This window comes from Paraliobacillus zengyii (genome assembly GCF_003268595.1).
Taxonomy (GTDB): domain Bacteria; phylum Bacillota; class Bacilli; order Bacillales; family Amphibacillaceae; genus Paraliobacillus_A; species Paraliobacillus_A zengyii.
Genome location: NZ_CP029797.1, coordinates 322844 through 380514 on the forward strand (window position 1 = coordinate 322844; position 57671 = coordinate 380514).

The window sequence follows — 57671 nt, forward strand, 5'->3', positions numbered from 1 at the left end:
TCCACTGTTGGTTTTTCTAACCTAATAATATCATTTGGAGCAGTTGTGATTTGACTGTTAATGATAACTAACCCCTTTCTTAATTCAAATTGAATTCTAGCCGTATCGTGTCCATATATTATATTAAGGGCAAATAGAAGTAATGGCAAATAAGGTATAGCGTGATTAATTGGCTCTAATCACGATTACAGTTGATTAGATGTATGAGAGTTGCTTAACTTTAAGAATGCTACCGAATTGTTAGTAATTCTAACAATTCGACCATATTTGCTATTATTTACCTAAAAGAAAAACAAGCGCTAGGCTTTCTAGCGCTTGTTTTTCTTTTTCTCAGCACGTTCGTCTGCTTCTTGCATCCGATTCATTGCTTCCATATCGTCTTTATCAGCTAGTTCTCTTGAAAATTCTACATCTTCATTTTTGGCAATGTTGTTTGTGTTCGTTTTTTTATTCACTTCGTATGTTCCTTTCTTACTTCAAGTTCATTTTAGTTTGAGAAAAAAAACGGATAAATATGCATGTTTACCTGGAAACAAATGAATTTCCCTTAATCCAAAAACGCCAAGGATAATTTGTTGCGTCGCCAGCATTATCAATCCCAATTCTGGGGCCAGTTTGAATAGATGATACTGATGTATGAGGTCTAGCGATCCAAAGAGGAGAGTGATTTAGTTGATGTCCATAATCATCCATAGTTATAGATAAAGCTTTGGTTAATTTTCCGGGACCATTAGTTAATTGTTTGTCTTTTGTTATTTTAGGTCTTCTTGTCCTCATTAACTCAAGGTTAAAAGTGGGTTCTACAGCACGAATTAATACAGCTTCTGGTTGATTAACCTTGCCACTTACTACATTAAATAAAGAATGTGTGTGCATGCTATACATGTATGTTGTTCCAGGTTTCGAAAACATTGCTTCTGTTCGTTTTGTTCTTCGATTTAAATAGCTATGGGAAGCTTGATCATCTGGACCGATATAAGCTTCTGTTTCAACAATAATACCGGCAGCATTACCTTCAGTTGTTTCTTTTACTAAGACACAACCAAGTAGTTTTTTTGCTAATTCTAAGGTAGGTTGTTGATAAAATAAATTGGGCAAAGATTTCAGTTCAGATAGGTTAGTTAACATAGATTTTACTCCTTTGCTATTTTTTTATCCTGGTGAATCAGGGAATGGAGTTGTGCTTCGTTAGTATTACCTAAAAAAATAAAGACACTGCACAAAGGCAGTGTCTTTATCGCGATATTATTCGCTTATTTCTTGTGGTAATGCAGTACCAAGTTCTTTGGCAATGCCTTCTGCTAATTCTGGAGCTACTTTGTAAAACTCTTTAAGCTGTCTCGCAACAATTTCTTCATTTCTTACGCCACTCATGTGGTCAGCAAAGTTTTTAATTGTATGTTGACGTTCTGCATCATTCATTACATCACGGAATAAAGCACGAGGTTGTGAGTAGTGATCATCACTATCATATCCTACACTATCTGCTGTTCCAGAAACTTCGAATGGGTTAATTTTGTTTTCAGGCGTTTCTTTTGGACCACTGTAACTATTTGGTTCATAGTTAACAGCTCTGCCACCATTGCCATCAAAACGCATTTGACCATCACGTTGATAGTTATCGACACTAGATTTAGCACGATTAATCGGTAATCCTTCATGATTTGCACCGATACGATAACGGTGTGCATCTGAATAACTGAATAAACGGCCTTGTAACATTTTATCTGGTGAAGCTTCAATACCAGGAACAAAGTGTGCAGGTGAAAATGCTGCTTGTTCAACTTCTGCAAAATAGTTCTCTGGATTACGATCTAATACCATACGACCAACTTCGATTAGAGGATAGTCTTCATGTGACCATACTTTAGTTACGTCAAATGGATCATAATGGTAAGATTTTGCTTCTTCTTCTGGCATAATTTGTACTTTAAGCGTCCAAGAAGGGTGGTTACCATCTTCAATTGCATTAAACAAGTCTTCTGTATGATAATCTGGATTGTCACCAGCCAACTTACCTGCTAAATCAACATCTAAGTTTTTAACACCTTGATCAGTTTTAAAGTGATACTTAATCCAGAATGCTTCACCTTCTGCATTTACCCATTTAAAAGTATGACTTCCATACCCGTTCATGTGGCGAAGTGTAGCAGGAATACCACGATCAGAGTGTAAAATCATGATTTGGTGCAATGATTCCGGTGATAAAGACCAGAAATCCCAAACCATGTTAGAGTCTTTAAGATGTGTTCTTGGATCACGCTTTTGTGTATGAATAAAGTCAGGGAATTTGATTGCATCACGAATAAAGAATACTGGTGTATTATTACCTACTAAATCGTAGTTTCCTTCTTCTGTGTAAAATTTAACTGAAAAACCACGAGGGTCACGTACGGTATCAGCAGAACCTAGTTCGCCTGCAACTGTTGAAAAACGGATAAACATTGGTGACTTTTTACCAGCTTCTGATAAGAAATCTGCCTTTGTGTATTTTGATATGTCATTGTTAGTTACTTCAAAGTAACCATGTGCGCCTGCACCTTTAGCATGTACAACACGTTCTGGAACGCGCTCACGATTAAAGTGTGCTAGTTTTTCTAAAAGGTGTACATCTTGAATTAATGTAGGTCCATGTTGACCTGCTGTAATTGAATTTTGATTATCTCCGACTGGAGCGCCAGAGGCAGTTGTTAAATTTTTTCTCTCGTTACTCACTAAATAACACCTCTCCTTATTAAACTCTAATATTTAAAGAATATATCCTTTATTATAATACAAACTTTATAAAAATCAATGTTTAATTAAAATAATTGTAATTAAAAAGATGTTGTAATTGATTGATAGTTAGTTTGCTAGATAATTATTGTTATATTTAAGTGGTAAGAATTGCATTATGTTATTTTGGTATTTCCCCAATGCAACCCTTTGTATTAGTTGTGATTACGCTTTCCTAAAACAGAGTTTATATTCTAAACTAGAATACTTAAACAATATAAATGTATCTAAAAAATTTTATTGATCAGCAAACGCAAGTGAGAATTAGTTTAAAAGACTCGAATTTTTTAAAAATTTGCGCAATAATAGACAGTAATGGAATTAGAGGAGGAAAGTCATGATACTAGAGATAAAGAAAGCTGGTTTGTTGCGTAATGGAACTTGGATTTTGAAAGAACTTGATTGGAAAATTCAAAATCAGGAACATTGGGCTTTGCTTGGCTTGAATGGAGCGGGGAAAACAGCTCTATTACATATGTTATGTGCCTATTATTTTCCGACAGAAGGGGAAGTTACTGTATTAGGTAAGCGATTCGGGAAAGATCGGCTTGGCGAGGAACTACGACAAAAAATAGGAATTGTTTCCTCAATTATTCAGGGACGTTTTTATGAAGCAGATAGTGCCTATCAAATTGTTTTAAGTGGTGCGTTTGCTTCAATTGGATTATATGAAACCCCAACAGATGACATGCGTGATAAAGCGCAAAATCTTTTAAAAGATTTAGGTTGTTTTAGTTATGCGAATCGTAGCTTTTATACATTATCACAAGGAGAAAGACAACGGGTTATGGTTGCACGAGCGTTAATGGCTGACCCAGAGCTATTGATTTTAGATGAACCTACAAATGGATTGGACTTTATGGCAAGAGAACAGCTACTTGAGTCAATTGAGCACCTGACAAATCAGCCTAATTGTCCATCATTTATCTATGTAACACACCATGTGGAGGAAATTTTACAATGTTTTAATAAAACATTGTTACTTAAAAACGGGAAAGTTTTCGAAGCGGGAAATACGAAGGATATTATGCAAGAAGACAAACTTTCAACATTCTTTGGAACTAATATCGAATTAATTTGGCAAGATAATCGACCAACAATACGAAAAAGGTAAAGGTTTAATTTTGACAAAACCATATAATCTCAACAGGATGGAAAGGGCGTATTTTCATTTATGTTAAATCAAGTCAAGCATATATTAGAAAAACTAATGCCTTTTAGTACACCAATCAGTGTCTCTGCATAGTCTTGTTGTTGGCTGATGATTTAAAGCAATTTTCCATCTTTATGCCATGGATATTTGCATTTATGACCTTTTAAGGGAGTTTAAAATCTAGCTTCACTGCATTAAAACGAGCAGTTTCGCATCCCTTACCTATTGTAATTGCTTTGTTTATGTTATATATTATAATGCCTTTATGGGCATGGGGTGTGGGTCATATTGTTTTGCTAATGATACACTAACCATTACTGGTTTAATTTTAGCAATGGTTATACCTACAGGAATTACAAGCTTTATTTGGGTGTCAATGTATTGAGGTAACATAGTTCTAACTCTATCAATTATTTTAATTGATACGATTCGATCGCCGTTTATTGTACCTTCAATAGTAGGGATGTTAATTAATGAATGGACAAAAGGAAAAGTAAGAGATGGGTTAGGGGTAAAACTTAAACCATTTTCAAAAATAGGATTAGCCGCTGTAATTATGATTAATACATCGGTTGTTGCACCTTATTTAAGAAATATTAATAAGAAGTTAATCCTTATTGCAATTGTAGTGTTCTTTATTGCCTTTTGCGGTTGTTTATTTGCTTGGTTAATTGGAATTTCGACTTAACGCGATCGAGATATTATTTCCTTAACATTCACTGGTGGCATGCAGAATATTAGTGCAGGAGCTGTAATCGCTGTAGCATATTTCCCTCCTCCAGTAGCAGTTCCTGTTGTAATCAGTATGTTGTTCCAACAAATTCAAGCATCTATTTATGGACAACTATTAAAACGATATTATTCAAGATCGAGTTATCAATATAATTATTAAGATAGAGTCTAAAACCTTTTTATATAACTACTGATGGGAACTATGAGGTGTGATTAGTTTTTCAACGTAAAAATTCAAGAAATTGTTTGTTTCTTATTTCAATATTGGATATATAACTCAAACCTTTTAAGGTCGTATTGCATAGAATAGACGGGTAGGCTCAAAGCTAAATGAGGTGAAAATGTGCTTTCCGTATTTGAATTTATTTTATTGGGTTTAGCAACTTTTCGACTAGCACGATTATTTGTATACGATCAAATTACCACCAAATTTCGTTTACTCTTTCAGATGGAAGAAGAGAATGTGCTCCATGATGGAACAGTTGAAATCATCATTAGTGGAAAGGGAACAGGAATTAGACGTTTTATTGGCGAACTCCTAGCTTGTCATTGGTGTGTTTCCGTATGGTTTAGTGTTATTTTATATGGAGGCTTATTATTCTTTCCTTTTCTTTTCACACCAATTGTAATCATCTTTTCCGTTGCGGCTATTTCGGGAATTGTGCAAACAATAACCAATTATTTTATTTAAAGAGAAAGATAGTTCACTTTAGCTATCTTTCTTTTTAATCCAATATACGTATTGATTTCAATAAAAAGTGCAGTTCCGTCATATGATGGAACTGCATTCAAATTACTTACGTTTTATTGTCTTTTTACCACACCCACAGCCTCCAGTTCGTCTAACAGGTTTAGCTTTAATAACTCTCCTTTGCGGCATCTTATTCCCCCCTTTCAAGTTGCAGTGGATAACCTTTAAATGAATTATCTTTAATAGTGAAACAAGAAATAGAATATGGTGTTGTTTTAACGAAAGAATAATCATTTTTACTTTTTTATCTGGATGTTGACGTATATCTGTTTTGGATGGTCTTGGACGTGAAGTGGGATGGCTATGATAAATAGCGATAGGTTCTTCACCTTTTTTTGAGATTGCTTGGAGTGTATGTGTTACTTTATCTTCATTGACTTAAAATCGAGTAGGGGTGTTTGCTTTGTTTGATAGGATATAAAGGCTAAATATTGTTTTCCCCTTTCCACTTAAAATTCCACAAGTTTCATTTGGCACCTGTTTTATTGCGTCTAATACTAGTTGTTGATAGAGACTTTTTGGTAAAATAAGTATTCTATTTATTTAATTTCTTTTCTAAAAGTACTTTGTTAAATAAAATGCGTTCATCTTTTGGTCTATAGTTACGAGCAAGTTCGTTATGCTGAAAAGATTTCTGGAAGTCTTGTAAATTATAGTAACAAACGCATAATTGCAAGTGTGGATACCAAGTGGAATAAGCTGGATAAGTGAAACTCCATTTGTTTGGATCTATTTCTAATGTTGTTGCTAGTTCATACCAAAAAATTGCATGTTGAAATTCTCTGTTCCTTTGGAAATGAAATCCTATCCGACTAGAAATCTCAGGACGTGGTGTCCTAGCAAACTGAAGAGATTCAAATAGTGAAGCTAATTCATTTTGCTTGTCATCTAGATAACGGTAACAATCAGCTTTATTAATACAAGCATAAACTTTGTCTTCAATCCAACCAGAAGAGAGAGAAATATTTTCTTTATAGCTTTTTATCGCTTCTTCGTAATGTCCATTCTCACGTAATTCATTTCCATAATAAAAATAGTCGCGTGCGGTAAAAGTCTCTCCTTTTTTTCGACGATTTTCATAAATAGCTAAATTTCTCCCAACAGAGTGATTCATTTTTTTGTGTGTTATGGAAATTTCTGAATTGATGATTTTGCCACTGACATTGAGGTAGTTATGACAATCACCTTGCCACTTGAAATTTTTCTCTCTTTTTAATAAGCGATTCAAACGATATTTTAATGTGACATTACCGTATTCATCTGTTTCTGCATTATAATACATGGAAACTGCATCAACGCTTGGATTAAGTGATTTTTTTAGATCTCTTAGCTTTTTCTGATCTTCTGGTAAGATAATATCATCAGCATCTAAGTAGATAATATAATCTTGTGTAGCATATTTAAATGATTCATTTCTAGCAGCGGCAAAATCACCAGTCCAGTCAAAATGGAATACCCTATTTGTATAACGCTTTGCAATTTCTACTGTTTTATCTGTTGAACCCGTATCGATAATGTTAATTTCATCTGCAATATTTTTAATCGTCTCTAAACAACGTGCTAATACTTCTTCTTCATTTTTAACAATCATACACAAACTGATAGATATCATTTGATCTAATCCTTTCATAAGAAGCTAGTTAATAATCATTTTATGTTATGTTGTTGTTTCGGTTTGTATTAAAACCTATAGTTTAAAAATTTTTTTAACGATAAAATAAATAGAAGAGAAAGAAAATTCTTTCTCTTCTAAAATAGTTATTATTACGGAAATACAATTAGATTCAATTCTCTATTAATTGCGTCTGCAGTTTGAACGTTGGTTGCAGTAGTCACAATTACTCTTACAGTATAATCCACAGTATCTGTTGCAGGTGCTGTATCTACATAGGTGTCGGAAAGTGGAAATCTTTCTGTCCCAGCTGATGCGAGTTGACGATTTAAGACTCGTGTTTGAATTAAGTTAGCGTCTCGATATAATCTGACTTCAAATATTACTTGATTATCTGCGGTATTGGTTGTTTCAACGGCTAGAGCGTAATCTATTTTAATGTTCTCGTCTAATTCTACATCGACACCAGCTACCGTAGCTACAGTTACTTCAGTGTTTAAGGGAACAGTTGGTGGGTCAAATACAGAAATTGATCCCGGTGTATTAATAAAGAAAAGTTCTGGTTGTATACCCGTAGGTCCAATAGGCCCTGTTGCGCCAGTAGGTCCAATAGGTCCGGTAGCGCCAGTGATTCCGGTAGGTCCAGTAGCGCCTGTAGCCCCAGTGGCTCCGGTGGGTCCAGCAGGTCCGGTAGCCCCAGTGGCTCCGGTAGGTCCAGTAGCGCCTGTAGTACCAGTGGCTCCGGTAGGTCCAGTAGGTCCGGTAGCCCCAGTGGCTCCGGAAGGTCCAATAGGTCCGGTAGCCCCAGTGGCTCCGGTGGGTCCAGCAGGTCCAGTAGCGCCTGTAGCCCCAGTGGCTCCGGTAGGTCCAGTAGGCCCTGTAGCACCAGTGGCCCCGGTAGGTCCAATAGGTCCGGTAGCGCCAGTGACTCCGATAGGTCCAGTAGCCCCAGTAGCGCCAGTGATTCCGGTAGGTCCAGTAGCGCCTGTAGCCCCAGTGGCTCCGGTGGGTCCAGCAGGTCCGGTAGCCCCAGTGGCTCCGGTGGGTCCAGCAGGTCCAGTAGCGCCTGTAGCCCCAGTGGCTCCGGTAGGTCCAATAGGTCCGGTAGCGCCAGTGATTCCGGTAGGTCCAGTAGCGCCTGTAGCCCCAGTGGCTCCGGTGGGTCCAGCAGGTCCGGTAGCCCCAGTGGCTCCGGTGGGTCCAGCAGGTCCAGTAGCGCCTGTAGCCCCAGTGGCTCCGGTAGGTCCAATAGGTCCGGTAGCGCCAGTGATTCCGGTAGGTCCAGTAGGTCCGGTAGCCCCAGTGGCTCCGGAAGACCCAGTAGCGCCTGTAGCCCCAGTGGCTCCGGTAGGTCCAATAGGCCCTGTAGCCCCAGTAGGTCCGGTAGCGCCAGTGACTCCGATAGGTCCAGTAGCCCCAGTAGCGCCAGTAGGTCCAATAGGTCCAGTAGCCCCAGTGGCTCCGGAAGGTCCGGTAGGCCCAGTAGCGCCTGTAGCCCCAGTGGCTCCGGAAGGTCCAATAGGCCCTGTAGCCCCAGTAGGTCCGGTAGCGCCAGTGACTCCGATAGGTCCAGTAGCCCCAGTAGCGCCAGTGGCTCCGGAAGGTCCAGTAGGTCCAGTAGGCCCTGTAGCACCAGTAGGTCCGGTAGCGCCAGAGGCTCCGATAGGTCCAGTAGGTCCTGCTTCCCCGTCACCAATAGCGTCAAGTAAAGCAACATCATCAATAAATATGAATGGTGTATTTAATGCACTATTCGGTTTACTGATAATTACTTGTGCCTGTGTTGTGCCCACGGGTGCTGTAGAAGTAGTTTGATAAATTTCGTTCCAGTTATCGTCTATAACAAGTGGAAGTGTGTCATATGCAATTGTCACGTCTAATCCAGTACCTATTACACTATCTGTAGCGTCTAAGAATAATACTTCGAGAAAAATAGTAGGACTTGCTTGAAGTTTAAACTTTGCTAAAGACACGATCAATTCAAAGCTATCTCCAGACTCAGCGGAAACTGTTTGTGAGATTGAAGCAGGTGCTACACTACTGGGGAATCGTGCAGAATAGTATCCTGAATGGGATTGTTGAACTGTTACAGTTGTGTTTAGAGAATCCCATCCCGTTAAATCACCTGTTTCAAAACTTCCATTTATTATTAAATTTTGGATTGGCATAAAAAAATTCCTCCCTTCAATATATTTGAGATACATTGCTAGTTTCACTAGAAATGCAACTCAATAGTATAGTATGAGAGGGAGAAGAAATTGCAAAGGCGCTTAACTTAAGAGCTGAGGTCCAATCTGAGAATGTGCGAAATTCTAGTAGATTATAATAATGCTAATTGTAGTTTTATGCCGAAAGAATAGTTTAAAGAAAGTGATAACAGAAAAGGTAAGCATTTTTCGTTTGGTTATCTAATCAATCATTTATTTCTCTAGTTCTTTTCCAGCGACTCCAATAACTGTTTTATGGTCTGGAACATCATGGACGACCACTGTTCCAGCACCGATAGTAGACTCTCTCCCAATCGTAACGTTAGGGAGTAGTGTTGCATTGTTTCCTATTTTAGCTCCAAATTTAATGAGTGGGCCTCTAAGTCCAACCCCACCAGAACGCATATATTTATCATTGGAAGTAGAACAACAGGGACCTATAAAAACATCATCTTCAATCTCCATAAAGGCAGTGATATAACATCCTGTTTGTATGGTAACGTTATTGCCGATTAAAGTATTGTTTTCTATTATCGCATTGCGTCCTACTACACTTTGTTTTCCGATTTCTACATGTTCTCTTACGCTAGCTAAATCACCAATAAAAATTGAATCGTGTAAAATACTGCCGCGATAGATCACGCAGTTATCTCCAATCTTCACACCATTCCCAATAACTAATGGTGGTAAATCGGATATTTTATTTTTAACTTGGTTCATCTGCTTATTCCCAGAAGGTGATTTACCCAGAGAAGTCATATTTCCAACAGTAACGTAGTCGTCAATGACAGTATCTTTTTTAATAACACTATGATGGCCAATTGTGACGAAATCCCCTATTATTGCATCCTTTTCAATCACTACGTTTTCTCCTAATGTTACATTTTTTCCTATAAAAGCTCGCTCATCAATCATTATTTTCCCTCCTTATCTGAATTCTGTTGCATTTGGATTGTTGAAAAGTCAGTAATAGGGAAGCGAACTTCTTTGTTCAATTTATCCGAATAATACAATCCAAAAATGAACTCAAGTACTTTTTTCGCCTCATAAACATCTATTGTTGCGGTGTGTTCTGGGTTTGTTAAGGCTTGATAAAAATCTTTATACATATAAAGTCTATCTTCATGATCCATTGCAATCTCGCGTACTTCTTTTTCTGAAATGGACTCATTTTCAAGATAAAAACGCTCTACTTGGTTTAAAGCAGGTCCGCTAAAAGCTACTGTTCCATTTTCACTAACAACATGTAGGGCATAGCCAATGTTTTTTGGTTGTGTTAGAGCATTTGCAGAAATCGTTCCAGGCACATCGTTTTTAAATTGAATCGTACCAACTGCGACGTCTTCCGTTTCTTTCCATGACGCAAAGTTTTTTGTTTTTCCATAAATGGATTGGATATCTCCCATAAACCAAAGAAGCAGGTCTGCTACATGCAACCCCTGATTCAGCAACATACCACCATCATCTTCCCAAGTACCTCTCCAACTTGCCTGTTGATAATATTCTTTGGGTCGATTGATTTGAACAGATGCAGAGGCAGTATATAACTTCCCAAATTGGTTTTGCTCAATTAATGCCTTGGTTTTTTGGAAAATCGGTCGATAACGAAGTTGATGACACACAAGAACTTGTCGATTACATGCTTCAGATAGAGCGATAATTTCATTTGCGTCTTTTAAAGATAAAACGAATGGCTTTTCAACAATGACATGCTTTCCTTTACTTAGTGCTTGTTTAATCATCGTACTGTGTAAACCAGAAGGCGTAGTGATGATGACGACGTCAATTTCTCCCAATTCTAATAGTGCTTGGTAATCGGTGAATAAAGCTACTGTCTTTTCTTCCTTATTAGTTGGAAGAAGTGCTTTGATTTTATCTGCCCTTCCTAAATCAGAATCGGCTACAGCAATTAAGTGAAACTTATCTTTCAACTGGGAAAGGATTTGAACGTGTTTCTCTGAAATGAATCCACACCCAATTAATCCAGCGTTTAGTAGCGTCATTGTAAATCAACTTCTTTTATCGAATTGATAATTTTTCTTTGTTCTTCATTTGTTAGAAATGGATGCATTGGAATAGATAAGACAGATTTAGATAATGTTTCTGCCTCAGGGAAATCGCCTACTTGATAATGAAGATCTGCGTATGCTTTTTGTAAATGAAGACAGCAAGGATAATAAATTGCTGCTGCTATTTCGTTTTTCTTTAGGTTTGTAATAATCGCATCTCTATTGGTGCTCTTTAGGCAAAAAAGATGATAAACATGCTTGTTATCCTGCTTCTCATTGAGAAATTCAACTGTTGAAAGAGAGCTTAATTGATCTATATAAACCTTTGCTGCTTTTCGTCTCTTTTCATTCCAATTGTCTATATGGTCTAGACACACTAGTAAAATTGCAGCTTGGAGTGAGTCTAGCCTACTGTTATAACCAACTTCATCGTGATAGTACTTTTTATTACTTCCGTGTACACGAAGTTGGCGAATGCGATTTGCTATTTGTGTGTTATTGGTTGTGACAATCCCTCCATCTCCAATTCCACCAAGATTTTTAGTCGGAAAAAAAGAAAAGCATGCTGCATCTCCTAAACTTCCTACTGGTCTATCCTTATACGTAGCTCCATAGGCTTGACATGCATCCTCAATAACTATTAAATTATTATCTTTGGCAATTTGGTTGATTTGATCCATTTCAGCTGCTTGCCCAAATAAATGAATGGGAATAATACATTTCGTTTTTCTGGTAATATGTTTCCTTATTTGAGCTGGATCAATTAAACCTGTTGCAGAATCGACATCAGCAAATACCGGTCTTGCACCAATACGACTAATGGCCTCTGCTGTTGCAATAAATGTAAATGGCGAAGTAATAACTTCATCTCCCTTTCCAATCCCATAAGCGTGAAGCGTTAATATTAATGCATCTGTTCCGCTTGCTACAGTGATTGCATCTGAAACAAGCAAATTAGTCGCAACCCTTTTTTCCAACTGTGCTACTTCTGGTCCTAAAATAAAGTTTCCACTTTGCAATACATTTTTCATTGTTTCTAGAAGTTCTGTTTCAATCGATTGATACTGTCTTTTTAAATCTATTAGGCGAATCATACAAAATCTCCTTTCTAATGTTTACATACTCTAGTTACCTTATGACTATGTCGTAAGAGAAGGAACGGCAAGTAACTAAAGGCGCGTGGGTATGATCACTGATTTTAAAAACTAGTAGCATCGCCTTTTTTAGAAGAAACAAGAACTTGATTCAGTCAAATCTCATATAAAGAAGTAGATTACTATAAATTAGAGAGGATAAATTTGGTATGAAAATTAAAACGGATTCAAATGATCATGTAGTGCAGATGAGTGAAAAGACAATTGGGGTAGTTGGACTTGGTTATGTTGGCTTACCAGCAGCAATCTGTTTTGCTGAGAAGTATCAAGTTATCGGATATGATATTAATGTCAATAAAGTTGAAGCGTTGATAAATGGAAAAGATGAAACGGGTGAGGTAACAAAGGAGCAGTTGCAAGAAACAACGTGTATATTTACAACAGAAGCTGAAAATTTGAGGGCTTGTGACTTTATAGTTGTAGCTGTTCCGACACCGCTTGACCAGGAGAATAAGCCTGATCTATCTTATGTGAAGGACGCAACAAAACTGATTGGAAGAAACATGAAACAAGGTGCAATTGTTATTTATGAATCAACAGTTTATCCTGGTGCAACAGAAGAAATTTGTTTACCACTATTAGAAAAAGAATCTGGATTAACAATAGAAATGGACTTTTCAATAGGGTATTCACCTGAACGAATTAATCCTGGAGACAAAAAGAATACATTTAAAACAATTGGAAAAGTAGTTTCAGGATATAACGAAAAAACTACAAAAAGTATAGAACTGTTATATGCAAGTGTCTTAGAAGCTCCCGTTTATCGAGCAACATCGATTAAGGTAGCTGAGGCATCAAAAGTGGTTGAAAATACGCAAAGAGATATTAATATAGCTTTTATGAATGAGTTAGCGATGCTATTTGATCATATCGGGATAAATACAAACGATGTGTTAGCTGCTTCACGAACAAAATGGAACTTTCATCCCTTTACACCAGGTTTAGTTGGCGGACATTGTATTAGTGTAGATCCTTATTATTTAATTGAAAAGGCTGAGCAAATGGGTTATTCACCAACCTTTATGAAAGAAGCGAGAAAAATCAATGCTTTTATGCCTCGATTTGTAATTGATAAAATTAAACACTATAGTCAACAGCAACAAATTGAATTACATCAGTTAAGTGTCAATATATTAGGAATAACTTTCAAGGAAAATGTACCAGATTTAAGAAATTCTAAAACATTCGAAATCGTAAAAGGGCTACGAAATTTAGGCGCGCACGTTACTATTAGTGACCCACATGCAAGTGGAAAAGAGGTAATGGATATTATGGGGGAGCCGCTTATTCCATTTCAATCATTACCAGAGGCGCATATCAATTTACTTGCAGTTCCTCATCTTGCTTTTAAAGATCAAATCACGCATTCTTATAAGAAGTTATTTGTAAATGATCAGGGATTAATGATCGATCTAAAAGGATTTTTATCCCCAGAGAAATTTCCTGATACAATTGAATGGTGGACACTATAAGTAAAGAAAAAGAGGCTGGGACAAAACTCAGATAAACAATAAAAAGTTGCATCTTCCAACGGTAGTTGGAAGATGCAACTTTTTTATAAAATCGAAAATTTTAGTAAGTAAAAAAGGATACCTTCTGATAAAATTAAAGTACCACACAATAACAATCGGAGGTATCCTTATGTTTAAAGATTATAACATGAATCAAGTAATTCTGCCGTTAGATTTTGAAATGAAATTACAAAAAAATGATATTGCCTATACGATCCATGACTTAGTAGAACAAATACCTGATAAAGCATTTTCTGTTTTCTTACATGAAACAGGTTGTCCTCCTTATCATCCACGCATGATGATGAAGGTTATTTTATGTGCTTACACGCAATCTGTTTTCTCTGGAAGAAAAATTGAATCATTACTGAAAGATAGTGTACGCATGATGTGGTTAGCGCAAGGTTATGAGCCAAGCTATCGAACGATTAATCGTTTTCGAGTCAATGAAGAAGTACAAGAACTGTTACGCCAATGTTTTGTACAATTTCGATGCCAACTGGTGAAAGAAGAGCTGATTGACCAGGAAGCGATCTTTATTGATGGCACCAAAATAGAAGCAAATGCCAATAAATTTACGTTTGTTTGGCGAAAAGCGATTGAAAAATACAGTGCGAATTTGGTGGAGAAATCAAATCAACTGTACGATGAATTATTGGCAAACGAAATTATTCCAGAAATAGAACGCGAAAGTACGGAAGAACTATCCACTAAAGAACTCGAAAAAGTAGTTGAGAAACTAGAGAAGACCGTTGAAGGATACGACAAACAGATCGAAGAAAGTAAAGATGTCAGCAAACGAAAGCAGCTTCGCTCTGCAAGGAAAACACCAAAAAAATACCGCAAACAGTTTAAAGATTACGTAGCACGCAAACAAAAATACGAAAAGGATAGGCTTATATTTGAAGCGCGCAATAGTTATTCAAAGACAGACCATGATGCCACCTTTATGCGCATGAAAGACGATTATATGAATAATGGCCAATTAAAAGCAGGTTACAATGTACAAATTGCGACCGAAGGACAATATACACTCGCATATGACGTATTTCCCAATCCAACTGATGTACGCACATTCACTCCTTTTCTAGATAAAATCGAGGAAAGCTTCTTTGAACTTCCCACATATATCGTAGCTGATGCATGGTATGGAAGTGAACAGAATTATGAAGATGTCCGCATTAATCGGGAGCGCATCCCGCTGATTACATACAATAGGTATCGAAAAGAGAAGACAAAGAAATATAAGCAAGACCCTTTTAACACAATGAACTGGGCGTATGATGAAGCGAGTGATTCTTTCCGTTGTCCAAATGATAAAAAAGTGGCTTTCCAGTATCTATCTAATCGAACAGGTAAAGATGACTTCACCCGATCCTTTAAAGTCTATGAATGTGAAGACTGTTCGGATTGTCCGTTGCGTTCCCACTGTACAAAAGCAAAGGAAGGAAATAATCGAAAAATTTATTATAATGAAAAATGGGAACAACAAAAAGCATACACAAAACAGCAGCTTTCAGAAAAAGAAACCGGTAAAATCTATGGCAAACGAAAAATAGATGTAGAACCAGTCTTCGGATTTTTGAAGGCTAATTTGCGTTTCACTCGTATGTCAGTAAGAGGCAAGAAGAAAGTGGAAAATGAATTAGGATTTGCATTCATGGCGGTGAACTTGAGAAAGTACACGGCTAAGCATGCGCATGGTGCAACAAATCCTGAAAATAATCCAACAAAAAAAGATTCCGACCATCTTCCTAAGATGATCGGAATCTTTTTCGTTATTTTGGCTAGTTATGTCCCAGCCTCTTTAATCGAGGGATTTGACTTTATTCCAGAGCTTTTTTAAAAATGTCTCTGTTTCTGGTACGACTTCTTTTTCAATGGGATCGTTATTAATAGTATTTTCAATTGTTTCTTCTTGAACTGTTTCTACTTTATCAGTAATTAGAGGACTAGTTTCTACTTTTTCCTCTGTTGGTATCTTTTCTTTAATCAGAGGTTCTTTCTCTTTATTTAACCGAGGATTAAAACTAGTTGCCTTTTGAAGTTGATTTTGTTTAATTTTTTGAATTGTTTTCATTTTTTGGTTAAAAATAGAATTTTGTTTTAAATCATTTTCTTCATCTTTTAGGTTATTTTCTGGGAGTAAATAAGCTGACTTATAAGATTGTAAATCTTTAAAGTAGAATTGCTTTGGTTTTTGAATTGGCTCAATTTCAGCCGTTTTTTCTACTGGATTTTCTTTAATTTCTGGTTTTACTTCATTCTCAGATCGTTGAATAACAGATAAAAATTGCCCTTGACTTACTTCCTTGCTTTCTCCAGCGACATTAGAAGGATTTTGTGATTCTTCTGTCTTGTTTGTATTAAAATTATCCATGATATCAAACACCTCCTTATTTGCAGCGTTTTGATCAAGCATCATCAATACATCAGAAAGATGATAAATTAGAAATAAATGACGTTGCAACTCTTTTGTAACCGTATCCTGAAGTTGTTGGATAATGTTATTAGTAGTTGAAGAACTGTTATTAGTGAATTCGTTTCTTAATCGTTTGTTTTCTGCAATAATTTCTTGAAGCTCATTCTCCTTGTTAGTTAATTGATTATTTAATTTTTCTATTACCACTGTTTGTTGGTTAATTTTCTCGGTCAGATTTTCATTCACCTTTTTTGCCTGACTATATTCTCTACTTATATCATTAATTTGATAACTTTTAATTAGCTTTTTATAACGTTTTTGTTTTTCTAATAGGTAATTCATATCCATGCCTTGTGAATACTTCAATGCCTGTCACCTCTGGAATTACAAGTATGTGATAGTATATGTTTTTTAAAAAGGAAATGTGTCCTATAAATATAAGAAAAGGAATTAATACATTTGACTATGGGTATAGCGCCCTTTTTTTAGCAAAATCAGAGAAAACTAGACCTTTGTACATGGCACAATCGGGTGATTGACATACTTTGATATTGACTTAAAAATAAATTGAGTAAAGGAGTTAGATAAAATGCAGAGTCAATCATCGCAAGGAGCACAGGAGCTTCTTTGCTTTAATGCAGAAAAAGTATATGACTGGGTTATTTTACAAGAGACTGTTAATCAAATTATATCTGCAGAAGAGATTGGTGTATTACCAATTGATCCTGGAGATCCAGCAGTAAGCAATTTAACTACTACGTGTTATTTGGTAGATCCTATAACAGGAAACCCATTACCACCAAATGCTTTATTAGAGGTGGTAGAATCAGATGACAGACAAGATAGACAATTTATAATTGATGGTTGCCAAGTTACGTTACAACGCGTTAGCTTTGTCAAAACACTTAACGTTGTAATTGAATTTAGTGGATTTGATGGAACAACACCATTCGTAGAAATATCCAATGCAATTGAGATAGAAATACCTGAATCAGTATTTCTTTGTGCACCAGAAGGAACAAGATTAGTCGTTCGCTTATCTGATGTTAGTTGTAGTGCTAGTGTTAATATTGTAGCTGGTACGCTAGAAAGCGTTAATCTTTCTTTAGATGTTTGTCAAAGCGTACAAAGCGTTGCTGATGTAACATTAGAATTAGTTGCAGATTTCTGTGAACCACGTGATGTATTAGTGTCAGAGGAATGCCCTTCGCCGGTCATCCCGCCACAGTGTCCAGTTGTATTTCCGGGTATCACACACCCTCATAAACCTATACCGAAAAGTATAGACTAATTATTTCTTACTATATAGAGCTATATTTCATTTACGTGAAATATAGTTCTCTTTTTTTATTATATTAATTTTTTCCTAGGCTGTTACATAAGAATATATAGATGTAATTTTACGAGGAGGTTTTATAATGAATGAAACGGAAATATTGCAAAACAAAATGTTGGAATGGAATAAACAATCAGAAGCATATCTTAAAAAAATAGAAAAAGAATTAGAACAATTAAATAATATGGTATTACCAACAACAGATAATGGTCTAATAGCCTACTACACCTATTCGTTTAATATCACGTATCGCGAGGCTGAAGAGAATCTTATCATTGGTAACCTTCATGTGCAAAATAGAACAAACGAAATGGTTAACAATCTCTCTATTTGTCTACTAATACAAACGACAGATAGCTATCAATTTTCAGGTAAGTATACAACTGTAAATAGTGGCCCGCAATCAAAATCCGATGCCGTGTATTGGAAGCGTATTGATATGGATGAGGAAGAAGGAGCGTATTGGTTTACACTGATGGAAAATAAAACATTGGCACCTTCTGAAACAATTTCATTTTCTGATTTTTCACTTGCTTGGGAACAGGGCAGGAACTTCTCTTGTAGAGTTAATGGACTTATATACACAGAGAAAGAAGAAGGAATAGCGGCATTAAACGCAATTAATATACATACAGAGATCTAATTTCGGAATGGAGGTTTTAGGTGTGAATGAAGATGTCTTGTGGAGTTTAATTGAAAATGTAACAAAAGAGCATATTGATAATCTGGGGGGGAATAAGACAGTAGATGATGCAATCTTATTATTGCTGATCCAATTAAAACGCCGTTCCAGCTCAACTGAACAACGACTAGAAGATAAGGTGGTAAACTTGGATGTAATCGATCAATTAATTGAAAAAAATAGACTTCAATTTGAGAATGTTTTGAAGTTAATAGCTAACAAAAAAAGTAGAACGAACTAGTTCTACTTTTTTTGTATAAATAATGCCGCTAGTAAACAAAGATGCTACAATAATAATAGTTTATTAGTTAAGGTGTGGGTTAGTATGATGCGAAATAAGTTTACTAGAAAAACTAAAAAGTGGCTAAAAGCTACCCTGTTGACAGGGGCTGTTACAGCTTTTGTGGCTTTTGTATTGGTTGTTGTTATGATTTTGGCAAATTATGTACAAGAAGAAGAAACAAATTCAATTCCAAATAACTTGACTGAATCTGTTGTTTCTTACCAACCGTTAATAGAGCGACACTTGAAAGAAATGGGTAAAGAAGCGTATACGGCAGTCATAATGGCATTGATGATGCAGGAATCAGGTGGTAGAGGAAATGATCCGATGCAAGCGTCTGAAAGTTATTGTGGTGAGATTGGTTGTATTAGTGATCCAGAGGTTTCAATTGATAAAGGTATAGATTATTTTGTTAATGTCTTAGAAAAAACAGACGGTGATGTGAAACTCGCCCTACAATCCTATAATTTTGGTGAAGGATTTATTGATTACGTTAAAGAAAATGGTGGAAGCTATACACAAGTATTAGCAATAGCTTTTTCTAAACTGAAATATGAAGAATTAAAAGATACAGGGGATTATAGCTGTATTCGAACAGAAGCGGAAGCATATGATGCCTGTTATGGTGATATTTATTATGTCGATGCGGTAATGAGTTATTACCCAAGTGCACTAGCAAAGACAAGTGAAACGGTTCAAGTTGCACAGATCGGTCTTGAAACAAATTAGATAATAATGTCGAATTTTGCAAAGAAAATATAGTACAATATAATATAAACCAATTAATTATAGTAAAGGGGACAGAAAAACATGACAAACAAAGTTTATTTTAATCACGATGCTGGAGTGGATGATCTAGTATCCTTGTTTTTACTTACACAAATGGAAGATGTTGAATTAACTGGCGTCTCCGTTATACCGGCAGATGGTTATTTGGAGCCTGGTATAAACGCTAGTCGTAAAATTATTGATCGATTTAATGCTTATTCAGTAGAAGTAGCAAAATCAAATTCTCGTGGAGAAAATCCATTTCCAAATGATTGGCGTTTACACACGTTTACAGTCGATGCATTACCTATTTTAAATGAGAGTGGTGAAATGAAAACACCATTGAGTAATTCATATGCGCATCAACACATGATTGAAAAATTGATGGAAACAAAAGGAAAGACAACACTATTATTTACGGGTCCTTTAACAGATCTTGCTCGGGCACTAGATGAAGCACCAGAAATAGAAGATAAAATTGAAAAGTTAGTTTGGATGGGTGGAACATTTCAAGAAGTCGGTAATGTGCAAGAGCCAGAGCATGACGGAACAGCAGAATGGAATGCCTTTTGGGACCCAACAGCGGTCCAACGAGTATGGGCAAGTGGGCTAAAAATAGAAATGATCGCTTTAGAAAGTACACAACAAGTACCTTTAACATTAGATGTACGTCAAAAATGGGCATCTCTACGTAAATATCAGGGTGTTGATTTCTTGGGTCAATGTTATGCTGCGGTACCACCACTAGTTTATGGAGAAACAAATTCCACGTATTATTTATGGGACGTGCTGACGACTGCTTTTATTGGAAAACCAGAACTAGTGAAAACAAAATCAGTAATGAGCACTGTATTGACAGAAGTACCTAGTCAAGGTAGAACGGTAGAATCTGAATCTGGTCGTGAAGTGAGTGTAGTATATGATGTTGATGCAAGTGATTTCTTCGATTATTTAACGAGTCTTGCACAGCAGGTTAAATAGGGGGTAAAACAGATGAAGCAAGTGATTATTGATACGGATACTGCTGGGGATGATACAATCGCAATTCTGATGGCTCTTCATCATTTTCAAGTCGAAGGCGTCATGATAACAGGAGGAAATGTTCAATTTGACCAACAAGTTGAAAATGCCCTTTATACTATTGAAGTTTCTGGAAAGGGTGGCCAAGTTCCAGTATTTAAAGGGCACCAAGGGCCGATTTTACAACTTGGTAAAGCGCAACATCGTACGGTAGAAGATGTACATGGTTCAGATGGTATGGGTGGCGCGAATTTTCCAAAGGCAAGACAAAAACCTGAAACACAACATGCAGTAGATTTTTTAATTGAAAAAATTCATGCTAATCCAGGAGAAATATCATTATTAGCAATTGCACCTCTGACTAACATTGCAATGGCACTAAAAAAGGATCCATCAATTGCGACGGAGATAAAAGAACTCTTTATTATGGGTGGCACAAATAACTATTTAGGTAATATCACACCTGCTGCTGAATATAACTTTTATGTTGATCCAGAAGCAGCGCGAATTGTTTTACACTCGGGTATACCGATGACAATGGTTGGTTGGGAAATGTGCACGCAATATTCTATTATGAATGATGCGGATCATCTTGATATAGAAGGACTTCGAACCAAAGGATCAGAATTTTTTATTTCGGTTAATCAAGTTGTGAAAAATTTTAATAGAGATGTCCATCGCCTTGAGGGTACAACACATCCAGATACGCTGTTAGTCGCGATAGCTGCTCAAAAGCAAATAATGAGAGAAGCTAATACATATTATGTTGATGTTGAAACAAAAGGTGAGTTTACAAGAGGTTATAGTGTAGTTGATATTAATAGTAGGTTAAACAAAGAACCTAATGTACGTGTATGTGAAGTAGTTGATCGTGCATTATTCAAAGAGTCGTTGTTAAATTGTTTGAAAGCAATTGAATAACATAGACTAATCGTTGAACTGTTTTAAGTTCGGAGTATCGCTGTTATATTGTATAGTTACCAAGACTTAAGTCTGTGAGAGTTTGAATTAGAAAGTAGCAGAAGGTAATGAAACAGCTATTTGATTTATAAAATAAACTTAATTAATTGAAAAGTGATGAGAATATGATGGGTAGAGTCCTAAAAAGAACAAAGGATATACGTACGAAAGAAACTTTATCTTATGACTTGCAAAATTTAGGTTTAAAAAAAGGAATGACTATAATTGTGCATTCTTCCTTATCCTCACTTGGTTCTGTGAAAGGCGGTCCAATAACAGTAATCCAAGCAATAATGGAGATTTTAACAGAAGAGGGTACGATAATGATGCCAACCCAATCTGTCGATTTATCTGATCCGTCTAGTTGGGATCAACCGTCTGTACCTGAAAAAAAATGGGAAGAAATTCGTAAGGCTATGCAACCCTACCATCCACTTTATACACCGACGTCATATATGGGTAGAATAGTGGAGGTGTTTCTCACTTGCCCAGAAGTAAAACGAAGTAGTCACCCCAATTATTCATTTGCAGCTTGGGGTAAGTATAAAGATAGGTTAATAAACAACCATGAATTGAATTATGGATTAGGAGATACATCCCCGCTTGGTAGATTATACGATATAGACAATGCCTATGTATTGTTGCTGGGTGTAGATTATGCGAGTTGTACAGCTTTTCATTTGGCAGAATATCGGATACCTTACCAAAAGATAATTAACCATACAGCTCCTATTTTAGAAGATAACAAAAAGGTATGGAAAACGTATCAAGAATTAGAATTCAGAGGCAGTTTATTTACTTATTTAGGAAAAAGTTTTGAAGATGAAACTTATGTAAAAAAAAGAAAAGTTGGTTCTGCACAAGCGCGACTCTTTCAAGTGAAATGTGCGGTAGATTATGCGAAATCATGGTTAACTATGCGGGATCATTATAATAAATGAAGAGCTACTGTCTGAACCAGTGCTCTTCATTTTCATTTTTAACGCATGACAGACCCTCCAGAAATCTTAACGGATTCACCCACGATATTGGTAGCTGCATCAGATGATAAAAAAGCTATTGTGTTGGCTACTTCTTCAGGTGTTGTAATTCTTCCAGAAGGTAAGCTTTGACAAGCTTTTTTATATTGTTCTTCAAAAGAGCGATTTTCACGATCTGCCTTATCCAGAATTGCCTGTTTACCCATTTCAGTTTCCACATAACCTGGACATACAGCATTTACCCTTATGCCATCTTGAATCGCTTCAAGAGCAAACGATTGTGTAAAACCAATTAAAGCAAATTTTGAGCCACAATAGGCAGTTCCACCAAATGTTCCGCGTAAGCCTGATAAGGAAGCGACGTTTACAATTACGCCTTCTTTTTTCTGTTTCATTTTTTTGAAAACTTCTTGTGTCAATAAAATAGGAACGGTATAGTTTAGATGCATTGTCTCTTCCAGTTGTGATTGAGAGATTTCTTCTACTTTGCCATTTCCTAAAATTCCAGCCGAGTTGATCAAGATTGATATATAACCAAATGTTTTTTCAGCGTTCTCAACTAGCTGCATACGTTCCTTGTCGTTTGTTAAGTCTGTTACTTGAATGAAGATATTTGCATCTGGATCTTTAATAAGTATTTCGTCTCTTAGTTGTTGTAACTTTTCTTTTCTTCTTCCTGTGATGGTTACATTTGCACCCATTTGAGATAGTAATAGCGCAGTAGCATAGCCAATACCCCCACTTGCTCCAGTTATTAAAGCATGCTTATTTGATAATGAATGATTGGTGAAGATACTACTCATTTCATGTTACTCCTCTCGATTTTTATATTGGTTAGATTAACACGAAAAACTTAAAAATAAAAACGGTATGATCTAAGATGATCATACCGTTTTGTATAGTAATGGAAGGAGTTTAGTCTTAACCTTTAAACGTATTGCGATATACTTCTGCTAATTCAGTTACAAGCGGTAATTTTGGATTAGCTGTAGTACATTGATCTTCAAATGCACGGTCAGCTAAATAATCTACTTTGGCTTCGAATGCTTTTTTGTCGACACCATTTTCCGCAATACTCATTGGTATATTTAAATCTTTTGCTAATTTATAAATTGCTTGAACTAAGCTTTCAACGCCTTCTTCAGTTGTTGTAGCTGGTAATCCTAACACTCTAGCAATATCGGCATAACGTTGGTCTGCAACAAAGTTTGTATATTTAGGGAATGAAACAAACTTTGTTGGCTTTTTGGCGTTATAACGAATAACATGTGGCATTAAAATTGCATTTGCACGACCGTGAGCAATATGGAATTCTGCTCCTAGTTTATGAGCTAAACTATGGTTAATACCTAAGAAAGCATTAGCAAAAGCCATTCCAGCTATTGTAGATGCATTATGCATTTTCTCGCGTGCTAATTCATTGCTTCCATCTCTATATGCAAGTGGTAAATATTCAAAAACTAATTGTATTGCTTTAATTGCTAGCCCATCAGTATAATCATTTGCCATATTAGAAACATACGCTTCTATAGCATGCGTTAATACATCCATTCCTGTGTCTGCTGTAATAACCTTTGGTACTGTCATAACAAATTGAGAATCAATTATAGCTACGTCGGGTGTAAGCTCATAGTCAGCCAACGGATACTTAATGTTATTCTCTTTATCTGTAATAACAGCGAAAGATGTTACTTCTGATCCTGTACCAGATGTAGTAGGAATCGCTACAAATTGTGCTCGGTTACCCAATTCAGGATATTTGTATACACGTTTGCGAATGTCTAGGAACTTCTGCTTTAAACCGTTAAAATCTGTTTCTGGATGTTCGTGGAATAACCACATGCCTTTAGCGGCATCCATTGCAGATCCTCCACCAAGTGCGATGATACAATCTGGTTGAAAAGTATCCATTGCTGCTGCACCGCGCATAACTGTATCTTTAGATGGATCTGGTTCTACATCAGAAAAAATTTCACAGTGGACATAATCAGAACGTTTTCGTAGGTAATATAGTACTTTATCTACATAACCTAGTTCAACCATCATTGGGTCAGTTACAATAAATGCTTTTGTGATATTAGGCATTTTAGATAGATACTGCACAGAATTTTTCTCGAAATAAATTTTTGGTGGAACTTTAAACCACTGCATATTAACATTCCTTTTTGCCATTTTTTTAACATTGATTAAATGTACTGCACCAACGTTTGAAGATACTGAGTTTCCGCCATAAGATCCACAACCAAGTGTTAATGAAGGCATATATGCGTTGTAGATATCACCAATTGCGCCTTGGGAAGAAGGGGCATTGACAATAATACGACCAGCTTTCATACGTAAACCAAATGCGTCAATTACATCTTGATTATTTGAATGGATAACAGCAGAATGTCCTAATCCACCAAATTCTAACATTTGTTCCGCTCTATCTAAACCTTCTTCACTATTGTTTACTTTATAAGCAGCTAATACTGGGCTTAATTTTTCACGAGATAATGGGTGGTCCGGACCAACTCCAGTTAACTCAGCTACTAATATTTTTGTTTCTTCTGGAACTTTAATACCAGCTAATTCAGCAATTCGTGCTGGTTTCATTCCAACAATAGCAGGATTTACTGCACAAGTATCCTCATTTATTACTAATTTTTCAACTTTAGCTTTTTCAGCTGGTGTTAAGAAATGACAGCTATTATAAACCATTTCATTTTTAACTTCTTCATATATCTCTTTATCAATAATAACCGCTTGTTCTGAAGCGCAAATCATGCCATTATCGAAGGTTTTAGATAAAATCAAGTCATTGACAGCACGTTTAACATTTACTGTTTTTTCAAAGTAACATGGTACGTTACCAGCTCCAACTCCTAATGCTGGTTTTCCAGAACTATAAGCGGATTTCACCATTCCAGGCCCACCAGTAGCCAATATTGTTGCTACACCGTCATGTTTCATTAAAGTTTGTGTTGCTTCGATTGATGGTTTCTCAACCCATTGGATACAATCTTTTGGTGCTCCTGCTTTCACAGCAGCTTCGTAAACGACTCTTGCAGCAGCTGAACTAGATCTCTGTGCAGAAGGGTGAAAAGCAAAAATGATAGGATTACCAGTTTTAATAGATATAAGTGATTTAAATAAAGTAGTAGAAGTAGGGTTTGTTACAGGTGTAACCCCAGCAACTACACCGATTGGTTCAGCGATTTCTACTACACCATCTTGTTCATTTTCGCTAATTACGCCAATTGTTTTGTCGTTTTTGATATTGTGATAGACATATTCAGTAGCGAATAAATTCTTGATGATCTTATCTTCATAAACACCACGTTTTGTTTCTTCTACAGCAAGCTTTGCTAATTGCATGTGTTGATCTAAACCAGCAAGTGCCATTTCCTTTACTATATTATCAACTTGTTCTTGATTTAATGTTCTCATTTCAGTTAAAGCTTGTTGTGCATTCCTAACTAATAAGTCAATACTTTCCGTAACGGTAACTTCTGATTTCTGTTCTGTTTTGGCAACCATGTGAATCCCTCCTAATATTTATGTGAAACAATGAGCAAGTAAGGTCAAAAAATAATTCGTTTATTAAGCAATTACTGATGGATGACGGGGAATCTTAACAAAAGATACATCATTAATCATTCGTGTGTTTGCTTTAATGATCACCACATTGTTTTTTGTCCAAATATAGTGTGGAATATCTTTTCCGTCTTCTAAACACAATGCTTCAAAGACATCACCAATTTGTTCTTCAAAACTTTCTTGTGTGTAAAAATCAGCATCTGTTCCAAAGTCTTTCCATTCATTTAATATCACTTTTATCACTCCTTTGCTCTTTCTGATATCATCATAACACCTGTTAGCGTTTACAAAACATTAGGTTTGTGACAAGTTTGTGAATTAATTCACAAATATAGATGGCATTGATATTTTCTCGTCCAATTATTTGTAGTAAGATAAGATAAGCGACAAGTAGAGGGGGCAAAAAGATATGATTGATTTGCGTAGTGATACAGTTACAAAGCCATCAACTGAAATGAGGAAGGCTGCGTATGAGGCAGAAGTAGGGGATGATGTGTATGGAGAAGATGTAACTGTTAAAAAACTTGAGGAAATGGCAGCTGAACATTTAGGTAAAGAAGCTGCACTGTTTGTTACTAGTGGTACACAAGGAAATCAGATTGCTGTTTTAAAGCATTGCAAACCGGGAGATGAGTTAATCTTAGAAGCGAATGCACATACTTATCTTTATGAAGGTGCAGCAGTTTCAGCATTAGCTGGAGTGCAGTCACGACCTATTCAAGGAATAAGAGGGGCTATGGATCCACACGAGGTAAAACAAGCAATTCGTGCAGATGACATACATTTTCCAGAGACATCGCTGATCTGTTTAGAGAATACACATAATAAAGCAGGCGGAGCGGTTTTACCACTAGAAAATATGAAGGAAATCTATCATATTGCACAAGAATCTAATGTAGCTGTTCATTTAGATGGGGCTCGTTTATTTAACGCTGCAGTAGCTTCAGGGATTTCTGTGAAAGCGTACGCTGAATTCACTGATACCGTTCAATTCTGCTTATCTAAAGGTTTAGGGGCGCCTGTGGGTTCTATCATCGCAGGAGATCATACCTTTATTAAGCATGCAAAGAAATGGAGAAAGCGACTAGGTGGGGGATTAAGGCAAGCGGGTATTATAGCTGCACCTGGTATTATAGCATTAGAGCATAATATTGAAAGACTAGCAGAGGACCATGCTAATGCTAAAATACTTGCAGAAGGTTTAGCTAACATAAAAGGACTAAAGGTAATCAATGAAATAGAAACAAATATCATTCTAGTAGATGTTACGGAAACTGGCCTATCTGAAGCTGTTTTTTTAGAAGCAATCAAAGAAAAAGGTGTATTAGCAGGATCGTACGGAACTAATTTTGTCAGATTTGTAACGCATTTGAACGTTTCAAAAGAGGATATCCAAACTACATTACAAAAAATAACACAAACATTAGTTTGAAATTAAAAACACAGATCAACATGATCTGTGTTTTTAGGATTTAACGTCTTTAAAAAGAAGCAATATCTTTAAGTTTATGCGTTTTTGCATCACCTGTGTTTTTTAAACGAATTTCAGTAGGTGATATTTTTAGAACAATATAGTTTGGATCATCAGGTCCTGAAAACCAAGGTTCTAATTTCTCATTCCATAGATGTTGCTTCATTTTTTCATCATCATGGATTGATGCTTCGCCTTCTACCTCAATATACTCATCTGTTGTTCCGTCAAATGTGTAACCAATTAAGATGTGAACATTAGCATTCTGTTTGATATCTTCTACTTTATGTGTTTCCTTATTTGTTGCAGTGTAGAAAGTTATTCCTTCATTAAAAAAAGTCATGTAACGTGAATAGGGTTTATTATTTTCAATTGTAGCTAATGTACCTATTTGATGATCATCAATGATTTTAATAATTGTTTGTTTAAGTTTTTGCTGATCCATTTCTTAAAACCTCCTAGTTACTATCTAATTGCTATTATTAGAATGTTTATTTGGAATTATGCATCGGCACATAGCAAAATAAGTACCATAATAATTTCAGATACTTATTTCGCATATTTTTATAAGCTAGCTTGATAAATCGTTACAGCATCGTCTCTTGTTAACTTTTTAAAATTACCAAACTCAGGACGAGCAAGAACTGTTTTATCAGCCATTTGTTCAATTGAGTCCTCCGTAATATCATAATCAGCTAATCGTGAAGGAGCACCAATTTTATTCCAGAATTCACGTAAAGCTTTAATCCCTTCTAATGCTATATCGTGGTCAGTTTTTCCTTTAGGATCCACATCAAATACTCGAGTTGCAAGTTGTGTAAATCTAGCTGTGTTGGCTTCTAATGTATGTTCCATCCAATGTGGGAATAGTATTGCTAATCCGCCACCATGTGGAATATCATGCACTGCTGAAACAGCGTGTTCTAAATTATGCGATGCCCAATCACCTTGATACCCCATACTAACCATACCATTTAACGCCATCGTGCCGTTATAAAGAATGGTCGCACGATGTTCGTAATTTTCTAGGTCATCTAATAATTTTGGTCCGGTTTCAATTACTGTGCGTAGAATACCCTCAACCATATAATCTTGAAGTAATGTATTTTCTTCATGATGGAAATAATGCTCTAGTGCATGTGACATCATATCCACAATTCCATAAATTGTTTGATTTTTTGGTACCGAAAATGTGTTAACAGGGTCAAGAATTGAAAATTGTGGATAGGTGGCAGGGCTACCCCAACCATGCTTTTCATTTGTTTCCCAATTAGTTATAACAGATCCAGCATTCATCTCAGAGCCAGTTGCGGCAAGTGTAAGAACTGTGCCAAAAGGAAGTGCTTCTTTTGCAAATGCTTTTTTAGTAACGATATCCCAAATATCATCGTCTGATTTTGCTCCTGCTGCAATAGCTTTAGTACAGTCAATTGTACTACCACCACCAACAGCTAGTATAAATTCAATACCCTCTTCTTTACAGATATTTACACCTTTTCTTGCAGTCGTAACACGTGGATTTGGTTCTACCCCAGATAATTCAAATACATCCGCATTAATATCCTTTAATATTTGAATAACTTCATCATATAGACCGTTACGCTTAATGCTACCACCGCCATAGACGAGCAGTACCTTTTTGCCGTAATTTGGTACCTCTTCTTTTAATTGAGCTACCGTATCTTTTCCGAAAATAAGTTTTGTTGGATTGTAATATGTGAAATTTTGCATGTTTGATCGACCTCCTATATCTATAATGGCAAGAACAGAAAAAGAAGTAAAGTAATAAGCGCTCCACCCCTTAGCTATTATGAACTAACCATGGTGCCGCCATTCACATGAATCACTTGACCAGAGACATAGGAAGAGTCTGAAGAAGCAAGGTATACATAAGCCGGAGCGAGTTCGTAAGGTTGGCCTGGACGTTTAAAAGGTGGGTTCTTACCGAATTCAGTAGCAATAAACGTAGCTGAGAAACTAGCTGGAATAAGTGGTGTCCAAATTGGCCCTGGGGCTACCGCATTTACACGAATTGCGCTTTTGGCTAAATTTTGTGAAAGGGAGCGGGTAAAACCAACAATTGCCCCCTTAGTAGCAGAATAATCAATTAGCTGTTCATTCCCTTCATAAGCTACTATCGATGCGGTATTAATAATGGCGCTTCCTTTATTTAAATGAGGTAAAGCAGCTTTTGCTAAATAAAAGAAAGAAAATATATTCGTTTCAAAAGTAGCACGTAATTGTTCGGAACTAATATCTAACAAATTATCTTGAGCGAATTGAACACCGTGATTATTTACTAAAATATCTAGTTTTCCAAAATGCTTGATTGTTTGTTCGACTAAATAGGAACAGTTATGTTCAGAGCGTAAATCACCGACTAATAGCAAACACTGTCTTCCAAGTGCTTCAATTCGATCTCTTGTACGAAACGCATCTTCATTTTCGTACTCATAATAATAGGCTATAACGACATTGGCGCCTTCCTTAGCAAAGGCTATTGCTGTTGCTGCACCAATTCCACTATCTCCGCCCGTAATTATTGCTACTTTATCATATAATTTATTTGATCCTTTATAGTTGTAATCTTCAATAATAGGCTTTGGTGTCATTAAACCTTCAATTCCTGGTTGCTGTGGCTGATGTTGGGGTGGTAAGTTATGAAGTGGATTTTTACTATTTTTCATGTTGAAATCCTCCTTAAAAAGTTAATCTTCTTCCTATCTATATGTGAGGGAATAAAAAAGATTCAAGTCTAATCAGTTGACTGCTCTAATGAGATTGATTATAATAACTTTTGTTCTAAAAACTCGCAAGTTTAAAAATGACTTGTTGGTCATTCGATTCCGATTATTGGGGGTAATGTAGTGGAAGATAGAAAAATTGATATTATGCAAGCTGCAATGCGCTTCTTCTCAAAAAAGGGATTTCAATCTACATCTATGCAGGAAATTGCTAATGAAGCAGGTATGTCAAAAGGTTCTTTGTATAAATATTTTGAATCTAAAGAAGAGCTATTAATAGAAGTTTTTAAATTTAATCATGATAACATGGTGGGAAATGCTAAATATATAAATATTAATGATTCTTTAAATCCTAAAGAAAAATTCAAAAAAATGTTAATTGTTGAATTTGAAGGGATTCTGGAGAATAAGGAATATTATAATCTACTAACAAAGTCTTTACTTCTTGAAAAGAACAAACAAATTCGTCCTTTAATGCAGCAAGTTCGAGCAGAGTTGACCGATTGGCATAAAGAAGTATTATTACAGGTTTATGGAGATGACGTGGAACCTATAATATGGGATACAGTGATCACATTACAAGGTATCTTCAAAGAATATATGTCAATTGTTATTCAAGATACGCAAAAACTTTCTCTTTCAGATATTGCTACATATGTTGTTGATAGTATAGATGCTATCATTCAGCATCAAAAACATAGTAAACCATTATTAAAAGACGAGATGATGACTAATTATAAAATTCTAAAAAACAATAAAAAAAGGTTATCAGTTGAAGAACAACTTTCGCAAATGCTAACGCATTTGCGTTTAACAATAGAAACAGAAGAGGCATCTCTAGAAATACGTAAAGAATTAGAAAACACGATTTCATTTTTTAAGCAAGAATTAAAGGAAAAAACGCCTAGGATATTTTTATTAAATTCTTTACTCGCAAACCTAGAAAATAAAACAAATAAAACAGAAGATTTAAAGACAATGAAAACATTAATCGATTTATTAGATTAGCAAGAGATATAAAGGGGTGGAGAAATCATGACAACAGAACACACAGAAAGTACAACTCCGATCAATCGTAAACTTATCGTTTCCATATTGCTCGCCGGGGGATTTGTTGCGATATTAAATCAAACTCTATTTGCAACAGCTACACCACATGTAATGAATGATTTTCAAATTAGTGAAAATATTGCACAATGGCTAACAACAATCTTTATGCTGGTTAATGGTGTAATGATTCCAATTACTGCATTTTTAATTGAAACATTTACTACAAGAAGATTAGTATTATCAGCATTAGTCATTTTTGCTATAGGTACGTTAGTATGTGGTATTGCACCTACATATCCAATATTACTAGTCGGACGGGTAATACAAGCAAGTGGTGCGGGTATCATCATGCCAGTTATGATGACTGTATTCCTAACCATTTTCCCAATTGAAAAACGTGGTTCAGCAATGGGATTGGTTGGACTAGTTATATCATTTGCGCCAGCAATTGGCCCGACACTGTCAGGTTGGATTGTTGAGAATCATCCTTGGAGATTGATGTTTTTTATCATCTTACCAATCATTTTACTTGATATTATTCTTGTATACTTCTTTATGGAGAATGTAACAGAACGTACTTTTCCTAAAATAGACATTCTTTCTATTATATTATCAACATTTGGATTTGGAGGATTATTATTCGGGTTTAGTAGTGCTGGAAGCGGCAATTGGGTTGATCCAGTTGTTATTATTTCCTTAATAGTTGGTATAGTTTCCTTGATCACATTTATTAGGCGTCAATTTACGTTAAAACAACCTATTTTAGAGTTTCGGGTGTTTAAGTCTCGTACATTCACCATAACAACAATAATAGGAATGATTGTGTTTGTTGGTTTAATTGGTTCTGAAACAATTTTACCTATTTACATGCAACAGTATGCAGGGTTCACTGCATTAGAATCAGGACTTATGATAATGCCAGGCGCAATATTAATGGGATTGATGTCACCGATAACCGGTAAAATTTTTGACAAAATAGGTGCTAAATATTTAGCGATTGTTGGTTTATCGTTAATGACTGTAACAACCTTTTTGTTTACTAATTTATCTACAGAGACACCTTTGATGTTCTTAACAATTGTTTTTGGTATTCGTATGTTTGGGATGTCAATGGTAATGATGCCTGTAACAACTGCTGGACTTAATCAATTACCGATGCGTTTAATTGCACATGGAACAGCGATGAATAATACGATGCGACAAGTTTCCGCATCTATTGGTACGGCGGTATTGGTTACGATTATGACAACCAGTGCACTGGATAGTGGACCAAATGCTGCTCCTAGTGCATTAATACATGGTGTAAACATAGCGTTTTATGCAGCGACAGGTTTATCCCTTATAGGATTGTTTTTATCATTCTTTATTAAAGGAACAAAGCCGTCTGAACAACGAGGAACATATGAAATAGAGTAGTAAAAGGAAGCGCCACAGTTGTGGTGCTTTTTTAGTTTTAATCTCTGTACCTATTGAGAGTACTCAAATGACTATAACAGTATAGTACAGCGTCGTATTTGTTACTATTTTCTATGCGTGAGTAATAATTGGATACCTGCTAAATTGTTAATTTATATGGATTGTGCCTATATAATTATATAAATATATTTAAAGAACCTTTTATTACTAAAATTTGAACATTTTAAGAACTTTTATTGAAACAGTTTTTAAATGTGATCTTTTTCACTTCTTTTTTAGCATGTTTAAGTATATACTATATTTAAGATAATAGATTGTTCATCAGTGAGCAAAGTTATGTGATAATAATTAAGGAGGTAACGAAATGAAAATAGCAGAAGAAGTTACACAAAGAAACCCTTGGGATGGCTTCCATGATGGAAGATGGCAAAAAGAAATTGACGTCCGTGATTTTATTTTAAAGAACTTTACCTTATATGAAGGAAATGAAGAATTTCTAGAAAGCGCAACTGAAGCAACGAAAGCTTTATGGGATCGTGTAATGGATTTAACAAAACAGGAACGAGAAAATGGTGGTGTTTTAGACCTTGATACAAAAATTGTTTCTACAATTACATCACATGGACCTGGATATTTAAATAAAGATAGTGAAAAAGTGGTTGGTGTGCAAACAGATGAGCCTTTTAAACGTTCATTACAACCAAATGGTGGTATTCGTATGGCGGTAGCCGCAGCAGAATCTTATGGATTTAAGATTGATGAAGAAGTAGTGAAGACATTTTCCGAACATCGCAAAACACACAATCAAGGTGTTTTTGATGCATATACACCAGAAATAATGACTGCACGTAAGGCTGGTATTGTAACTGGATTACCAGATGCGTACGGTCGAGGTCGTATAATCGGTGATTACCGACGTGTTTCTCTTTATGGTGTAGACCACTTGGTTGCTGAAAAGAAAAAAGAGTTAGCTTTAATAGGTAACGGCACCATGATAGAAGATATTATTCGTGATCGCGAAGAGACAACAGAACAGATTCGTGCACTTCAAGAACTGAAACAATTGGGTGCTACGTATGGCTTTGATATTTCAAAACCAGCGAAAACTGCTCAAGAAGCTTTCCAATGGTTGTACTTTGGTTATTTAGCGGCGATTAAAGAGCAAAATGGTGCAGCAATGAGTCTAGGGCGCGTATCTACTTTCTTAGATATTTATATTGAAAGAGATATTGAAAATGGTTTGTTGACGGAAGAACAAGCTCAAGAGCTTGTTGATCACTTTGTTATGAAATTGCGTCTTGTTAAATTTGCAAGAACTCCTGAATACAATGAATTATTTAGTGGTGATCCAACTTGGGTAACAGAATCACTAGCTGGTATGGCACAAGATGGAAGGCCGTTGGTTACGAAGAGCTCCTATCGTTTCTTGCACACTTTAGATAATTTAGGTCCTGCCCCTGAACCAAACTTAACAGTACTATGGTCAGTGAAATTGCCTGAAAACTATAAAAAGTATTGTGCAAGTATGTCTATTAAATCAAGTTCTATTCAATATGAAAATGATGATTTGATGCGTGATATTTATGGTGATGACTATGGTATTGCTTGTTGTGTATCTGCGATGCGTATTGGTAAGCAAATGCAATTTTTTGGGGCACGTGCTAACTTAGCAAAAGCTTTACTATATTCTATTAATGGCGGTATGGATGAGAAGCTTAAAATTCAAGTAGCTCCTAACTATGCACCGATTACTTCTGAGTATTTAGATTATGATGAAGTGATGAAAAAATATGATACCATGTTAGATTGGTTATCTGGTATGTATGTAAATGCATTAAATATCATTCACTATATGCACGATAAATACAGCTATGAAAGAATAGAAATGGCGTTACATGATCGAGAAGTACTACGTACAATGGCTTGTGGAATTGCAGGATTATCTGTTGTTGCTGACTCGCTTAGTGCCATTAAATATGCAAAAGTAAGAACAATTCGTGATGAAGATGGTTTAGTAGTAGATTATGAAACAGAAGGTGATTTTCCTAAATACGGTAATAATGATGACCGTGTTGATGATATTGCTGCTGATTTAGTTAAAATGTTTATGAACAAAATTAAGAAACACCAAACGTATCGAAATTCCGTGCACACACAATCAATTTTAACAATTACTTCAAACGTTGTGTATGGTAAGAAAACTGGGAATACACCGGATGGACGAAAAGCTGGTGAACCATTTGCGCCAGGTGCAAATCCATTACACGGTCGTGATCAAAATGGCGCTTTAGCATCATTAAGTTCAGTCGCTAAAATGCCATATGAGTATTCCTTAGATGGCATTTCTAATACTTTCTCTATAGTACCTAAGGCATTAGGTAAAAATGAAGAAGCTAGAAAGGCTAATTTAGCGGGAATGCTTGATGGATATGTAACGAAGAAAGGTCATCACTTAAATGTAAACGTGTTTGATCGCGAGACACTTTTAGATGCAATGGATCGTCCAGAAGAATACCCGCAATTAACAATTCGTGTATCTGGTTATGCAGTAAACTTTATTAAATTAACGAGAGAACAACAAATAGATGTGATAAACCGTACGTTCCATGATGGAATGTAATAAGTAAATAAGTGGTTATGGAGGGGTAAAGATGAGCCCCTCTTGTTCTAAATAAGGCAAGGAGGGCGAACAACATGAAAGGTCGAATACATTCTATAGAAACAATGGGAACAGTAGATGGTCCTGGCTTACGTTATGTTATTTTCACGCAGGGGTGCTTATTACGTTGTAAATTTTGTCATAACCCTGATACGTGGAAAATGGGTCAAGGAAAGGAAATGACAGTTGCAGAAATGGTTAAAGATATCAAAGACTATCTTCCCTTCTTCCAATCCACTAATGGTGGTGTAACTGTAAGTGGTGGGGAGCCGTTGCTACAACTTGAATTCTTAATAGAATTATTCACAGAACTAAAAAAAATGGGAGTTCATACAACCATTGACAGTTCAGCTGGATGTTTTAGTCGCTCTCCACGCTTTATGAAAAACTTAGATAAACTGTTAGAAGTTACGGATTTAGTATTACTAGATTTGAAACATATCGATCCAATTGAACATAAGGAACTGACTGGTATGTCTAATGAACATATTATCGATATGGCTAGATATTTGGATGAAAGAAATATCCCAATATGGGTGCGTCATGTACTTGTTCCTGGTATTAGTGATAAAGATGAGTATTTACAACAGCTTTCAGATTTTATTGCTACATTAAGGAATGTAGAACAAATTGATGTCTTACCTTATCATAAATTGGGTGTTTACAAGTGGGAGACTTTAGGTATTAAATATCCGCTTGAGGGAGTAGAGCCTCCAACAGAAGATCGTGTAAAGAATGCAGAAGATATTTTAAATAGAGTGAAAGTCTTATCATAAAATACACAGGAAGCCTTAAAGCGGTTTCCTGTGTATTTTCGTGTTTTCTAAACGACGAGGATAAATGCGACCTATATCACTTATTTGGTATGCCGTGCTTGATAATTTTTCCTCAATAGCCAATCTTATAATATAATCTTTTTTAACAAAAAAAGAATAAATCGCTATAAAGTGGTTTAAATTTAACTATAAAAGGAATACTCCCTATAGAACATCAAACAGAATGATCATTTGAATGATCAAATTAATAGAAGGAGTGTTTCAGATCATGAGTATTAAATTTACTGCACATGCAACAGCTAAAGGCGGACGCGAAGGACATGTTAAGTCAGATGACGGTTTAATTGACTTAAACTTAGTTCAACCTGGTTCAAATGCTGGAAAAGGCTCTAATCCAGAACAGTTATTTGCAGCTGGTTATGCGGCTTGTTATGATGGAGCGCTTAATCACATGGCTAGAGAAGCAAAAAAAGAAATTGATTCTACTATCACTGCAGATGTTAGTTTGATGGATGATGAAGAAGATGGTGGATTTCAAATTGGTGTAACCTTAAATGTCGAGATAAAAGGTGTTAACCAAGAAGAAGCAGAAGACTTAGCTAAAAAAGCACACGGTTTTTGCCCTTATTCTAAAGCAACCCGTGGTAATATTAATGTAGAAGTAAAAGCAAAAGCAATATAAGTAGATAAAAGAAGGTATCCTTGAGAGAAAAGGATACCTTCTTTTTAGTTTTTAGCGACTGTGGAGGGGGGTTGCTACTTTTGGTTGATAAAGTTTTTTAGATAATAATTGTTGTACAATTAAAAATGTTCCCCCGACTGTCCAGTATAGTGGAAGTGCAGCTGGTGCGTTAAACGAAACAAAACCAATCATTAGCGGGGATAGGATCCCCATGAATGCCATTTGTTTCTTTTGTTTCGGTTCAATCCCAATTTGAGTTACTCTAAATTGAATGAAGTAAATAGCAGCTGCAACAAAAGTCATTACTAGATCAGATTGCCCCAAGTTGAACCAAAGGAAAGAATGGCTAGCAATTTCTGGTGTTGATCGAATCGCATAGTAAAAGCCAATCAGAATAGGGAATTGAATAATCATTGGTAAACAACCAATAGATGCAATCGGATTAAAATTGTGTTTCTTATATAGTTCCATCGTTTCTTGTTGCATTATTTTTTGAGAAGCACTATCTTTCTTGTTTTTATAAGAAGCTTGTAATGCCTCTAATTCAGGCTTCATACTAGCCATTTTGTCACGCATCTGAAAACCATTTTTCGATTGTTTTAACATAAGTGGCATTAAAATTAAGCGTATTGTCAATGTCACTAAAACGATCGAAAGACCGTAGTTTCCGTCAAAGAATGTTGCTACACCTTTAATGATAATAGAAAAGGTGTTAACAAAGTATTTATCAAAAAAACCTGCTGTGTCAGGATCAACAGCTTCACCAGTGGCTGCGGATTGGCAACCAGATAATATAAAGAGTAATACGATTAAACTAACAAAGCGATATTTCTTAAAGAATGTGAACACAGATTGCTTAGACATGATTTTCCTCCTCGTAATAGTAAAAATAAATCATTAGTTGAGGAGGTGTGATTGTCTTCATCATCATCAGGAGCATCTTTGCGTTTCATCTTTTTAGTAATCCAATTGTGAATAGCTCGTATTTGGCTTAAAAGATGAAACAACTCTCGTAAATCTAAGTATGATATTCGTTGGTGTTGACTCATAAAACCGTTTTGCTTTGTTAAATGATAGTTTGCAACATAAACCATACCGTAAGAGCAAAGTATCGTCATATATAAGGTAAGATACAAATACATTGGGTGGATATCATTGTTTAGTTGACTAATAATATCTAAGACCATCTGCATTCACCTCCTTTCATTACCTTCTGTTTTTTCTTCTTTTCTATCATGATACAATACGTATATAAAGTCAAAGGAAGTTTTAGTAACAAATGCTATAACTATTGAAACCTGGCTACTAGTCGAGACGTAATATATAAATAGTATGCAGGTTTATTTTGTATTATATCATTGGGATAAGAATCATTAGAAAGCTAATTAGAATGACGTGTTTAAAAAGTATGTAAGAATGAAAGGATGAAAAGTAAATGACTACACATATAAGAAAGGTATTATTTATAGGGGCTGGAAGAATGGCTCAAGCAATTATTGCAGGTTTAAGCAAAACGGAAATGACAATTGTGGCAAGCAACAACGGAGATGTAAAACGCTTAGAGGAAGTAGAAAATAAGTATGGTGTAAGCACAACAGACAGTTGGAAAGAAGAAGTCGATGGTGCTGATATAATTGTCTTGGCGATGCCACCTGAGGCGCATGAATCTGTTCTAAAAGAAGTAGCCTTGTTTGTTGATAATCAATTTATTGTAACATTAGCTGCTGGAATCGATCCGACCTATTTAGAAAAGAATTTACCAGCAGAAACACCAACAGCTTGGATGATGCCAAATCCAGCTGCTTCATTAGGCAAATCAGTTACGCTTTATGCGCTAGGTCAATATGCTGATGAACAGCATCAAATAATGTTGGAAGAATTATTGGAGAGCATTGGTTCATCAGAAAAGGTGACAGAAGAGCAAGTACATGCATTGACACCGATTACGGGAAGTGGTTCAGCATTTGTTTATCGAATGGCTGAGTCGCTCATTCAGTCAGCTTTGAAAACTGGGGTGACGGCAGATCAAGCAAAAAAATTAGTTGCAGATATGATTCATGGTGCAGCAGCTATGTTACAAACAGGAGAAGATACGGAGCGACTGCTGGATCAAATTGCAAGTCCGGGAGGGGTAACAGCAGCAGGTCTCGAAGTAATGGATGAAAGGGAATTTGATCAGATGATGAAAGATGTTATAACAGCGTGCCATAAGCGTGCAAAAAATATATAAAAGAAAACCTCGATGCTTGGTGAGAAGCTATCGAGGTTTTCTTTTATATTATTCAGTAGTAGTTGAATCTTTCTTAGCATCCAATTTGCTGTCGTTTACTCTTTGTTGCCCTTTTGCTGTAATCTGATCTAGCATCCCTGTCAAATCAACACCAGATACATCTTTTAGTGTTTCGGGTAATTGACTCATTAATTTTGTTACATAGCTACTCATGCGGGTTGCACCATCTCCTTCACCGTTACCACTATCAATAACAGTTAGTTTATCAATGGAGGCAATAGGCTCTGCAATCTTGCCAGCGAATTCAGGTAACATTTTAACTATCATTTCTAGCATAGCTGCTTCACCGTACTTAGCCATTGCGTCAGCAATTTTTTCTTTTGCCTCTGCTTCTGCGAAACCTTTCAAACGAATTGCTTCTGCTTCCGCTTGACCATCGAGGCGAATTTCTTCTGCTTCTGCTTCGGCGTTCTTAACGCGTGTAACTTTATCTGCTTCGGCTTTTTGTTCAGTTGCATAACGTTCTGCCTCTGCCTTTTTCGAAATTTCCGCTTCATATTGACGCTGTTTACGAATAACTTCTTTTTCATCAATTTCAATTTGTTTGTTCTTCTCTACTAATTGAATTTGCATTTCTTCTTGTTTTACTTGTTGTTCTGATATCGCTTCTTGTAGTTTATACGACATGTCTGCTTCTGCTTTAGCCTTGTCTTGATCGCGTTTATAGGCAGCAGTTTTTAATTCTTTATCCTTCGTTGCTTCAGCAATTCGTGTTTCACTTAATAACTCAGCGCTTTTACCTTCACGTTCTGCTTCCGCTTTTTTAATTCTTGAATCACGCATTGCGTTTGCTTCTGCAATTTGGGCATCACGTTTCACTTCTGAAATACGAGGTTTACCTAAGGCTTCTAAGTAACCATTTTCATCTCGAACATCTTTAATGGTGAAAGAAACAATTTGCAGTCCCATTTTTCTTAAATCAACTGCTGCTTGTGTTTGAACCTCTTGAGCAAAACGTTCGCGATTTTTGTAAATCTCTTCAACTGTCATTGTACCTAGGATAGCGCGTAAATGACCTTCTAGTACTTCTTGTGCTTGTTTGCGTAGTTCTTTGTCGTCTTTCCCTAAAAACTGTTCAGCTGCTGTAGCGATTCCTTCTGTTGTACTTTGCACCTTGATAATCGCTGTTCCATCTGCCATTACCGGTACGCCATTTTCAGTATAGACATTTGGTGTAGAAATATCTAAACTGTGTGAACGTAAACTAAGTGTTTCAGATTGCTGGAAAATCGGTATAATAAATGCACCGCCACCGCGTACAATTTTGATACCACTTCCACCATCATCTTTATGCACATTTTTACTTCCAAGAAAACTACCGGTTACAATCATTGCATCATCTGCACCGACTGTTTTAAAACGTACGGCGAAAAGAAGAGCAAAAGCAAGTATCACACCTACAACAACACCAATAATAATAATTAAATCCATACTTAAATCTGTAGCTAAATCCATATTATTCCTCCTTTGAATTATAAATCAGATAGTTCAGATACATATAAGACTTGATCTTTAACTTCTACAACAACAATTGATAGGCCTTGCATCATTTCCACGCCATCAAAACTTTTAGCTGATTCACTACGACTTCCATATGTAGATTTGATAAAGACTTCTCCATATCCGTCTGCTGGAATAGTTGTAGTAACTTCACCAGTTTTACCTATTAAATCATAGATGGAAATAGAAGTGGAAGCTTCTGCGTTGGACATAGGAATGACGAGCAAATAATAAATTAGGAAATAGGCACCAATCCCAATGAACAAACTAATAGCTAAGACATACCAATCAGGTAGACTAGAGTATTTCGTTAGCAAAACTCCAGAGCCACTAACAACAGCTAACGTTCCAAAAGTTAATAAAGGGTTAAAAAATTCACCAATACTATCGAAAAGACCATCTAATAATCCTTCAAATAGGTCCCCTAAAAATAAGGAAATAATAGCAACACCTAGACTTCCCCACAACAACCACCAATATATATCTACAATCTCGATCACTTTACCTCCTCTCAAAAAAAGAAACGTTACCATATATTACGTATCAACTACTAAAAAAGTTCCGTTTTTATATCGAGTAATATCTTCTAGAAAAATTGACATTGATAATCGTTATCAATTAATATGGAGTTAAGTACCTCAAAGGAGAGTTTTGTAATGGTTAATATTGTTATCGTATTTGCAAGTATGACTGGAAATACAGAAGAAATTGCTGAAATTATTGAAGCTAAAATAAAATCATTAAACGTTCCTGTTTCCACGTTTCAAATTGATTTTGATGATATAAGTGCAGAAGATTTAAGTAGTTATGATGGAATCTTATTAGGGACATATACTTGGGGAGACGGTGATCTACCCTACGAAGTAGAAGATTTTTATGATGATCTAGAAGACATAGATTTAACCGGAAAGAAGATAGGGTTATTTGGTTCTTGTGATTCCTTTTATCCGGAATACGGTGGAGCAATTGATAAAATGGGTGATCGCTTTAAAGAAATTGGGGCAGAAATTATTTTGGATCACTTAAAGATTGATTTAACACCAGAAGACGAAGATGTGAAAAGCTGTGAGGCCTTTGCTGAAGCGTTTATAAGCAAGTTGACTTAATAGCTTGCTTAAGTAATGAAAATAAGCGATAATTTTCTTAGTTAATAAGAGGTGATTATATGAAATTCATCAAAAGGTTCGTACTAACTTTATTCATTTTAGGGTTAGTTGGTTATGGTGTTTATTATTTTGGTATGAACTATTTAGCCAATAAAGTGGTAACAGAAGTTGATGCCCAATTGACAGATGAAGATAGAGAAGAAGTAAGAGCTTATGTGGAAAGTGTTCCAACTTTAAAGGGTTATATTGAAGAGGCACCTTCGATAGATGAGACATCGCTTCCTTTTACTACAAAAGAAGAAGCCGCAAAGCAACTTGTAAAAAAGTTCTCTGTTTCTGAAATACAAAATATTCAAGCTGCTTTTCAAACTGGGATGTCGCAAGCGGAACAGCAAGTTTTAATAAGTGAATTAGAAAATAAGTTAACTCCAGAGGAATTAGATGCTTTAAAAGTAATTGTTTATAAAGAGCTATATCAAAAAAATTAGATGATAAAAAAATCTCATCCTATTATTTAGAATGAGATTTTTTTTATGCATTTAAACAAATTTATCTCTTGTTGCTCCTAAACCAAATGATGTCATTATAACTGATATAACGATAATAACAACTAGTGGTATACCCCATGTTTGGGTTAAATCATATATTAAACCGATCGCGATTGGACCAACTGCAGCTAAGAGGTATCCAAATGATTGGGCCATACCTGATAATTCTGCAGCTTGTTTTGCGGTTGTTGCTCTCATTCCTAATAAGGCAAGTGCTAAGCTAATACTTGAACCGAGAGCGAATCCGATAAGTGTGATTGCTACAATGGTAAAGGCTAAAGATCCTCCGAAAAAGAGAGCACCATACCCAAGTAAAGCAACGATTCCGATCCCAATCATAATACCTTGTTGGTTCCGCATGCGTCCTGCTAGAATGGGTGTTAAAAACGTGGCTGGTAAACTGACAAATTGCATATAAGATAGTAACCAACCACCAGTCGCAATAGTAAAGCCCTGGGCATGAATGATTTCAGGTAACCAAGATATCGTTACATAAAACATAAAGGACTGCATACCCATAAAAAGGGTAACCTGCCAAGCAAGAGGTGATTGGTATAAACGGCTTCCAGAAGTCGTATAGTACTCCGTTTCCACCTCTTTTGGTTGTTTTCGATAAAGTAAAAACCAAACAGTGATCCCGATAATTGCGAGTAACGCCCATAGACCTAAAGCATTTTGCCATCCAAGGCCAAGGTTTTTTGCTAAGGGAATACTAATACCTGAAGCTATTGCAGCGAATATCGACATACAAGTCGTATAAACGCCAGTCATCGTTCCGATATGTTTAGGGAACTTCTCTTTAATAATCCCTGGTAAAAGCACATTGCAGATTGCAATCCCTAATCCAACAAATATTGTTCCTAAATAGAGTGTTGGACTGGTTACAATCATTCGAATTAAAATGCCGATAAGTAAAAAGACTAATCCAATTAATATTGTTGCCTCATTACCATATTTGTTACGTAATTTAGGTGCGATTGGTGACATACAGGCAAATGCTAGTAACGGTAAACTAGTAATTAAACCCGCATTCCAATTAGCTAATCCCATTTGGTCACGAATTGTGCCAATTAAAGGTCCTACAGAAGTAATTGCAGGACGTAAGTTAAAAGATACAAGAATAATGCCAATCATAAAAAAGATCTGTTTTCCAGTAAAACGGCGTGTCATATAATCTATCTCCATCTATCATTTTTTGTGAACAGGACTTAGTATAGAATAATAACTGCACTAGATCAAATTAATCTTAGCTAACTCTTTTGTTTAAAGTGATATAAGTGGTAGGAAGAGGTAGTTATAAAGTATAATAAGGCAGGAAGTAGTTACTTATTTATCACAAATTAACTTCAATTAGTTCACTATAAAATTTTAAAAAGGAATGAAGCAAATGATAGTATCGTTTTTCAGAGAAATATTCTCATGGATAAAAGCAATTGCAATTGCATTAATCATTGTATTTGTCGTAAGAGAATTTTTAGTGACGCCCTCGATTGTTAAAGGAGAATCGATGATGCCTAGCTTGCAGGACGGTGATAGAATTATCATTAGTAAGTTAACATCAATTGATCGCTTTGACGAGATTGCATTTCAATCACCTGACAGAGATGAGAAGTACGTAAAACGTGTGATAGGTGTTGCAGGTGATTCAATTAAAATGGAAAATGATATTTTATATATAAATGGAATAGCTTATGATGAACCATACCTCGAAAAATTCAAGCAAAGCTTAAGTGGTGAGCAAAGTCTGACCGATGATTTTGATCTTGAAGCATTAACTGGAGAAACGATTGTTCCAGATGGTAAATTATTTGTATTAGGTGACAATCGATTGGTGAGCAGAGATAGCAGAGCGTTTGGCCTGATTACAGAGGAATCTGTGATTGGTGATGTTGTTTTTCGTATTTGGCCATTAGATCAATTTGGTATTCCAGAATAATCTACAAATAAATAAATGGAATCGTTTTGGTACATAATAAAGCCATCTTGAGAAAAGTTAGGTGAAAAGATGGAAATAAATAATTTATTGTATAACCCAGGTGATGTAGTCTATGTGATTATTAGGAATCCACATGTACAAGGAGCGGCCAATGTTCAACAAGCAGCTGTTGTGCATGATCCTGACCAACCGACTGACCTAGCTTTGTTTATATATGAAACGTATTATCCGTTAACAGATGAAGTTGCAATTTACCAATCTGAAACAGAAGCAGAAGAAGCTTTTTTAGAAGTGTTTGGTTCACCAGAAATTGAGGGTTATCATGGTTAAACCATTTGTACCACAACTTGTTTACTTTGAACCTCGTGCTTTGGAATATCCGTTAGGGAAGACATTGCATGACAAATTTTCAAAAATGGATATTGAAATAAGAGAAACAACTTCGCATAATCAAGTACGCAATTTACCTGGGGAGAATGATTTTCAAAAGTATCGTGTTGCAAAGTCAACATTAGTAGTAGGTTTAAGGAAGACATTGAAATTTGATACATCAAAACCATCGGCTGAATATGCAATTCCATTTGCGACAGGATGTATGGGACACTGTCACTATTGTTACTTGCAGACTACTATGGGGAGCAAGCCTTATATCAGAACTTATGTTAATACAGAAGAGATTTTTGAGACAGCTGAAGCATATATGAAAGAGCGTGCACCTGAGATTACTCGATTTGAAGCCTCTTGTACCTCTGACATTGTTGGAATTGATCATTTAACGCATACCCTTAAAGAGGCGATTGAATATTTTGGGCGATCAAAGTATGGTTTATTACGATTTGTTACAAAATTTGCGCATGTTGACCATTTACTAGATGCTGATCACAGAGGTCGTACAAGGTTTCGCTTTAGTATCAACGATGATTATGTCATTAAATTTTTTGAACCAGGTACTTCGCGTTTAAATGAAAGGGTAGAGGCTGCTGTTAAAGTTGCAGAGGCAGGTTATCCATTGGGGTTTATTATTGCACCAATATATTTACACGAGGGTTGGCGTGAAGGATATCAGTTGATGTTAGAAAGATTAGCAGATACGTTACCTGATACTGCCAAACGTGATTTAACCTTTGAGCTGATCCAGCATCGATTTACAGGACCCGCTAAACGTGTGATTCAAAAAAACTACCCGATGACAAAACTCGAGCTGGATGAATCAAAAAGAAAAACAAAGTGGGGCAGGTACGGTATTTGGAAATATGTTTATCAGGATAATGAACAAGAAGAAATGAAAGATCTTTTTATGAATACAATACCAAAATTATTTCCGAAAGCCAAAATTGAATATTTTACTTAATAACAACAAAAAATACCTCATCCACTTTAATGGACAAGGTATTTTTTATTGTACGCTATTAGAACCAGTTAATTGCTTCAGGTTTAAGATTATGAAAGATATGTTTTGTTTCTGTATATTCTTCAATTCCTAATTTACCAAGCTCACGTCCAATTCCTGATTGCTTATAGCCACCCCATGGTGCATGCGGGAAATATAGGTTGAATTCATTAATCCATACTGTTCCCATGCGCATTTTTGCAACACAGCGTTCAGCTTTAACAATATCATTTGTCCATACACCACCAGCAAGTCCGTAAATAGAATCATTAGCTAAGTTAATCGCTTCCTCTTCTGTTTTAAACTTTTCAACTGTAATAATAGGACCAAATGCTTCATCTTGTACTACTTTCATGTCTGTTGTACAATTTGTGAAAATAGTTGGTAAGTAGAAGAATCCATCTTGAAGTTCTGCGTCTTCTGGACGCTTGCCACCTACAGCAACTGTTGCGCCTTCTTGTTTGCCCATTTCTACATACTTTTCCACTTTTGCAAGATGTTCAGCGGAAATAAGTGGGCCCATTTGTGTAGCTTCATCAAAACCACTACCAAGTTTTATATGTTGAACACGTTTGACAAGTGCTTCAACAAAATCATCATGAATACTTTCTTCTAATATAAGTCGTGTTCCAGCTGAACAAATTTGTCCAGCGTGAAAATATACAGCATTTAGAGCTTGATCAATTGCATTGTCAATATCCGCATCTGCAAAGACAACATTAGGATTCTTTCCGCCTAATTCTAAAGCAAGTTTTTTCACATTTATACTTGCTGCCTGCATAATTTTCTTTCCAGTAACGATTCCACCAGTAAAGGAAATTAAATCAACGTCGGTGCTACTAGCGAGTTCAGCTCCAACAGTCATTCCAGAGCCAAGCACAAGGTTAGCAACACCTTTAGGAACACCGGCTTCTTCTATTAATTCAAATACTTTTACTGTAGTTAGTGGTGTAATTTCACTTGGCTTCATTATTAATGTGTTTCCTGTTGCTAACGCAGGCGCTAATTTCCACGATGCTTGTAGCAATGGATAATTCCAAGGTGTAATTTGTCCACAGACACCAACTGGTTCATGAACAACTTTACTAATAGAGTTTGGAACAGGAGAATCAATTATTTCGCCACCGTTTTTATCAGCAATTTGGGCGTAATAACGAAATACGCCAGCGATATCATCCATATCCCCACGACTTTCTTCTACTGTCTTTCCTGTATCTAATGACTCTAATTCAGCTAATTCTTCTTTATCTCTTTCAATTAATTCGGCAATTTTTCTAACGATATTGCCTCGTTCAGTTGCAGGTGTTAATGGCCACTTGCCATGATCAAACGCTTCTCTTGCCGCAGCAATTGCAGCTTTAGAATCCGATTCGTCGCCTTCAGCAGCGGAAGCTATTATTTCTTGGTTAAAAGGGTTAATAATTTCTCTAGTCTTTCCTGATTTTGCTGTTACCCATTCTCCATTAATGTACTGTTTTAGTAAACGCAAATAATTCACTCCAATTTATTAAGTTTGTTAAAAAAATATTTAACGTTTTGAATTATATAAATTCTAACATGATGCTTATATTGTGTCAAAGTCAAAAAGTCGTTGAATGAACAACAAATAAGCGATTAATTTCGCGCTAAGGAATATATATAACACTATCGCTGATTTGAAAATCCTCATTTTATATAGAAGAATTAGTAATTTGCATTAACAATTAAAAAAATATTATAAAGGCTCTAAGTACCTATATTATCATGATTTTAACCTATAAAACGCACTGAATTTGACTGTTTGCATTTGACATTTAATTTATAGTAGCTAACATTAAAGCTATAAAGAATAATTTTAATTCATTTAATTCTTTGGAGAAGGTGCCTTTAATGAATAATAAAGAGAATTCAAAAGCTAAACAGCAAATTGAAGCGGCTCAAGATATAGTGATTGGATCTATTACAGAAACGATGGATCTTTATGGTGTCACACCATCAGCAGCTAATTTATATGCTACGATGTATTTTAAAGATCAAATGACTTTGGATGAAATGCGTGAGGAATTAGAAATGAGTAAGCCTAGTATGAGCACCAGCGTACGTAAACTTCAGGAATTTGAAATGGTGAAAAAGACGTTCACACGTGGAAGTAGAAAACATACTTATGTAGCTGAAAAAAACTTTTTTCGATCGTTTATGGCGTTTTACTGTCAAATGTGGGAAAGAGAAGTCAAGACAAACATGGAGGCTATCAATCAATCCCAATTAGAGCTAAGTGAGGTAGTTGAAGACAAAACTGCTAGTCCACAAGATAGTGAGATGGCAAAAAAAACGTATGATCAATTAGAAGAGTCAAAAGTATACTATAATTGGTTGTCGCGTTTAGTTTCAAGTATAAGAAGTGAAGAAATATTTGAATTTTTACCTAAAGATTAGAGAATTATTAGGCAATATAATTGTCTCATAAAAATGCTCTTTAATGAAAACTATTAGAGAGTATTTTTATCTAAACTGTGTTAAATAAATACTTAATTAATAAAACGTTTTTAACGTTTTAAATATATAGAAACAAGGAGAGGGTAAGAATGAATAAGGTCAAAAAGGGGTTATTGAGTTTATTGTTCTTAACACTATTTGCTGTACTAATGGCTTGTGGTAGCGAGAATGCAGAGGATACGAGTAGTGAGGAAGAAACTAATAAAGGAACGATTAGTATCGGTCAAATTGATTGGGCTGAGAACATTGCTGTAACGAATATGTGGAAGTATATTCTTGAAGATGAAGGATATGACGTTGAACTAACCGTAATAGGTATGGGAACAACAATGCAAGCACTAGAAAGCCAGGAACTGGATGCTAGTTTAGAAATTTGGCTTCCGGTCCAAGATAAAAACTATTATGAAGAATACAATGAAGTTATTAATTTTTCTGAGGAAACATGGTTTGATAATGCAAAAGTAGGTTTAGTAGTTCCTTCGTATCTTGAAGATATTAATAGTGTAGAAGACTTAAATGCTAACAAGGAATTATTTAATTCAGAAATTACTGGATTTGGTCCTGGAGCTGGTACGATGGAAGTAACAGAGGAATTAATCACAGCTTATGACCTTGATTATGAGTTATTATCGAGTTCTGAACCTGCTATGATTGCAGCAATAGATCAAGCTATCAAAAATGAAGAGGCGATTGTATCTCCACTTTGGACACCACACTGGGTTTTCTCAGAATATGATTTAAAATTCTTAGATGATCCTGAAAATATTTATGGTGGCGTTGAAAAAATTCATCATGCGACTAGACATGGTTTTGAAGAGGATTTTGAAGAAGTTGATCAATGGTTTAAGAATTGGAAAATGAATGACGAACAAATTGGTGAATTAATAAATTATGTTGAAGATGCAGAAGAGCCTATTGATGGAGCTGGAGAATGGGTTGAAGAAAATAGAGACTTAATTGGCGAATGGATGAATAATTAAATTAAAATAAAACCTATGTTGATCAGTTAGCTGATTTACATAGGTTTTTTTGTTTCTGAAAATGTATCTATTTGACAATTAAGTTTAGACGTGATTAAGTAGAAGTATAATTTAATTAGTAATCCACTAGGGGCGCCATTTGGCTGAGATAAAGAGTTTTCTTTGGTCCCTTTGAACCTGAACTAGGTAATACTAGCGTAGGAAAGTGGAGTTGGGACCCGTTCGCATACTATTTGTGAATATATTAAAAGGAAACCGCTCCATTTTTGGGGGCGGTTTTTTGTATGGAAAAAATTAATATGATTATTGTAAAAAGGTTTAAATTAAATAAGGAGAGGGGTTGTATTAATGATAAAAATACCTACAGCACTGACGATTGCAGGTACTGATCCAACAGGTGGGGCAGGGATTCAAGCTGATTTAAAGTCATTTCAAGAAAGAGAAGTATATGGAATGAGTATTCTAACTTCTGCAGTTGCACAAAACACGCGTGGTGTTAGTGATCTGCATCATATGCCAATTGGATTTATTGAAAAGCAGATGCAAGCAGTGTTTGATGATATACCGCCAGATGCGATAAAAACAGGGATGGTTTCAACAATAGAAATGATGGAATTAATTGCAATGTATGTTAAAAAGCAAGATTCACCATATGTGATTGATCCAGTAATGGTTGCGACAAGTGGGCATGCTTTAATGGAAAAAGAGTCACGTCAAGTGATTCGAGATTTACTTATTCCACTTGCTACAATAGTTACTCCTAATGTTCCAGAAGCGGAAATATTAGTGAACTTTAAGATTGAGGATGTAGAAGATTTAAAGAAAGCAGCGAAGGTCATCGTTGATGAATTAGGGGCTGCTGCGGCAGTTGTCAAAGGTGGACATCTAGAAGGTAAAGCGGTTGATGTTTTGTATGATAAGCAAGTTTTTCATTTATTAGAAGCAGAACGTACGTATACAAAGCATACGCATGGAACTGGTTGTACGTTCTCGGCTGTGATTACAGCTGAATTAGCAAAAGGTCAACCTGTATTAGATGCAGTTACGATTGGTAAGCAGTTTATTACAGATGCGATTCGGTATACATTAAATATTGGTACAGGAAGCGGTCCAACAAATCATTGGGGTCATCGCTTGCAAGGTTTGCCAAATCAAAAGAAGGAGGAATAAATAATGAATAAGATTACGAGAATGATTGAATTGGTTAGAGAAAAAGAACCATTGGTACATAACATTACCAATGAGGTGGTCGTGAACTTTACTGCAAATGGTCTATATGCGATCGGTGCATCCCCTGTGATGGCAAGTGCAATCGAAGAGGTAGGAGAGATGGCGAAAAACGCTGACGGTTTGCTATTGAATATTGGAACATTAACTAGTAATCAAGCAGAGGCAATGATAGTCGCAGGAAAAGCTGCAAATGAAAAAGGTATCCCAGTGGTGCTTGATCCTGTAGCTGTTGGTGCTACATCATTACGTAGTGAAGTTGCTTCACGTATTTTAGAAGAGGTAAAGATTTCGTTAATACGAGGTAATGCAGGAGAGATAAGTAATTTATCTGGTGCGAAAGCAGAAGTAAGGGGTGTGGATTCTGTCGGTACACTTGATAATCGAAGTGTGGCCATTCATGCTGCTAAGCAATTGGGTGTGCCTGTAATGGTTACTGGTGTGAAAGATGTAATTACAGATGGTAAAGAATTATATACTATTTCAAATGGAACACAATTATTAACTAAAGTAACAGGAACTGGCTGTCTATTAGGTGCGGTTATAGCTGCTTTTTTAACAACCGGAGAAAAACCATTACTAGCAGCAACAGCAGCTGTGGCTTTTTATGATGTAGCAGCAGAACGTGCAAGACAAAACGCTTCTGCACCTGGGAGTTTTCAGATAGCCTTTTTAGATGCTTTATTTGAAACGAATGCACAGCATGTTTCAGAAAAAATAAATATAACACATGATAGTCTAGATGAGGATTAAGATATGATCTTTACAAGAAAAGATTTACGCGTTTATTTTATTATGGGTAGCAATAATTGTGACCACTACTCTCCTTTGACCATCTTGGAGGGAGCATTAAAGGGCGGAGTCACGATGTTCCAGTTCCGTGAAAAAGGAATGGGGGCAAAGACGGGAGTAGATAAAAAGCAATTAGCACAAGATATGCAAAGGTTATGTCGAAAATATCAGGTGCCGTTTATTGTGAATGATGACCTTGATTTAGCTTTAGAAATAAAAGCAGATGGTGTTCATGTAGGACAGGAAGACGCTGGAATTGATAAAGTAAAGCTACTTTGCCCAAATGACTTTCTAGTAGGTGTATCAGCTACGAATGAGAAAGAAGCTGTCCAGGCGATGAAGAATGGTGCTGATTACATCGGTGTAGGTCCGATTTTCACTACAACTTCGAAATCGGATGCCAAAGAGCCTATTGATATAGAAGGAATTATTCGTATTAGAAGTTTAGTTGGCAACACGCCAATAGTTGCAATTGGTGGAATTAAGCAAAAGCATGTAGGCTCAATTATTTCTGCAGGGGCAGATGGTGTTTCTGTTATAGGAGCTATCACTCAAGCTTCTTCGCCTGAGAAAGCAACAAAAGAACTTTTAAGTAATTTCAGGTAATAGAAAAGCTGCTTCTTACTGTTTTGAAAAACAGTTTCTGTGAAATAATAGTATTTCTCTATATAAATTGATTTAAATATGCTATTTTTATAGAAAAGAGGTGATAGGATTTGTTCACATATAAAATTGATGATGACTTGGAACTGAAACTATTAGACTTACAAGATGCACCGCGAACTTTCGCTTTGGTTGATCAATCTAGAGAACATCTAAGAAATTGGTTAGCTTGGGTTGACAAAACGAATACTGTTAAAGATAGTGAAAAATTTATTCAAGCTACTATGAAGGGGTTTGTTGATCGTCAATCATTAAATACTGCTATTATATACAAAGGCGAGATGGTAGGTATTGCGGGATATAACGAATTAGATTGGACTAACAAAGTAGCGTATATTGGGTATTGGTTAGGACAGGACTATCAAGGTTATGGAATTATGACGAAGGTTACGAAAAGGTTAACAGATTATGCAATAAATGATTTAGAGTTAAATCGTGTTGATATTCGTGCAGCGGTAGAGAATAAAAAAAGTAGAGCGATTCCAGAACGCCTTGGTTTCAAAATGGAAGGCCAATTAAGACAAGCAGAATACGTGAATGACAAGTATCTGGATCACGTCGTATATAGCATGCTAGCAGCAGACTGGAAAGTAATATAAAAAACTTCTCCAAAATTATTGCATTAAAAACGTTTTCCTTCGCATGATGTACTATTGTCGAAGCAATCTTTGTCATACAAGAAAGTGTGATTCAGCAGAAGCAGTGACAATTTCATTTGATAGACTAAATTGAATCAAAAACAATGAGTTATGATTCTGTGTTAAATTGGATCCTCAGAATAGCGGAGGAAGCAAATGGGTGACACTCTAGTGGGAACAGCAGAAGCCGAAGATCCACTTGGTAAAGTGTTTTTCTTTACCAAGTTAGCTGAGGCTGTGCCCGCAGAAAGGGAGCCCATTTGCTTGCGTAGCGGGTCATGAAATTCAGTTGCGTCGGAGAAATTTGTGAATTCAATTGCTTTCATTGGAAAAAATAGTGGGCCATTTGCATAAGATACTTAGATTGGACTAAGTATACAAAGGATGGTTCTGATGAAAAGATTGCCAGCGAAAGAAGCAGCAAAAAAGTTTGTTGATATGGAGTATCCAAACTGTGATGGGGCATTATTAGCAGGAAGTGTTGTCCGCGGAGAAGCAACACAAACCTCGGATTTAGATATTGTTATTTTTGACCAGAGTTTAACTTATAGTTATAGAGAATCACTAATCAAATTTGATTGGCCGATTGAAGTTTTTGTTCATAATCTTGCATCTTATAAAAGTTTTATTGCAATGGATGCCGCTAAAGGATTATCCTCATTACCACGTATGGTTGTCGATGGTTTTGTATTACGTGATTTAGGAATGATAGATAAAATAAAAGAAGAGGCACAGGAATTAATTGATAAAGGTCCTTCTTCATGGTCAATGGAAACGATTCAAACAAGACGGTATACGATAACGGATATGGTGGATGACTTGTTGGGCAGTAAAAAACGAGAAGAAGATATATGTATTGTGATGAGTGTAGCGCCACTCATCCCTGAATTTTATTTGCGTACGAATCATCAATGGATTGGTGAGTCAAAATGGATCCACCGTGCTTTGAAAAAATATGATCCATCTTTTGCAAATAGGTATACACAAGCATTTGAGGATTTCTTTCAAACAGGTACAAAGGCAGAGATTGTTAATATAATTGATGAAGTTCTAGCGCCATTTGGAGGAAGATTGTTTGAAGGTTTCTCATTAGGGAAACAATAATAAGAGGAAGTATTCTAATTTAATTTAAAAGTTTGATAGAATAGACTTAAGATAAAAAGGAGGCAAATCATGCGTTTAAAAAATAAGAAGGTAATCGCCTTAGTAGAAAGTGACTTTGAAGACTTAGAATTATGGTATCCGATATTAAGATTACGTGAAGAAGGCGCTACAGTTGATTTAGTTGGTAAGGAAGCAAATAAGATATATATAGGTAAATATGGTGTTCCTGCCGAGTCAGATAAAGCATTTAAGGATATAGATGTTGATGCGTATGATGCGATTCTTGTACCTGGAGGATGGGCACCTGATAAATTACGTCGCTATCCAGAAGTACTTGATTTTGTGAAAGCAATGGATCAAGCAAAGAAACCAATTGGACAAATATGTCATGCGGGTTGGGTGCTTATTTCAGCACATATCTTACAGGATGTTAAAGTGACAAGTACGCCAGGCATTAAAGATGACATGACAAATGGTGGTGCAATTTGGCTTGATGAACCTGTTGTTGTTGATGGTCATATCATTTCAAGTCGTCGTCCACCCGACTTACCGCCTTATGTAAAAGCTTTTGCTGATAAATTAGCTGAATCATAAGAATTAAAACTCCTCTTCTGATTCGAAGGGGAGTTTTTGTCTGTAAATATATAAGGAAGAGGTGTGCCACTTGGATTTGATAATATGGTTACTGATCATTATTAGTTTTATATTAAGTTTTGTCGGTATTATTTATCCAATTATTCCATCTCCACTTGTGTTATGGATTGGATTTTTACTATATTACTTTTTAATAAATAATGATCTATCCGGATTTTTTTGGTTGGCAATGATAATATTGACTATCATTTTGATTGTTTCTGACATAATCGCAAATAGTTATTTTGTCAAAAAATATGGGGGTAGTAAATGGGGAGAACGTGTAGCGGGAATTGGTGTTATTGTAGGTTCCTTTATTGTACCGCCTTTTGGCATTATTATCGTTCCGTTTTTTGCAGTCATTGTAGTTGAAATGCTTCAGAAAAGGTCGACGGAAGAGGCCTTAAGAGCAGCAATTGGTTCGTTGCTAGGATTTTTGGGTGGAGCTATTTCGAAAGTAGTAATACAGCTCGTAATGATTGGTTGGTTCTTTGTTTCCGTTATTTGGTGAGTATTAACATAGTGAAAGGTTTGGAGTGATCTATTGTGACAATAAAACGTGTTTTATCAATTGCTGGTTCCGCAGCACAAGGAAGTGCTGGTATTCAGGCTGATCTAAAAACGTTTCAAGAACGAGATGTGTATGGAATGGCTGCGATCACTGCAATTGTTGCTAATAATTCTAAGACGAATAATGGAATATTTATTCATTCAATCGAAGAGATAGAAGCGCAATATCATGCTGCTATAGAACATGTTGGGGTGGACGCTATAAAATCAGGTATGCTTTTCTCGAAGGAAATTATTGAACGTGTTGCATTATTACTTGAAGAAGCGCCTACTGATAATATTGTGGTTGATCCAGTTATGATTGGTAAAATGGGATCACAGTTATTACATGAGGATGCGATAGTTGCAGTAAGAGAAAAACTAATTCCAATTGCCAAAATTATTACCCCTAATTTACATGAAGCGGCAAAGTTGTTAGAAGTAGAACCAATTAAAACTGTAGCGAAAATGAAAGACGCTGCAGAAAGATTACATCAGTTAGGATCAAGATATGTTTTGATTAAGGGTGGCGCATTGGATGGTGAAGCCGTCGATGTTTTATTTGATGGAAGAAGTTTTACTTCGTATAGTCAGCCTAGAATAAATACTATTCATACAAGTGGAGCGGGATGTAGTTATTCATCTGCTATTGCAGCGGAGTTAGCTAAAGGGAAAGTGGTAGAAGAAGCAATCAGATTAGCAAAGGATTATGTTCATGCGGGTATTACATATGCGTTATCATTTGATCGAGGAATCGGCTCAACGTATCATGCCGCTTTAAGAAAGTATGGATTACCAGAAGGTTAGAAGATGAATTTAAAAAAAGACGATTGCATAAGTTATGCAATCGTCCTTTTAAATTTAAGATGTTTTTTGACTTTCAGGTAAGCTATTCAAACGATCTGCTAAACCAAATTCACCATGTAATGGAGAAGGTTCAGAAGTTAATAATGTGTCTTTGAATGCATATGCACTAGATCCGTGCTCTGCGAAATCCAGACCAGAGATTTCTTCTTCTTCTGATACACGAATAGAAGAGAAACGAGTAAGGATGAAAGTGAATAGACCAACTACTACCATTGTCCAAGCAATTACTGCGACAACCCCAACAGCTTGAATACCTAATTGCGAGATACCATTGCCATAGAATAAACCAGTATTTGTAGAGAAGAATCCGATAGCTAATGTACCCCAGATACCACAAATTCCGTGTACAGAAATGGCACCAACTGGATCATCAATTCTAAGTTTTGTATCAAGGAATGTAATAGCTTCAACTAAAATTACGCCAGAGATTAAACCAACGATGATAGAACCACCTAATGAAATTTCAGCACAACCAGCAGTAATACCAACTAGACCTGCTAATACACCATTAAGTGAAAGTGATGCATCAACACGATTGAAACGTAATTTAGAATATGCTGCAGATGCTACTAACGCAGCAGATGTTGATAGTAAAGTAGTACCAATAACCATTGGAACTAAACTAGGGTCAGCTGCTAATGTACTACCACCATTGAAACCAAACCAACCTAACCATAGAATAAACACACCTAATGCACCCATTGGAATATTGTGACCAGGAATAACGTTGATCTTCTTACCAACATATTTCCCTTTACGAGCACCAAGGAATAAAACAACTGTTAATGCACCAACTGCACCTGTTAAGTGAACAACAGTAGATCCAGCGAAATCACTAAATCCTAATGCTGTTAACCAACCATCGCCTTGCCAAATCCAATGACCTACAACAGGATAAACAAATGCTGTCATTGCAATAACAATCCAAATGTAGCTGCCAAGTTTCATGCGTTCTGCAACTGCACCAGATATAATTGTCGCACAAGTTGCTACAAACATTGCTTGGAAAACAAAGAATCCAATGTCGTCAACGCCACTAAGTAAAAAGCCATCTGAACCAATAAATGTTCCAAGAGAAGTACCGAACATAATTCCATAACCTACTAAGAAGAATAGAATAGCTGCGATACTAATTGTTAAGAAGTTTTTCATGATGATATTTAGAGAGTTTTTAGATCTTGTAAATCCTGACTCTACCATTGCAAATCCAGCATGCATAAAGAATACCAAGATTGCTGCTAACATCACCCAAACAAGGTCAACAGATAGTTGTAAAGACTCTGTTGTTGGCGCTGCGTATGCAGGTGATGCGATAAGTAAAACTAGAAAAAATAAAAGTGCACTTTTCTTAAGCATATAAAATCCTCCTCTTTTTTATAGAACTGCTTCTTTACCGCGTTCGCCAGTTCGAATACGAATAGAGTCTTCTACTGGATAGACAAATATTTTACCATCACCTATATTCCCAGTACTACATGTAGCAATAATTAGATCAACTATTTCATCTAACTGTGTTGCTGGAACAACCAATTCTAATTTAATTTTAGGGAGTAATTGTATCTGAAATGTTGTGCCGCGAAAAACCCCTGTTTGTCCCTTTTGCTTACCAGTACCTGCTGCTTCCGTAACGGTTAAGCCCCCAATACCAATCTCTGATAATTTGTCGCGTAGTTCTTGAAACTTTTCTGGACGAATGATCGCTTCAATTTTTTTCATTTAAAATCCTCCTTTCAATATTGTGTAAGGTTATTTAACATATTAAGTTATGTTTATTATCATAATGTCTTACAAAGAAAATATCAAGTGTTTTTAGCAAATTTTTTGAAAATTTTGAAGTAAACGATTTCAAAGGATTTCATAGGTCTTAAGAACGACTTTTAAAAATATTTAATGCAATGTGAAACGAAATGGATGTTTTTACCGTATTAGTTGTTAAGTACTGTTTTTAGAAGGGATGAGGATATAAATGACAGAGCCAGCAATGCAATTAATTGAATTAAGAAAAACGATAGGAAAGAAACAAATTATTAAGAATTTGAACTTTTCGATTTATCCAGGTGAAGTTTTTGGGTTTTTGGGACCAAATGGTGCTGGTAAGACTACAACGATCAGAATGATGGTCGGTTTAATGAAAATAACTTCCGGTGAAGTATTAATTCAGGGAAAGAGCATTAAATCTGAATTTAAAAACGCAATTAAAGAAGTGGGTGCAATTGTTGAAAATCCAGAGATGTATCCATT

58 protein-coding genes, 2 pseudogenes and 1 riboswitch (2 of these 61 running past the window's edge) are annotated in these 57671 nt (G+C 36.0%); of the genes and pseudogenes, 35 read left to right on the plus strand and 25 right to left on the minus strand.

The genetic code is table 11. The annotated features are described in order from the left end of the window. From ectA to DM447_RS01700, 4 genes are all read right to left on the minus strand, one after another. A protein-coding gene (gene ectA / locus DM447_RS01685; protein ID WP_112182615.1) for a diaminobutyrate acetyltransferase crosses the window boundary here: on the minus strand, nucleotides 1–65 show its 5' portion. Its footprint begins 451 nt before the window's first position; the window shows 65 of its 516 coding nt (coding positions 1–65); the start codon lies at nucleotides 63–65; its stop codon lies off the left edge, out of view. 243 nt (nucleotides 66–308) lie between these two features. Then, nucleotides 309–455 (minus strand): YfhD family protein, encoded by a 147-nt coding sequence (locus DM447_RS01690; RefSeq protein ID WP_112179529.1) that lies wholly within the window; start codon nucleotides 453–455, stop codon nucleotides 309–311. A 67-nt stretch (nucleotides 456–522) separates the two neighbouring features. Continuing rightward, on the minus strand, nucleotides 523–1128 hold the full coding sequence (locus DM447_RS01695; RefSeq protein ID WP_112179531.1) for a DNA-3-methyladenine glycosylase: 606 nt from the start codon (nucleotides 1126–1128) through the stop codon (nucleotides 523–525). A 117-nt stretch (nucleotides 1129–1245) separates the two neighbouring features. Next, nucleotides 1246–2715: a catalase gene (locus tag DM447_RS01700; RefSeq protein ID WP_112179533.1), complete on the minus strand. Its 1470-nt coding sequence runs from the start codon at nucleotides 2713–2715 to the stop codon at nucleotides 1246–1248. Between the two features lie 397 nt (nucleotides 2716–3112). On the opposite strand from DM447_RS01700, the gene DM447_RS01705 reads away from it, so the two are divergent. From DM447_RS01705 to DM447_RS01715, 3 genes and pseudogenes are all read left to right on the plus strand, one after another. Further along, complete coding sequence (locus DM447_RS01705) at nucleotides 3113–3889, plus strand: ABC transporter ATP-binding protein (RefSeq protein ID WP_112179535.1); 777 nt, start codon at nucleotides 3113–3115, stop codon at nucleotides 3887–3889. Between the two features lie 60 nt (nucleotides 3890–3949). Next, nucleotides 3950–4820: pseudogene (locus tag DM447_RS01710) on the plus strand (bile acid:sodium symporter family protein). A 183-nt stretch (nucleotides 4821–5003) separates the two neighbouring features. Beyond that, complete coding sequence (locus tag DM447_RS01715; RefSeq protein ID WP_112179537.1) at nucleotides 5004–5351, plus strand: DUF1360 domain-containing protein; 348 nt, start codon at nucleotides 5004–5006, stop codon at nucleotides 5349–5351. A gap of 102 nt (nucleotides 5352–5453) precedes the next feature. Here DM447_RS01715 and DM447_RS18790 read toward each other — a convergent pair. The 6 genes and pseudogenes from DM447_RS18790 to DM447_RS01745 all read right to left on the minus strand — a co-directional run. Then, nucleotides 5454–5762, minus strand: a pseudogene (locus tag DM447_RS18790) (Mov34/MPN/PAD-1 family protein); the annotation flags it as partial. Nucleotides 5763–5946: 184 nt separating this feature from the next. After that, nucleotides 5947–7023, minus strand: a complete 1077-nt coding sequence (locus DM447_RS01725) for a glycosyltransferase (RefSeq protein WP_112179541.1) — start codon at nucleotides 7021–7023, stop codon at nucleotides 5947–5949. Between the two features lie 152 nt (nucleotides 7024–7175). After that, nucleotides 7176–9191 (minus strand): NTTRR-F1 domain, encoded by a 2016-nt coding sequence (locus DM447_RS01730; RefSeq protein ID WP_112179542.1) that lies wholly within the window; start codon nucleotides 9189–9191, stop codon nucleotides 7176–7178. A 252-nt stretch (nucleotides 9192–9443) separates the two neighbouring features. Continuing rightward, nucleotides 9444–10145, minus strand: coding sequence for an acyltransferase (locus DM447_RS01735; RefSeq protein ID WP_112179544.1), 702 nt, complete (start codon nucleotides 10143–10145; stop codon nucleotides 9444–9446). Continuing rightward, nucleotides 10145–11233 (minus strand): Gfo/Idh/MocA family protein, encoded by a 1089-nt coding sequence (locus tag DM447_RS01740; RefSeq protein ID WP_112179546.1) that lies wholly within the window; start codon nucleotides 11231–11233, stop codon nucleotides 10145–10147. The genes DM447_RS01735 and DM447_RS01740 overlap by 1 nt, the downstream gene beginning before the upstream one ends. After that, nucleotides 11230–12333: a DegT/DnrJ/EryC1/StrS family aminotransferase gene (locus DM447_RS01745; protein WP_112179548.1), complete on the minus strand. Its 1104-nt coding sequence runs from the start codon at nucleotides 12331–12333 to the stop codon at nucleotides 11230–11232. Before DM447_RS01745 ends, DM447_RS01740 begins: the two co-directional genes overlap by 4 nt. A gap of 209 nt (nucleotides 12334–12542) precedes the next feature. On the opposite strand from DM447_RS01745, the gene DM447_RS01750 reads away from it, so the two are divergent. Both DM447_RS01750 and DM447_RS01755 read left to right on the plus strand, forming a co-directional pair. Then, nucleotides 12543–13865: a nucleotide sugar dehydrogenase gene (locus DM447_RS01750; protein WP_232824292.1), complete on the plus strand. Its 1323-nt coding sequence runs from the start codon at nucleotides 12543–12545 to the stop codon at nucleotides 13863–13865. A 169-nt stretch (nucleotides 13866–14034) separates the two neighbouring features. Then, nucleotides 14035–15750 (plus strand): IS1182 family transposase, encoded by a 1716-nt coding sequence (locus DM447_RS01755; RefSeq protein ID WP_112179550.1) that lies wholly within the window; start codon nucleotides 14035–14037, stop codon nucleotides 15748–15750. On the opposite strand, the gene DM447_RS01760 is transcribed toward DM447_RS01755, so the two are convergent. Next, entirely contained in the window at nucleotides 15712–16692 is a 981-nt protein-coding gene (locus DM447_RS01760; protein ID WP_112179552.1) for a hypothetical protein, read from the minus strand. The genes DM447_RS01755 and DM447_RS01760 overlap by 39 nt on opposite strands. Before the next feature lie 223 nt (nucleotides 16693–16915). Here DM447_RS01760 and DM447_RS01765 point away from each other — a divergent pair, with 223 nt between their 5' ends. From DM447_RS01765 to DM447_RS01795, 7 genes are all read left to right on the plus strand, one after another. Further along, nucleotides 16916–17617, plus strand: coding sequence for a BMQ_0737 family morphogenetic spore coat protein (locus DM447_RS01765; RefSeq protein WP_112179554.1), 702 nt, complete (start codon nucleotides 16916–16918; stop codon nucleotides 17615–17617). A 127-nt stretch (nucleotides 17618–17744) separates the two neighbouring features. After that, on the plus strand, nucleotides 17745–18305 hold the full coding sequence (locus tag DM447_RS01770) for a hypothetical protein (protein WP_112179556.1): 561 nt from the start codon (nucleotides 17745–17747) through the stop codon (nucleotides 18303–18305). 22 nt (nucleotides 18306–18327) lie between these two features. Continuing rightward, the gene (locus tag DM447_RS01775) at nucleotides 18328–18585 is read left to right on the plus strand and encodes a hypothetical protein (protein ID WP_112179558.1); all 258 of its coding nucleotides are present in this window, start codon (nucleotides 18328–18330) and stop codon (nucleotides 18583–18585) included. 84 nt (nucleotides 18586–18669) lie between these two features. After that, a complete protein-coding gene (locus DM447_RS01780) occupies nucleotides 18670–19356 on the plus strand; it encodes a lysozyme family protein (RefSeq protein ID WP_112179560.1) in 687 nt (228 codons plus the stop codon). Nucleotides 19357–19437: 81 nt separating this feature from the next. Next, nucleotides 19438–20376, plus strand: coding sequence for a nucleoside hydrolase (locus DM447_RS01785; protein WP_112179562.1), 939 nt, complete (start codon nucleotides 19438–19440; stop codon nucleotides 20374–20376). Between the two features lie 12 nt (nucleotides 20377–20388). Beyond that, nucleotides 20389–21336 carry a nucleoside hydrolase gene (locus DM447_RS01790; RefSeq protein ID WP_112179563.1) on the plus strand — a complete coding sequence of 316 codons (948 nt, stop codon included), beginning with the start codon at nucleotides 20389–20391 and terminating at the stop codon, nucleotides 21334–21336. A 164-nt stretch (nucleotides 21337–21500) separates the two neighbouring features. After that, entirely contained in the window at nucleotides 21501–22316 is an 816-nt protein-coding gene (locus tag DM447_RS01795; protein ID WP_269813837.1) for an AAC(3) family N-acetyltransferase, read from the plus strand. A gap of 38 nt (nucleotides 22317–22354) precedes the next feature. Here the strand turns inward: DM447_RS01795 and DM447_RS01800 are convergent, their stop codons facing one another. From DM447_RS01800 to DM447_RS01810, 3 genes are all read right to left on the minus strand, one after another. After that, nucleotides 22355–23158: an SDR family NAD(P)-dependent oxidoreductase gene (locus DM447_RS01800; protein WP_112179565.1), complete on the minus strand. Its 804-nt coding sequence runs from the start codon at nucleotides 23156–23158 to the stop codon at nucleotides 22355–22357. A gap of 118 nt (nucleotides 23159–23276) precedes the next feature. Next, a complete protein-coding gene (adhE, locus tag DM447_RS01805) occupies nucleotides 23277–25874 on the minus strand; it encodes a bifunctional acetaldehyde-CoA/alcohol dehydrogenase (RefSeq protein ID WP_112179567.1) in 2598 nt (865 codons plus the stop codon). Nucleotides 25875–25937: 63 nt separating this feature from the next. Next, nucleotides 25938–26168 carry a hypothetical protein gene (locus tag DM447_RS01810; protein WP_112179569.1) on the minus strand — a complete coding sequence of 77 codons (231 nt, stop codon included), beginning with the start codon at nucleotides 26166–26168 and terminating at the stop codon, nucleotides 25938–25940. A gap of 175 nt (nucleotides 26169–26343) precedes the next feature. On the opposite strand from DM447_RS01810, the gene ltaE reads away from it, so the two are divergent. Continuing rightward, nucleotides 26344–27366 (plus strand): low-specificity L-threonine aldolase, encoded by a 1023-nt coding sequence (gene ltaE, locus DM447_RS01815; protein ID WP_112179570.1) that lies wholly within the window; start codon nucleotides 26344–26346, stop codon nucleotides 27364–27366. A 49-nt stretch (nucleotides 27367–27415) separates the two neighbouring features. Here ltaE and DM447_RS01820 read toward each other — a convergent pair whose 3' ends face one another. The 3 genes from DM447_RS01820 to DM447_RS01830 form a co-directional block, all read right to left on the minus strand. Then, nucleotides 27416–27850 (minus strand): pyridoxamine 5'-phosphate oxidase family protein, encoded by a 435-nt coding sequence (locus tag DM447_RS01820; protein ID WP_112179572.1) that lies wholly within the window; start codon nucleotides 27848–27850, stop codon nucleotides 27416–27418. A gap of 119 nt (nucleotides 27851–27969) precedes the next feature. After that, nucleotides 27970–29136, minus strand: a complete 1167-nt coding sequence (locus DM447_RS01825; RefSeq protein ID WP_112179573.1) for an iron-containing alcohol dehydrogenase — start codon at nucleotides 29134–29136, stop codon at nucleotides 27970–27972. A gap of 77 nt (nucleotides 29137–29213) precedes the next feature. Next, on the minus strand, nucleotides 29214–30092 hold the full coding sequence (locus DM447_RS01830; protein WP_112179575.1) for an SDR family oxidoreductase: 879 nt from the start codon (nucleotides 30090–30092) through the stop codon (nucleotides 29214–29216). 180 nt (nucleotides 30093–30272) lie between these two features. Here DM447_RS01830 and DM447_RS01835 point away from each other — a divergent pair, with 180 nt between their 5' ends. From DM447_RS01835 to DM447_RS01855, 5 genes are all read left to right on the plus strand, one after another. Then, nucleotides 30273–31157, plus strand: a complete 885-nt coding sequence (locus DM447_RS01835; protein WP_112179577.1) for a TetR/AcrR family transcriptional regulator — start codon at nucleotides 30273–30275, stop codon at nucleotides 31155–31157. Between the two features lie 27 nt (nucleotides 31158–31184). Then, entirely contained in the window at nucleotides 31185–32615 is a 1431-nt protein-coding gene (locus DM447_RS01840; protein ID WP_112179579.1) for an MDR family MFS transporter, read from the plus strand. Between the two features lie 364 nt (nucleotides 32616–32979). Then, entirely contained in the window at nucleotides 32980–35235 is a 2256-nt protein-coding gene (gene pflB / locus DM447_RS01845) for a formate C-acetyltransferase (RefSeq protein ID WP_112179580.1), read from the plus strand. A gap of 74 nt (nucleotides 35236–35309) precedes the next feature. Further along, on the plus strand, nucleotides 35310–36050 hold the full coding sequence (pflA, locus tag DM447_RS01850) for a pyruvate formate-lyase-activating protein (RefSeq protein ID WP_112179582.1): 741 nt from the start codon (nucleotides 35310–35312) through the stop codon (nucleotides 36048–36050). Nucleotides 36051–36318: 268 nt separating this feature from the next. Further along, entirely contained in the window at nucleotides 36319–36732 is a 414-nt protein-coding gene (locus DM447_RS01855) for an organic hydroperoxide resistance protein (RefSeq protein WP_369974663.1), read from the plus strand. Nucleotides 36733–36783: 51 nt separating this feature from the next. On the opposite strand, the gene yidC is transcribed toward DM447_RS01855, so the two are convergent. Next, nucleotides 36784–37596, minus strand: a complete 813-nt coding sequence (gene yidC, locus DM447_RS01860; protein WP_112179584.1) for a membrane protein insertase YidC — start codon at nucleotides 37594–37596, stop codon at nucleotides 36784–36786. Next, nucleotides 37542–37919, minus strand: coding sequence for a hypothetical protein (locus DM447_RS01865; protein WP_112179586.1), 378 nt, complete (start codon nucleotides 37917–37919; stop codon nucleotides 37542–37544). Before DM447_RS01865 ends, yidC begins: the two co-directional genes overlap by 55 nt. Before the next feature lie 248 nt (nucleotides 37920–38167). Between DM447_RS01865 and proC the strand changes: the two genes are divergently transcribed. Next, a complete protein-coding gene (gene proC / locus DM447_RS01870; RefSeq protein ID WP_112179588.1) occupies nucleotides 38168–38962 on the plus strand; it encodes a pyrroline-5-carboxylate reductase in 795 nt (264 codons plus the stop codon). A gap of 48 nt (nucleotides 38963–39010) precedes the next feature. Here the strand turns inward: proC and DM447_RS01875 are convergent, their stop codons facing one another. Further along, nucleotides 39011–40477, minus strand: a complete 1467-nt coding sequence (locus DM447_RS01875; protein ID WP_198663166.1) for a flotillin lipid rafts scaffold protein FloT — start codon at nucleotides 40475–40477, stop codon at nucleotides 39011–39013. A 17-nt stretch (nucleotides 40478–40494) separates the two neighbouring features. Further along, a complete protein-coding gene (locus DM447_RS01880) occupies nucleotides 40495–41022 on the minus strand; it encodes an NfeD family membrane protein (RefSeq protein WP_157967364.1) in 528 nt (175 codons plus the stop codon). Nucleotides 41023–41178: 156 nt separating this feature from the next. Between DM447_RS01880 and DM447_RS01885 the strand changes: the two genes are divergently transcribed. Beyond that, complete coding sequence (locus tag DM447_RS01885) at nucleotides 41179–41628, plus strand: flavodoxin (protein ID WP_112179592.1); 450 nt, start codon at nucleotides 41179–41181, stop codon at nucleotides 41626–41628. Between the two features lie 59 nt (nucleotides 41629–41687). Then, nucleotides 41688–42116, plus strand: a complete 429-nt coding sequence (locus DM447_RS01890) for a hypothetical protein (protein ID WP_112179594.1) — start codon at nucleotides 41688–41690, stop codon at nucleotides 42114–42116. Nucleotides 42117–42167: 51 nt separating this feature from the next. Here the strand turns inward: DM447_RS01890 and DM447_RS01895 are convergent, their stop codons facing one another. Continuing rightward, nucleotides 42168–43346, minus strand: coding sequence for a CynX/NimT family MFS transporter (locus DM447_RS01895; RefSeq protein ID WP_232824238.1), 1179 nt, complete (start codon nucleotides 43344–43346; stop codon nucleotides 42168–42170). 217 nt (nucleotides 43347–43563) lie between these two features. On the opposite strand from DM447_RS01895, the gene lepB reads away from it, so the two are divergent. The 3 genes from lepB to splB all read left to right on the plus strand — a co-directional run bounded on the left by lepB (nucleotide 43564) and on the right by splB (nucleotide 45463). Further along, nucleotides 43564–44112 (plus strand): signal peptidase I, encoded by a 549-nt coding sequence (gene lepB, locus DM447_RS01900; RefSeq protein ID WP_232824236.1) that lies wholly within the window; start codon nucleotides 43564–43566, stop codon nucleotides 44110–44112. 69 nt (nucleotides 44113–44181) lie between these two features. Continuing rightward, a complete protein-coding gene (locus DM447_RS01905) occupies nucleotides 44182–44442 on the plus strand; it encodes a transcriptional regulator SplA domain-containing protein (RefSeq protein ID WP_112179600.1) in 261 nt (86 codons plus the stop codon). Then, nucleotides 44435–45463 carry a spore photoproduct lyase gene (gene splB / locus DM447_RS01910; RefSeq protein ID WP_112179602.1) on the plus strand — a complete coding sequence of 343 codons (1029 nt, stop codon included), beginning with the start codon at nucleotides 44435–44437 and terminating at the stop codon, nucleotides 45461–45463. Before DM447_RS01905 ends, splB begins: the two co-directional genes overlap by 8 nt. Nucleotides 45464–45521: 58 nt before the next feature. Here splB and betB read toward each other — a convergent pair whose 3' ends face one another. Next, nucleotides 45522–46991, minus strand: coding sequence for a betaine-aldehyde dehydrogenase (gene betB, locus DM447_RS01915; protein WP_112179604.1), 1470 nt, complete (start codon nucleotides 46989–46991; stop codon nucleotides 45522–45524). Between the two features lie 380 nt (nucleotides 46992–47371). Here betB and cudC point away from each other — a divergent pair, with 380 nt between their 5' ends. From cudC to thiD (DM447_RS01965), 10 genes are all read left to right on the plus strand, one after another. Beyond that, nucleotides 47372–47917, plus strand: a complete 546-nt coding sequence (gene cudC / locus DM447_RS01920) for a choline uptake/conversion transcriptional regulator CudC (protein ID WP_112179606.1) — start codon at nucleotides 47372–47374, stop codon at nucleotides 47915–47917. A gap of 149 nt (nucleotides 47918–48066) precedes the next feature. Further along, complete coding sequence (locus tag DM447_RS01925; RefSeq protein ID WP_112179608.1) at nucleotides 48067–48957, plus strand: glycine betaine ABC transporter substrate-binding protein; 891 nt, start codon at nucleotides 48067–48069, stop codon at nucleotides 48955–48957. 118 nt (nucleotides 48958–49075) lie between these two features. After that, a riboswitch (TPP riboswitch) is annotated at nucleotides 49076–49178 on the plus strand. A gap of 127 nt (nucleotides 49179–49305) precedes the next feature. Then, a complete protein-coding gene (thiD, locus tag DM447_RS01930; protein WP_112179610.1) occupies nucleotides 49306–50127 on the plus strand; it encodes a bifunctional hydroxymethylpyrimidine kinase/phosphomethylpyrimidine kinase in 822 nt (273 codons plus the stop codon). A gap of 3 nt (nucleotides 50128–50130) precedes the next feature. Further along, nucleotides 50131–50937 (plus strand): hydroxyethylthiazole kinase, encoded by an 807-nt coding sequence (gene thiM / locus DM447_RS01935; RefSeq protein WP_162632536.1) that lies wholly within the window; start codon nucleotides 50131–50133, stop codon nucleotides 50935–50937. 3 nt (nucleotides 50938–50940) lie between these two features. After that, nucleotides 50941–51582, plus strand: a complete 642-nt coding sequence (thiE, locus tag DM447_RS01940; RefSeq protein WP_112179611.1) for a thiamine phosphate synthase — start codon at nucleotides 50941–50943, stop codon at nucleotides 51580–51582. Nucleotides 51583–51692: 110 nt separating this feature from the next. Further along, nucleotides 51693–52238 carry a GNAT family N-acetyltransferase gene (locus tag DM447_RS01945; RefSeq protein ID WP_112179613.1) on the plus strand — a complete coding sequence of 182 codons (546 nt, stop codon included), beginning with the start codon at nucleotides 51693–51695 and terminating at the stop codon, nucleotides 52236–52238. 432 nt (nucleotides 52239–52670) lie between these two features. Continuing rightward, the gene (locus tag DM447_RS01950; protein ID WP_332871750.1) at nucleotides 52671–53381 is read left to right on the plus strand and encodes a nucleotidyltransferase domain-containing protein; all 711 of its coding nucleotides are present in this window, start codon (nucleotides 52671–52673) and stop codon (nucleotides 53379–53381) included. Nucleotides 53382–53450: 69 nt separating this feature from the next. Continuing rightward, on the plus strand, nucleotides 53451–53975 hold the full coding sequence (locus DM447_RS01955; protein ID WP_112179617.1) for a type 1 glutamine amidotransferase domain-containing protein: 525 nt from the start codon (nucleotides 53451–53453) through the stop codon (nucleotides 53973–53975). 70 nt (nucleotides 53976–54045) lie between these two features. Further along, nucleotides 54046–54525 carry a DUF456 domain-containing protein gene (locus DM447_RS01960; RefSeq protein WP_112179619.1) on the plus strand — a complete coding sequence of 160 codons (480 nt, stop codon included), beginning with the start codon at nucleotides 54046–54048 and terminating at the stop codon, nucleotides 54523–54525. A 35-nt stretch (nucleotides 54526–54560) separates the two neighbouring features. Beyond that, a complete protein-coding gene (gene thiD / locus DM447_RS01965) occupies nucleotides 54561–55370 on the plus strand; it encodes a bifunctional hydroxymethylpyrimidine kinase/phosphomethylpyrimidine kinase (protein WP_112179621.1) in 810 nt (269 codons plus the stop codon). A gap of 54 nt (nucleotides 55371–55424) precedes the next feature. Here thiD (DM447_RS01965) and DM447_RS01970 read toward each other — a convergent pair whose 3' ends face one another. Both DM447_RS01970 and DM447_RS01975 read right to left on the minus strand, forming a co-directional pair. Further along, a complete protein-coding gene (locus DM447_RS01970) occupies nucleotides 55425–56786 on the minus strand; it encodes an ammonium transporter (RefSeq protein WP_112179623.1) in 1362 nt (453 codons plus the stop codon). Nucleotides 56787–56804: 18 nt separating this feature from the next. Beyond that, a complete protein-coding gene (locus DM447_RS01975; protein WP_112179625.1) occupies nucleotides 56805–57146 on the minus strand; it encodes a P-II family nitrogen regulator in 342 nt (113 codons plus the stop codon). 250 nt (nucleotides 57147–57396) lie between these two features. Here DM447_RS01975 and DM447_RS01980 point away from each other — a divergent pair, with 250 nt between their 5' ends. Beyond that, nucleotides 57397–57671, plus strand: partial view of an ABC transporter ATP-binding protein gene (locus tag DM447_RS01980; protein WP_112179627.1) — the 5' portion only. Its footprint extends 646 nt past the window's final position; only the first 275 of its 921 coding nucleotides appear in the window; its start codon is at nucleotides 57397–57399; the stop codon falls past the right edge of the window.

What these genes read in the sequence shown, in the direction of transcription:
- DM447_RS01695 (WP_112179531.1), bottom strand. Translation starts at nt 1,128, where the DNA reads ATGTTAACTAACCTATCTGAACTGAAATCTTTGCCCAATTTATTTTAT.
- DM447_RS01705 (WP_112179535.1), top strand. Translation starts at nt 3,113, where the DNA reads ATGATACTAGAGATAAAGAAAGCTGGTTTGTTGCGTAATGGAACTTGG.
- DM447_RS01725 (WP_112179541.1), bottom strand. Translation starts at nt 7,023, where the DNA reads ATGATATCTATCAGTTTGTGTATGATTGTTAAAAATGAAGAAGAAGTA.
- DM447_RS01730 (WP_112179542.1), bottom strand. Translation starts at nt 9,191, where the DNA reads ATGCCAATCCAAAATTTAATAATAAATGGAAGTTTTGAAACAGGTGAT.
- DM447_RS01735 (WP_112179544.1), bottom strand. Translation starts at nt 10,145, where the DNA reads ATGATTGATGAGCGAGCTTTTATAGGAAAAAATGTAACATTAGGAGAA.
- DM447_RS01740 (WP_112179546.1), bottom strand. Translation starts at nt 11,233, where the DNA reads ATGACGCTACTAAACGCTGGATTAATTGGGTGTGGATTCATTTCAGAG.
- DM447_RS01745 (WP_112179548.1), bottom strand. Translation starts at nt 12,333, where the DNA reads ATGATTCGCCTAATAGATTTAAAAAGACAGTATCAATCGATTGAAACA.
- DM447_RS01750 (WP_232824292.1), top strand. Translation starts at nt 12,543, where the DNA reads ATGAAAATTAAAACGGATTCAAATGATCATGTAGTGCAGATGAGTGAA.
- DM447_RS01755 (WP_112179550.1), top strand. Translation starts at nt 14,035, where the DNA reads ATGTTTAAAGATTATAACATGAATCAAGTAATTCTGCCGTTAGATTTT.
- DM447_RS01765 (WP_112179554.1), top strand. Translation starts at nt 16,916, where the DNA reads ATGCAGAGTCAATCATCGCAAGGAGCACAGGAGCTTCTTTGCTTTAAT.
- DM447_RS01770 (WP_112179556.1), top strand. Translation starts at nt 17,745, where the DNA reads ATGAATGAAACGGAAATATTGCAAAACAAAATGTTGGAATGGAATAAA.
- DM447_RS01780 (WP_112179560.1), top strand. Translation starts at nt 18,670, where the DNA reads ATGATGCGAAATAAGTTTACTAGAAAAACTAAAAAGTGGCTAAAAGCT.
- DM447_RS01785 (WP_112179562.1), top strand. Translation starts at nt 19,438, where the DNA reads ATGACAAACAAAGTTTATTTTAATCACGATGCTGGAGTGGATGATCTA.
- DM447_RS01790 (WP_112179563.1), top strand. Translation starts at nt 20,389, where the DNA reads ATGAAGCAAGTGATTATTGATACGGATACTGCTGGGGATGATACAATC.
- DM447_RS01795 (WP_269813837.1), top strand. Translation starts at nt 21,501, where the DNA reads ATGATGGGTAGAGTCCTAAAAAGAACAAAGGATATACGTACGAAAGAA.
- DM447_RS01800 (WP_112179565.1), bottom strand. Translation starts at nt 23,158, where the DNA reads ATGAGTAGTATCTTCACCAATCATTCATTATCAAATAAGCATGCTTTA.
- adhE (WP_112179567.1), bottom strand. Translation starts at nt 25,874, where the DNA reads ATGGTTGCCAAAACAGAACAGAAATCAGAAGTTACCGTTACGGAAAGT.
- ltaE (WP_112179570.1), top strand. Translation starts at nt 26,344, where the DNA reads ATGATTGATTTGCGTAGTGATACAGTTACAAAGCCATCAACTGAAATG.
- DM447_RS01820 (WP_112179572.1), bottom strand. Translation starts at nt 27,850, where the DNA reads ATGGATCAGCAAAAACTTAAACAAACAATTATTAAAATCATTGATGAT.
- DM447_RS01825 (WP_112179573.1), bottom strand. Translation starts at nt 29,136, where the DNA reads ATGCAAAATTTCACATATTACAATCCAACAAAACTTATTTTCGGAAAA.
- DM447_RS01830 (WP_112179575.1), bottom strand. Translation starts at nt 30,092, where the DNA reads ATGAAAAATAGTAAAAATCCACTTCATAACTTACCACCCCAACATCAG.
- DM447_RS01840 (WP_112179579.1), top strand. Translation starts at nt 31,185, where the DNA reads ATGACAACAGAACACACAGAAAGTACAACTCCGATCAATCGTAAACTT.
- pflB (WP_112179580.1), top strand. Translation starts at nt 32,980, where the DNA reads ATGAAAATAGCAGAAGAAGTTACACAAAGAAACCCTTGGGATGGCTTC.
- pflA (WP_112179582.1), top strand. Translation starts at nt 35,310, where the DNA reads ATGAAAGGTCGAATACATTCTATAGAAACAATGGGAACAGTAGATGGT.
- DM447_RS01855 (WP_369974663.1), top strand. Translation starts at nt 36,319, where the DNA reads ATGAGTATTAAATTTACTGCACATGCAACAGCTAAAGGCGGACGCGAA.
- yidC (WP_112179584.1), bottom strand. Translation starts at nt 37,596, where the DNA reads ATGTCTAAGCAATCTGTGTTCACATTCTTTAAGAAATATCGCTTTGTT.
- DM447_RS01865 (WP_112179586.1), bottom strand. Translation starts at nt 37,919, where the DNA reads ATGGTCTTAGATATTATTAGTCAACTAAACAATGATATCCACCCAATG.
- proC (WP_112179588.1), top strand. Translation starts at nt 38,168, where the DNA reads ATGACTACACATATAAGAAAGGTATTATTTATAGGGGCTGGAAGAATG.
- DM447_RS01875 (WP_198663166.1), bottom strand. Translation starts at nt 40,477, where the DNA reads ATGGATTTAGCTACAGATTTAAGTATGGATTTAATTATTATTATTGGT.
- DM447_RS01885 (WP_112179592.1), top strand. Translation starts at nt 41,179, where the DNA reads ATGGTTAATATTGTTATCGTATTTGCAAGTATGACTGGAAATACAGAA.
- DM447_RS01890 (WP_112179594.1), top strand. Translation starts at nt 41,688, where the DNA reads ATGAAATTCATCAAAAGGTTCGTACTAACTTTATTCATTTTAGGGTTA.
- DM447_RS01895 (WP_232824238.1), bottom strand. Translation starts at nt 43,346, where the DNA reads ATGACACGCCGTTTTACTGGAAAACAGATCTTTTTTATGATTGGCATT.
- lepB (WP_232824236.1), top strand. Translation starts at nt 43,564, where the DNA reads ATGATAGTATCGTTTTTCAGAGAAATATTCTCATGGATAAAAGCAATT.
- DM447_RS01905 (WP_112179600.1), top strand. Translation starts at nt 44,182, where the DNA reads ATGGAAATAAATAATTTATTGTATAACCCAGGTGATGTAGTCTATGTG.
- splB (WP_112179602.1), top strand. Translation starts at nt 44,435, where the DNA reads ATGGTTAAACCATTTGTACCACAACTTGTTTACTTTGAACCTCGTGCT.
- cudC (WP_112179606.1), top strand. Translation starts at nt 47,372, where the DNA reads ATGAATAATAAAGAGAATTCAAAAGCTAAACAGCAAATTGAAGCGGCT.
- DM447_RS01925 (WP_112179608.1), top strand. Translation starts at nt 48,067, where the DNA reads ATGAATAAGGTCAAAAAGGGGTTATTGAGTTTATTGTTCTTAACACTA.
- thiD (WP_112179610.1), top strand. Translation starts at nt 49,306, where the DNA reads ATGATAAAAATACCTACAGCACTGACGATTGCAGGTACTGATCCAACA.
- thiM (WP_162632536.1), top strand. Translation starts at nt 50,131, where the DNA reads ATGAATAAGATTACGAGAATGATTGAATTGGTTAGAGAAAAAGAACCA.
- thiE (WP_112179611.1), top strand. Translation starts at nt 50,941, where the DNA reads ATGATCTTTACAAGAAAAGATTTACGCGTTTATTTTATTATGGGTAGC.
- DM447_RS01950 (WP_332871750.1), top strand. Translation starts at nt 52,671, where the DNA reads ATGAAAAGATTGCCAGCGAAAGAAGCAGCAAAAAAGTTTGTTGATATG.
- DM447_RS01955 (WP_112179617.1), top strand. Translation starts at nt 53,451, where the DNA reads ATGCGTTTAAAAAATAAGAAGGTAATCGCCTTAGTAGAAAGTGACTTT.
- DM447_RS01970 (WP_112179623.1), bottom strand. Translation starts at nt 56,786, where the DNA reads ATGCTTAAGAAAAGTGCACTTTTATTTTTTCTAGTTTTACTTATCGCA.
- DM447_RS01975 (WP_112179625.1), bottom strand. Translation starts at nt 57,146, where the DNA reads ATGAAAAAAATTGAAGCGATCATTCGTCCAGAAAAGTTTCAAGAACTA.